Source organism: Pseudomonas sp. W2Aug9 (assembly GCF_023127755.1).
Classification (GTDB): Bacteria; Pseudomonadota; Gammaproteobacteria; order Pseudomonadales; family Pseudomonadaceae; genus Aquipseudomonas; species Aquipseudomonas synxantha_A.
Window position 1 is genome coordinate 244,374 of record NZ_SPKL01000020.1, and the last position, 57,671, is coordinate 302,044.

The 57,671-nt window shown below is 60.4% G+C and carries 53 protein-coding genes (2 of these 53 cut by a window edge); 24 read left to right on the forward strand and 29 right to left on the reverse strand.

Annotated features, from left to right (window positions below):
- Positions 1-276, forward strand: partial view of a penicillin-binding protein 1A gene (locus E3O56_RS14735; protein WP_248128470.1) — the 3' end only. 2,190 nt of this gene lie to the left of the window's left edge; only the last 276 of its 2,466 coding nucleotides appear in the window; its start codon lies off the left edge, out of view; it ends in the stop codon at positions 274-276.
- A 207-nt stretch (positions 277-483) separates the two neighbouring features.
- Here E3O56_RS14735 and E3O56_RS14740 read toward each other — a convergent pair whose 3' ends face one another.
- The 3 genes from E3O56_RS14740 to rpmE all read right to left on the reverse strand — a co-directional run bounded on the left by E3O56_RS14740 (position 484) and on the right by rpmE (position 2,989).
- Positions 484-1,752: a malic enzyme-like NAD(P)-binding protein gene (locus tag E3O56_RS14740; protein WP_005784034.1), complete on the reverse strand. Its 1,269-nt coding sequence runs from the start codon at positions 1,750-1,752 to the stop codon at positions 484-486.
- Between the two features lie 182 nt (positions 1,753-1,934).
- Positions 1,935-2,741, reverse strand: a complete 807-nt coding sequence (locus E3O56_RS14745; protein ID WP_078820088.1) for a thermonuclease family protein — start codon at positions 2,739-2,741, stop codon at positions 1,935-1,937.
- A 14-nt stretch (positions 2,742-2,755) separates the two neighbouring features.
- The gene (gene rpmE / locus E3O56_RS14750) at positions 2,756-2,989 is read right to left on the reverse strand and encodes a 50S ribosomal protein L31 (protein WP_005784030.1); all 234 of its coding nucleotides are present in this window, start codon (positions 2,987-2,989) and stop codon (positions 2,756-2,758) included.
- 215 nt (positions 2,990-3,204) lie between these two features.
- Between rpmE and E3O56_RS14755 the strand changes: the two genes are divergently transcribed.
- The 10 genes from E3O56_RS14755 to E3O56_RS14800 all read left to right on the forward strand — a co-directional run bounded on the left by E3O56_RS14755 (position 3,205) and on the right by E3O56_RS14800 (position 15,976).
- Positions 3,205-5,424 (forward strand): primosomal protein N', encoded by a 2,220-nt coding sequence (locus tag E3O56_RS14755; protein ID WP_248128471.1) that lies wholly within the window; start codon positions 3,205-3,207, stop codon positions 5,422-5,424.
- A gap of 187 nt (positions 5,425-5,611) precedes the next feature.
- On the forward strand, positions 5,612-7,348 hold the full coding sequence (argS, locus tag E3O56_RS14760; protein WP_078820087.1) for an arginine--tRNA ligase: 1,737 nt from the start codon (positions 5,612-5,614) through the stop codon (positions 7,346-7,348).
- A 1-nt stretch (position 7,349) separates the two neighbouring features.
- The gene (locus E3O56_RS14765; protein WP_005784023.1) at positions 7,350-8,051 is read left to right on the forward strand and encodes an SPOR domain-containing protein; all 702 of its coding nucleotides are present in this window, start codon (positions 7,350-7,352) and stop codon (positions 8,049-8,051) included.
- Positions 8,052-8,309: 258 nt separating this feature from the next.
- The gene (gene hslV / locus E3O56_RS14770; RefSeq protein WP_003171209.1) at positions 8,310-8,840 is read left to right on the forward strand and encodes an ATP-dependent protease subunit HslV; all 531 of its coding nucleotides are present in this window, start codon (positions 8,310-8,312) and stop codon (positions 8,838-8,840) included.
- Between the two features lie 37 nt (positions 8,841-8,877).
- Entirely contained in the window at positions 8,878-10,215 is a 1,338-nt protein-coding gene (gene hslU / locus E3O56_RS14775) for an ATP-dependent protease ATPase subunit HslU (protein ID WP_003171208.1), read from the forward strand.
- Between the two features lie 149 nt (positions 10,216-10,364).
- On the forward strand, positions 10,365-10,742 hold the full coding sequence (locus tag E3O56_RS14780; RefSeq protein ID WP_078820086.1) for a DUF971 domain-containing protein: 378 nt from the start codon (positions 10,365-10,367) through the stop codon (positions 10,740-10,742).
- A gap of 249 nt (positions 10,743-10,991) precedes the next feature.
- On the forward strand, positions 10,992-12,671 hold the full coding sequence (gene phaC / locus E3O56_RS14785) for a class II poly(R)-hydroxyalkanoic acid synthase (protein ID WP_248128472.1): 1,680 nt from the start codon (positions 10,992-10,994) through the stop codon (positions 12,669-12,671).
- A gap of 38 nt (positions 12,672-12,709) precedes the next feature.
- Positions 12,710-13,555 (forward strand): poly(3-hydroxyalkanoate) depolymerase, encoded by an 846-nt coding sequence (gene phaZ / locus E3O56_RS14790; protein ID WP_005784015.1) that lies wholly within the window; start codon positions 12,710-12,712, stop codon positions 13,553-13,555.
- Positions 13,556-13,645: 90 nt separating this feature from the next.
- A complete protein-coding gene (gene phaC, locus E3O56_RS14795; protein WP_248128473.1) occupies positions 13,646-15,328 on the forward strand; it encodes a class II poly(R)-hydroxyalkanoic acid synthase in 1,683 nt (560 codons plus the stop codon).
- Positions 15,329-15,355: 27 nt separating this feature from the next.
- Positions 15,356-15,976, forward strand: a complete 621-nt coding sequence (locus E3O56_RS14800) for a TetR/AcrR family transcriptional regulator (RefSeq protein WP_005784011.1) — start codon at positions 15,356-15,358, stop codon at positions 15,974-15,976.
- Positions 15,977-16,149: 173 nt separating this feature from the next.
- On the opposite strand, the gene E3O56_RS14805 is transcribed toward E3O56_RS14800, so the two are convergent.
- The 3 genes from E3O56_RS14805 to E3O56_RS14815 all read right to left on the reverse strand — a co-directional run bounded on the left by E3O56_RS14805 (position 16,150) and on the right by E3O56_RS14815 (position 17,901).
- Positions 16,150-17,097, reverse strand: coding sequence for a phasin family protein (locus E3O56_RS14805; protein WP_248128474.1), 948 nt, complete (start codon positions 17,095-17,097; stop codon positions 16,150-16,152).
- A 12-nt stretch (positions 17,098-17,109) separates the two neighbouring features.
- Positions 17,110-17,532, reverse strand: a complete 423-nt coding sequence (locus E3O56_RS14810; protein WP_032878324.1) for a phasin family protein — start codon at positions 17,530-17,532, stop codon at positions 17,110-17,112.
- A gap of 93 nt (positions 17,533-17,625) precedes the next feature.
- A complete protein-coding gene (locus tag E3O56_RS14815; protein ID WP_005784005.1) occupies positions 17,626-17,901 on the reverse strand; it encodes a polyhydroxyalkanoic acid system family protein in 276 nt (91 codons plus the stop codon).
- A 145-nt stretch (positions 17,902-18,046) separates the two neighbouring features.
- Here E3O56_RS14815 and ubiE point away from each other — a divergent pair, with 145 nt between their 5' ends.
- From ubiE to E3O56_RS14870, 11 genes are all read left to right on the forward strand, one after another.
- On the forward strand, positions 18,047-18,817 hold the full coding sequence (gene ubiE, locus E3O56_RS14820; protein WP_248128475.1) for a bifunctional demethylmenaquinone methyltransferase/2-methoxy-6-polyprenyl-1,4-benzoquinol methylase UbiE: 771 nt from the start codon (positions 18,047-18,049) through the stop codon (positions 18,815-18,817).
- Positions 18,817-19,440, forward strand: a complete 624-nt coding sequence (locus E3O56_RS14825; protein WP_005784000.1) for an SCP2 domain-containing protein — start codon at positions 18,817-18,819, stop codon at positions 19,438-19,440. The genes ubiE and E3O56_RS14825 overlap by 1 nt, the downstream gene beginning before the upstream one ends.
- Positions 19,437-21,041 (forward strand): ubiquinone biosynthesis regulatory protein kinase UbiB, encoded by a 1,605-nt coding sequence (gene ubiB, locus E3O56_RS14830; RefSeq protein WP_005783998.1) that lies wholly within the window; start codon positions 19,437-19,439, stop codon positions 21,039-21,041. The genes E3O56_RS14825 and ubiB overlap by 4 nt, the downstream gene beginning before the upstream one ends.
- A 41-nt stretch (positions 21,042-21,082) precedes the next feature.
- Entirely contained in the window at positions 21,083-21,475 is a 393-nt protein-coding gene (gene hisI / locus E3O56_RS14835) for a phosphoribosyl-AMP cyclohydrolase (RefSeq protein WP_005783996.1), read from the forward strand.
- A 2-nt stretch (positions 21,476-21,477) separates the two neighbouring features.
- Positions 21,478-21,810, forward strand: a complete 333-nt coding sequence (locus tag E3O56_RS14840) for a phosphoribosyl-ATP diphosphatase (RefSeq protein WP_003187881.1) — start codon at positions 21,478-21,480, stop codon at positions 21,808-21,810.
- Between the two features lie 26 nt (positions 21,811-21,836).
- Positions 21,837-22,115 (forward strand): twin-arginine translocase TatA/TatE family subunit, encoded by a 279-nt coding sequence (locus E3O56_RS14845; protein ID WP_005783993.1) that lies wholly within the window; start codon positions 21,837-21,839, stop codon positions 22,113-22,115.
- Between the two features lie 10 nt (positions 22,116-22,125).
- A complete protein-coding gene (tatB, locus tag E3O56_RS14850; protein WP_078820080.1) occupies positions 22,126-22,524 on the forward strand; it encodes a Sec-independent protein translocase protein TatB in 399 nt (132 codons plus the stop codon).
- Positions 22,521-23,312 (forward strand): twin-arginine translocase subunit TatC, encoded by a 792-nt coding sequence (gene tatC, locus E3O56_RS14855; RefSeq protein WP_248128476.1) that lies wholly within the window; start codon positions 22,521-22,523, stop codon positions 23,310-23,312. Before tatB ends, tatC begins: the two co-directional genes overlap by 4 nt.
- Complete coding sequence (locus E3O56_RS14860; RefSeq protein ID WP_005783988.1) at positions 23,309-24,016, forward strand: 16S rRNA (uracil(1498)-N(3))-methyltransferase; 708 nt, start codon at positions 23,309-23,311, stop codon at positions 24,014-24,016. Before tatC ends, E3O56_RS14860 begins: the two co-directional genes overlap by 4 nt.
- Positions 24,017-24,135: 119 nt before the next feature.
- The gene (locus E3O56_RS14865) at positions 24,136-26,052 is read left to right on the forward strand and encodes a methyl-accepting chemotaxis protein (protein ID WP_005783986.1); all 1,917 of its coding nucleotides are present in this window, start codon (positions 24,136-24,138) and stop codon (positions 26,050-26,052) included.
- A gap of 178 nt (positions 26,053-26,230) precedes the next feature.
- Entirely contained in the window at positions 26,231-28,138 is a 1,908-nt protein-coding gene (locus E3O56_RS14870) for a methyl-accepting chemotaxis protein (RefSeq protein ID WP_248128477.1), read from the forward strand.
- 4 nt (positions 28,139-28,142) lie between these two features.
- Here the strand turns inward: E3O56_RS14870 and E3O56_RS14875 are convergent, their stop codons facing one another.
- The 8 genes from E3O56_RS14875 to pip all read right to left on the reverse strand — a co-directional run bounded on the left by E3O56_RS14875 (position 28,143) and on the right by pip (position 37,935).
- Positions 28,143-28,877 (reverse strand): amino acid ABC transporter ATP-binding protein, encoded by a 735-nt coding sequence (locus E3O56_RS14875; RefSeq protein WP_032878328.1) that lies wholly within the window; start codon positions 28,875-28,877, stop codon positions 28,143-28,145.
- Complete coding sequence (locus E3O56_RS14880; RefSeq protein ID WP_005783980.1) at positions 28,870-29,829, reverse strand: amino acid ABC transporter permease; 960 nt, start codon at positions 29,827-29,829, stop codon at positions 28,870-28,872. Before E3O56_RS14880 ends, E3O56_RS14875 begins: the two co-directional genes overlap by 8 nt.
- Positions 29,830-29,958: 129 nt before the next feature.
- Positions 29,959-30,756 (reverse strand): transporter substrate-binding domain-containing protein, encoded by a 798-nt coding sequence (locus E3O56_RS14885; RefSeq protein ID WP_248128478.1) that lies wholly within the window; start codon positions 30,754-30,756, stop codon positions 29,959-29,961.
- Positions 30,757-30,975: 219 nt separating this feature from the next.
- Positions 30,976-31,776, reverse strand: coding sequence for a transporter substrate-binding domain-containing protein (locus tag E3O56_RS14890; protein ID WP_032878330.1), 801 nt, complete (start codon positions 31,774-31,776; stop codon positions 30,976-30,978).
- Between the two features lie 187 nt (positions 31,777-31,963).
- Positions 31,964-34,534: a glucans biosynthesis glucosyltransferase MdoH gene (mdoH, locus tag E3O56_RS14895; RefSeq protein WP_005783974.1), complete on the reverse strand. Its 2,571-nt coding sequence runs from the start codon at positions 34,532-34,534 to the stop codon at positions 31,964-31,966.
- A complete protein-coding gene (locus E3O56_RS14900; RefSeq protein ID WP_032881138.1) occupies positions 34,527-36,263 on the reverse strand; it encodes a glucan biosynthesis protein G in 1,737 nt (578 codons plus the stop codon). The genes mdoH and E3O56_RS14900 overlap by 8 nt, the downstream gene beginning before the upstream one ends.
- Before the next feature lie 266 nt (positions 36,264-36,529).
- Entirely contained in the window at positions 36,530-36,967 is a 438-nt protein-coding gene (gene dtd / locus E3O56_RS14905) for a D-aminoacyl-tRNA deacylase (RefSeq protein ID WP_005783971.1), read from the reverse strand.
- Complete coding sequence (pip, locus tag E3O56_RS14910) at positions 36,964-37,935, reverse strand: prolyl aminopeptidase (protein WP_005783969.1); 972 nt, start codon at positions 37,933-37,935, stop codon at positions 36,964-36,966. Before pip ends, dtd begins: the two co-directional genes overlap by 4 nt.
- Positions 37,936-38,225: 290 nt before the next feature.
- Between pip and E3O56_RS14915 the strand changes: the two genes are divergently transcribed.
- A complete protein-coding gene (locus E3O56_RS14915) occupies positions 38,226-39,611 on the forward strand; it encodes a M10 family metallopeptidase C-terminal domain-containing protein (RefSeq protein WP_158254342.1) in 1,386 nt (461 codons plus the stop codon).
- Positions 39,612-39,751: 140 nt separating this feature from the next.
- Here the strand turns inward: E3O56_RS14915 and hutG are convergent, their stop codons facing one another.
- The 12 genes from hutG to hutC all read right to left on the reverse strand — a co-directional run bounded on the left by hutG (position 39,752) and on the right by hutC (position 54,257).
- On the reverse strand, positions 39,752-40,552 hold the full coding sequence (hutG, locus tag E3O56_RS14920; RefSeq protein ID WP_103733949.1) for an N-formylglutamate deformylase: 801 nt from the start codon (positions 40,550-40,552) through the stop codon (positions 39,752-39,754).
- Positions 40,553-40,563: 11 nt separating this feature from the next.
- Complete coding sequence (gene hutI / locus E3O56_RS14925; protein ID WP_032878334.1) at positions 40,564-41,769, reverse strand: imidazolonepropionase; 1,206 nt, start codon at positions 41,767-41,769, stop codon at positions 40,564-40,566.
- Between the two features lie 15 nt (positions 41,770-41,784).
- Positions 41,785-43,194, reverse strand: a complete 1,410-nt coding sequence (locus tag E3O56_RS14930; RefSeq protein ID WP_032878336.1) for an amino acid permease — start codon at positions 43,192-43,194, stop codon at positions 41,785-41,787.
- Between the two features lie 158 nt (positions 43,195-43,352).
- A complete protein-coding gene (gene hutH / locus E3O56_RS14935; RefSeq protein ID WP_005783960.1) occupies positions 43,353-44,885 on the reverse strand; it encodes a histidine ammonia-lyase in 1,533 nt (510 codons plus the stop codon).
- Between the two features lie 32 nt (positions 44,886-44,917).
- Positions 44,918-46,426 carry a histidine ammonia-lyase gene (gene hutH / locus E3O56_RS14940; protein ID WP_032878339.1) on the reverse strand — a complete coding sequence of 503 codons (1,509 nt, stop codon included), beginning with the start codon at positions 46,424-46,426 and terminating at the stop codon, positions 44,918-44,920.
- A 121-nt stretch (positions 46,427-46,547) separates the two neighbouring features.
- A complete protein-coding gene (locus E3O56_RS14945; RefSeq protein ID WP_050549364.1) occupies positions 46,548-47,372 on the reverse strand; it encodes a glycine betaine/L-proline ABC transporter ATP-binding protein in 825 nt (274 codons plus the stop codon).
- Positions 47,369-48,220: a proline/glycine betaine ABC transporter permease gene (locus tag E3O56_RS14950; RefSeq protein WP_032878340.1), complete on the reverse strand. Its 852-nt coding sequence runs from the start codon at positions 48,218-48,220 to the stop codon at positions 47,369-47,371. Before E3O56_RS14950 ends, E3O56_RS14945 begins: the two co-directional genes overlap by 4 nt.
- 71 nt (positions 48,221-48,291) lie before the next feature.
- A complete protein-coding gene (locus E3O56_RS14955; RefSeq protein WP_148853046.1) occupies positions 48,292-49,257 on the reverse strand; it encodes an ABC transporter substrate-binding protein in 966 nt (321 codons plus the stop codon).
- Positions 49,258-49,326: 69 nt separating this feature from the next.
- Positions 49,327-50,772: a cytosine permease gene (locus E3O56_RS14960; RefSeq protein WP_248128479.1), complete on the reverse strand. Its 1,446-nt coding sequence runs from the start codon at positions 50,770-50,772 to the stop codon at positions 49,327-49,329.
- Between the two features lie 140 nt (positions 50,773-50,912).
- Positions 50,913-52,583 carry a urocanate hydratase gene (hutU, locus tag E3O56_RS14965; RefSeq protein ID WP_032878345.1) on the reverse strand — a complete coding sequence of 557 codons (1,671 nt, stop codon included), beginning with the start codon at positions 52,581-52,583 and terminating at the stop codon, positions 50,913-50,915.
- A gap of 406 nt (positions 52,584-52,989) precedes the next feature.
- Entirely contained in the window at positions 52,990-53,550 is a 561-nt protein-coding gene (locus E3O56_RS14970) for a HutD family protein (RefSeq protein ID WP_248128480.1), read from the reverse strand.
- Positions 53,547-54,257, reverse strand: coding sequence for a histidine utilization repressor (hutC, locus tag E3O56_RS14975; protein WP_171905445.1), 711 nt, complete (start codon positions 54,255-54,257; stop codon positions 53,547-53,549). Before hutC ends, E3O56_RS14970 begins: the two co-directional genes overlap by 4 nt.
- 147 nt (positions 54,258-54,404) lie before the next feature.
- Here hutC and E3O56_RS14980 point away from each other — a divergent pair, with 147 nt between their 5' ends.
- A complete protein-coding gene (locus E3O56_RS14980; RefSeq protein ID WP_032878347.1) occupies positions 54,405-55,769 on the forward strand; it encodes a formimidoylglutamate deiminase in 1,365 nt (454 codons plus the stop codon).
- 51 nt (positions 55,770-55,820) lie between these two features.
- Here the strand turns inward: E3O56_RS14980 and E3O56_RS14985 are convergent, their stop codons facing one another.
- The 3 genes from E3O56_RS14985 to E3O56_RS14995 all read right to left on the reverse strand — a co-directional run.
- Entirely contained in the window at positions 55,821-56,390 is a 570-nt protein-coding gene (locus E3O56_RS14985) for a lipocalin family protein (RefSeq protein ID WP_032878349.1), read from the reverse strand.
- Between the two features lie 30 nt (positions 56,391-56,420).
- Positions 56,421-56,675: a hypothetical protein gene (locus E3O56_RS14990; RefSeq protein WP_005783949.1), complete on the reverse strand. Its 255-nt coding sequence runs from the start codon at positions 56,673-56,675 to the stop codon at positions 56,421-56,423.
- A 176-nt stretch (positions 56,676-56,851) separates the two neighbouring features.
- Positions 56,852-57,671: the 3' portion of a class 1 fructose-bisphosphatase gene (locus tag E3O56_RS14995; RefSeq protein ID WP_032878350.1), read on the reverse strand. 191 nt of this gene lie beyond the right edge of the window; only the last 820 of its 1,011 coding nucleotides appear in the window; its start codon lies off the right edge, out of view — the gene reads right to left on this strand; its stop codon occupies positions 56,852-56,854.

A 57,671-nucleotide genomic window follows, 5' to 3' on the forward strand; every position in this document is an offset into this window, starting at 1 on the left:
GAGTTTGGCGGCACCGTCGCACTGCCGATCTGGATGAGCTACATGGGCGCCGCGCTCAAGGACAAGCCGCTGCACACCCAGCCTGAACCGGAAGGCATCCTGAGCCTGCGCATCGACCCGGTGAGTGGACGTGCGGCGTCGCCGAGTACGCCGAATGCGTACTTCGAGCTGTTCAAGAGCGAAGACACGCCGCCGTCAGTTAACGAGTTGGGCAATGGCGTGGTGCCGGGCAGCCCGCTACCGGCGGATGAAGGCGCGCCGATCGATTTGTTCTGACCCGATCCAAGACGCAACATAGATCCAAATGTGGGAGGGGGCTTGCTCCCGATGGCGGACTGTCAGTCAATGAATATGGCGACTGATACACCGCCATCGGGAGCAAGCCCCCTCCCACATTTGACCTCTATAGGCTTCAAGAGAATTGCCATAAAAAAAGCCCCGACTCATTCGAGCCGGGGCTTTTTGTTGGTGCGCTATAACGGCTTAGCCGTTGAACACATCATCCACGCTTTGCAGCGGGTAGTTCTTTGGATACGGCAGGGTTGCTACACCGGTCTCGATCGCGGCCTTGGCCACAGCATCGGAGATCAGGGTGATCAGGCGCTTATCCATTGGTTTTGGAATGATGTACTCACGACCGAATTCCAGCTTGGCACCACCGTAGGCGTCGCACACATCCTGAGGCACCGGCAGCTTGGCCAGTTCACGCAGGGCGTTGGCAGCCGCTACTTTCATTTCTTCGTTGATGCGCTTGGCGCGAACGTCCAGGGCACCACGGAAGATGAACGGGAAGCCCAGTACGTTGTTGACCTGGTTCGGGTAGTCCGAACGGCCGGTAGCCATGATCACATCGCTACGGGTGGCGTGAGCCAGCTCAGGCGAGATTTCCGGATCCGGGTTGGAGCAGGCGAACACGATCGGGTTCGGCGCCATGGATTTCAGGCCTTCGGCGCTCAGCAGGTTCGGGCCGGACAGGCCGACGAACACGTCGGCACCGTCGAGGGCGTCAGCCAGGGTGCGCTTGGAGGACGGGTGGGCAAACATCGCCTTGTACTGGTTCAGGTCGGTACGCTCGGACTGGATCACGCCCTTGCTGTCGACCATGTAGATGTTTTCCAGCTTGGCGCCCATGCTGATGATCAGCTTCATGCAGGAAATGGCCGCAGCACCGGCGCCCAGGCAGACGATCTTCGCCTCACCCAGGGTTTTGCCGGCGATTTCCAGGGCGTTGATCATGCCGGCCGCGGTAACGATCGCGGTGCCGTGCTGGTCATCGTGGAATACCGGGATGTCGCACTGTTCGATCAGGGCCTTTTCGATCTCGAAGCACTCAGGTGCCTTGATGTCTTCCAGGTTGATGCCACCGAAGGTGATGGAAATGCGCTTGACCGTGTCGATGAAAGCCTGCGGGCTCTCGGAATCGACTTCGATGTCGAAAACGTCGATGCCGGCAAAGCGCTTGAACAGCACGCCTTTACCTTCCATGACTGGCTTGGAAGCCAATGGGCCGAGGTTACCCAGGCCAAGGATCGCGGTGCCATCGGAAATCACTGCAACCAGGTTGCCCTTGCCGGTGTACTTGTACGCCAGTTCTGGGTCACGGGCGATTTCACGTACGGGCTCGGCAACACCAGGGCTGTAGGCCAGCGACAGGTCGCGAGCAGTGGCAGTGGCTTTGGTGAGCTCTACACTCAGCTTTCCTGGACGAGGATGGGCATGGTATTCGAGAGCGGCAGTTTTCAAATCAGACATATCGGCATTCCGCTTTTACTGTTGGTCGACGGACCGCCGAGGATACGCGTGTCGCAAAGTCCCTACAAGACTGGGCAGTCACAGGTGTCAAGGGCCCTGGGCTACGACTTTTGGCCAAGAGCCACGGGATACAAGGGCTCAACTGTTCACAATCGGAATAAAAAATGTCTACAATTTTTTATTCAAAGCGTCGATTTCAGCATGCCGGGATCGGTTATTGGCAGGAGCCAGCGTGATTGACCTCTTTTCAAACCACCACGGCGGGAGCGATCCTGCACCCAGCCGCGCGCTTCAATAGTGCGACCTTGCAGACCATTGAGCATGGCCGGATCGAACTGACTGATCAGTTCGGGGGCAATACGTAATACCAGTGAACCCTGGATTTCAATCCAGATGCCACCGCGATTGCGCTCGATCTTGCTGACCCGGCCAGTTACCAGCGCAAACCCGGAGCGCTTGAGTTGTGCCACCGTTTGCACCGGCGATTGGCGCCACAGCCCCAGGCGCGCCTGGCGGGCGCTGTTTTCCGCCGCCTGCTGGCAGGTGGCGAGGTCTACATTCGGCGCCACCCCCACCTGGAAGCCCAAGCCCTCGGCGAGCAATTGCGCTTCCAGGTTCTCGCCATTGGCGCCGTAGAGGTGGGCCAGGGTGCGGCCGTAATGATCCTTGCCCTCGCGGCCAGGCACCAAACCGACACGCCCATCACTGGCCTGCACCAACGCTTGTAGACGCTGGCGGGCGGCGACGGCAAACGGCTCGTCAGTACGACCCTTCTTGCCGGTTTCCGGCGCATTGAGGCCGATCATCCGCACGCTGCGGCCATCCTTGAGGCGTACGGTGTCGCCGTCCACCACGCGCTGCACTTCTACCCGCGCCACGGAAGCGGGTGCCGGGCAGAATACCGCGGCCTGGGCGGTTGCCAGCCAAATCCCGGGCACAAAAAAGGCGCCCACAAGGGACGCCTTTTTCAACAGCTGGCAAAAGCCCATAAGGCTTTTGAGCCTTACTCTGCTGGAGTAGCAGCAGGCTTCTTGCCGAAAGCACCAAAGCGATCTGCGAAGCGCTGTACACGGCCGCCGGTGTCCAGAGTTTTCTGCTTACCGGTGTAGAACGGGTGGCACTCGTTGCATACGTCAGTACCCAGTGGCTTGCACAGGTTCGAACGAGTTTCGAACTTGTTGCCGCAGCTGCAGGTAACTTCGATGGTTTCGTACGCTGGATGGATATCGGCTTTCATGGCACTTCCTCGGGCTAGCGTGCCGCCACTCGACACTATTGTCGAATACCGCACGTAATTAGGCCGCGGATTCTACCAGACCTTTTTAAACGCGCAAGCGGCGCTACTGACCAAAAACCTCCTTTCATCAGAAAACCATGGCATACCCAAGCCCTCCCCGCTCTGCTAGGCTCGCGCCCCTGCACCACTGCCTGCCTTTATATGAGATGCCCCGCGTGCCCGACGCCATTTTGCGCCTAGCCCTGCCCTCCCCCTTGCGCCGCCTGTTCGATTACCGGGCCCCGGCTGGAGTGCTGCGGACGCAGTTGCAGCCGGGGATGCGCGTGCGTGTGCCGTTTGGGCGCAGGGAAATGATCGGCATTCTGGTGGAGGTCGCGGACCACAGCGAGGTCCCGGCGGAAAAGCTCAAGCCGGCCCTGGCCATCCTCGACGCCACACCGCCACTGCCGCCGGCACTGTTCAAGCTGTGTCTGTGGACTGCGCAGTATTACCAGCACAGCTTGGGCGATACCTTGAGCTGGGCGCTGCCGGTACTGCTGCGCCAGGGCGAACTGGCCGAAGCGCGCCAGGAGCGTTTCTGGTCGATGGTGCCCGGCGCGCGCCTCGACGACCCGCGCATCGCCCGCGCCCCGCGCCAGCGCGAAGCCCTGGCCACATTGGCCCAGCACCCCCATGGCGTGGCCCACCAGTTGTTGAGCAAGCTGATGCTGAGCAAGGACAGCCTCGACCTGCTGCTGGCCAAGGGACTGGTGCAGGTGGAAATCCGCAAGCACGCCCCAGACCCACGCCACGAACATTGGCTGGCCCAGCCGGAGCTGCCGCTGAACCCCGAGCAACGCGCTGCCTATGAGGCGATCCGCGCCGGTTTCGACAGCTTCCACGCCTTCCTTCTGGCCGGCGTCACCGGCAGCGGCAAGACCGAAGTGTATTTGCAACTGATCCGCGAAACCTTGCAGGCCGGCAAGCAGGCACTGGTGCTGATCCCGGAGATCAACCTGGGCCCACAGACCCTGGCGCGTTTCGAGCAGCGCTTCAACGCGCGCATCGCCCTGGTGCACTCGGCGGTCAATGACCGTGAGCGCCTGGAGTCGTGGCTGGCGGCGCGGGACGGCGAGGCAGACATCATCATTGGCACCCGTTCGGCGCTGTTCACCCCAATGAAAAACCCCGGGCTGATCATCATCGACGAGGAGCACGACGGCTCCTATAAACAGCAGGAAGGCCTGCGTTACCACGCCCGCGACCTGGCGCTGGTACGCGCACGTCAGGAAGACATCCCGATTGTGCTGGGTTCGGCCACGCCGTCCCTGGAAAGCCTGCATAACGCCTACACCGGCCGCTATGGCCTGCTACGCATGAACGAGCGCGCCGGCGGCGCCAAACAACCGCGCTTCCTGCGCCTGGACGTGAAAAGCCGCCCGCTGGACAGCGGTATTTCCGGTCCGATGCAACAGGCCATCGGCCAGACCCTCGCCGCGGGCCAGCAAGTATTGGTGTTTCTCAACCGTCGCGGCTTTGCCCCGACACTGCTGTGCCATGACTGCGGCTGGATGTCCGAGTGCGAGCGCTGCGATGCGCGCATGACCGTGCACCAGCGCCACGGCGAATTGCGTTGCCATCACTGCGGTCATGTAGAGCGGGTGCCACGCCATTGCCCGCAGTGCGGCAAGGTCGACCTGCGCCCGGTAGGGGCCGGCACCGAGCGCGCCGAAGAGCGTCTGGGCATTCTGTTCCCGGATTACCCGGTGCTACGGGTCGACCGCGACAGCACGTCGCGCAAAGATGCAATGAACCAGTTGTTTGCCACCATTCAGAAAGGTCAACCGTGCATTCTGATCGGCACGCAGATGCTCGCCAAAGGGCACCACTTCCCACGGGTGACCCTGGTGTCGATCCTGGATGCCGACGGCGGGTTGTTCTCCGGGGATTTCCGCGCCAGCGAACGCATGGCGCAGTTGATCGTGCAGGTGGCAGGGCGCGCCGGACGGGCCGAAGAGCCGGGCAAGGTGATTATCCAGACGCACCTGGCCGACCACCCGCTGCTGATTCAACTGACGGAACAAGGCTATTTTGCCTTCGCCGAGCAGGCCTTGAGTGAACGCCGCGCCGCTGGCCTGCCGCCCTTTGCACACCTGGCATTGTTGCGTGCCGAGGCGCATAAACCGGGACAAGCCGAAGGTTTCCTGGATGAAGCATGCAGTGCCGCCGAGGGTTTGCTGGGTGAATTGAGTCTGAGCGGCATCGAATTGCTCGGGCCGGTACCCGCCCCCATGGAGCGTCGCGCCGGACGTTATCGCGCTCAGCTACTCTTGCAGGCAACCTCCCGTGCACCGCTGCATCGGCTATTAAGTCGCTGGATGCTTGAGCTGGAGCAAATACCCAGCGGCCGACAAGTGCGATGGTCACTGGATGTGGACCCGGTAGATTTGTATTGACAGGCAAGCCACCATCCACATTTTGAAATGTGAACACCTTCAAATGTGGGAGGGGGCTTGCCCGGGATGAGGCCCGCAGGTCCGCCATCTAGTCTGAACGGTTGGCAAGCCCGCCCTCGCCACGGATAATGCCCAGTTTTTCCACCTGCGCATCGCGCGCCGCCGCTTGCGGTCGAAAGAGAACACCATGAAAGACACCATTCGCCAGCTGATCCAACAAGCCCTCACCCAACTCGTCAACGAAGGTGTGTTGCCTGAAGGCCTGTCGCCGGCGATCCAGGTGGAGAACACCCGCGACAAGACCCACGGCGACTTCGCCAGCAACATCGCGATGATGCTGTCCAAGCCGGCCGGCATGAAACCGCGCGACCTGGCGGAAAAAATCATCGCGGCACTGCCGGCTGACGCCAGTGTCACCAAGGCCGAAATCGCAGGCCCGGGCTTTATCAACTTCTTCCAGAACACCCAGGCCTTGGCTTCGCGCCTGGACGCCGCCCTGGCCGATGCCAAAATCGGCGCACACAAGGCTGGCGACACGCAACGCGTGGTCATCGACCTGTCGGCACCGAACCTGGCCAAAGAGATGCATGTCGGTCACCTGCGCTCCACCATCATCGGCGACGGTGTGGCGCGGGTGCTGGAGTTCCTCGGCGACACCGTGATCCGCCAGAACCACGTCGGCGACTGGGGTACCCAGTTCGGTATGTTGATGGCCTACCTGCAGGAAAACCCGATCACCAGCAACGAGCTGGCCGACCTGGAGAACTTCTACCGCGCCGCCAAGAAGCGCTTCGACGAATCCGAAGAGTTTGCCGACCGCGCCCGTGGCCTGGTGGTCAAACTGCAAGCCGGCGACCAGGAATGCCTGGCGCTGTGGAACCGCTTCCGTGAGATTTCCCTGTCCCACTGCCAGGAAATCTACGAACTGCTCAACGTGAAACTGACCATGGCCGACGTGATGGGCGAAAGCGCCTACAACGACGACCTGATCAACGTGGTCAACGACCTCAAGGCCAAGGGCCTGCTGGTCGAGAGCAACGGCGCGCAGTGCGTGTTCCTCGAAGAATTCAAGACCGCCGACGGCGAGCCGCTGCCGGTGATCATCGTCAAGGCCGATGGCGGCTATCTCTACGCCACCACCGACCTGGCTGCCGTGCGCTATCGCAGCGGCGTGCTCAAGGCCGACCGTGCGCTGTACTTCGTCGACCAACGCCAGGCCCTTCACTTCCAGCAAGTGTTCGAAGTGGCCCGTCGTGCCGGCTTCGTCACCCACCCGATGCACATGGAACACATGGGTTTCGGCACCATGAACGGCGCCGATGGCCGCCCGTTCAAGACCCGTGACGGTGGCACCGTGAAGCTGATCGACCTGCTGACCGAAGCCCAGGAACGCGCCTACAGCCTGGTGAAGGAAAAGAACCCGGAGCTGGCCGAGGCCGACCTGCGCAATATCGCCCGCGTGGTGGGCATTGGCGCAGTGAAATACGCCGACCTGTCCAAGCACCGCACCAGCGACTACAGCTTCAACTTCGACCTGATGCTCAACTTCGAAGGCAACACCGCGCCGTACCTGCTGTACGCCTACACCCGCGTGGCCGGCGTATTCCGCAAGCTGGGCAAGGACTTCAGCGAAGTCGAAGGCCAGATCGCGCTGGACGCCGCCCACGAACAGGAACTGGCGGCCAAGCTCGCGCAATTTGGCGAAGTGCTCAACAGCGTTGGCGAAAAAGGCACGCCGCACATCCTGTGCACCTATTTGTACGAAGTGGCCGGCCTGTTCTCCAGCTTCTACGAGAACTGCCCGATCCTGACCGCCGACGACGAAGCCCAGAAACAAAGTCGCCTGCGCCTTGCCGCATTGGCTGGACGCACCCTCAAGCAAGGCCTGGAACTCTTGGGCCTGGAAACTCTGGAGCGTATGTAAGTTGGCTGCCAAGAAAAAACCTGCACCCAAACGCGGCGCCAGCCGTTATCAGGCCCCGGCGAAGCAGCCGATCCCGGGCTGGCTGTGGATGGCCATCGGCCTGACGGTCGGTGCCTTCGTTGTGTTTCTGATGAAGCTGGAGCCTGGCCAGGGCGATGACGTCAAGCGCGTCAAACAGGAGCAGCAGAAGGCCACGAAAATTGCCGAGGCCAACAAGACTGCGCCAAGCCCGACCGCACCGGTGAAGCCGAAATACGACTTCTACACGCTGCTGCCGGAATCGGAGGTGATCGTGCCGCCCGACGCCGTGCCGGAGAAAACCCTGCCGACCCCGCAAGTGCCGACCACGCCCGTAACCCCAGCGGAAGCGGCGAAAATCGATACGGCTCGCGCCCAGGCTGCACTGGCCGGCATCACTCCGCCGCCAGCACCGCCAGTGGCAGCGACCAAGGCCGCGCCTGTGACCAAGTTCTTCCTGCAAGCCGGCTCGTTCCCGAAACAGGCGGATGCCGATCGTGTGCGTGCACAGATCATTCTGTTGGGCCAATCGGTCTCGGTTGAGTCCGGCACGGTGAAGGACGCGACCTGGTATCGCGTATTGGTGGGGCCGTTCAGCAACCGTGAGCAACTGACCGTGGCGCAGAAACAATTGGCCGGGGCCGGGTTTAGCAATCTGTTGTTACAACAGCGCCAGAGCCGCTGATTTCGAAGACATAGCAGGGCTAATGTGGGAGGGGGCTTGCCCCCGATGGCGGTATATCAGTCAATATATTCAGCGACTGACACACCGCGATCGGGAGCAAGCCCCCTCCCACATTTGGTTTTGCGGTGTTCTTGAATAGGTGTCGGATCAATAAACACCACTCGTCCGCGCACCCGTCCTACGGTTGAAATCCCCCCCGCCACCCCCATATGAGTTCTCATCAGGGCATTTTCGCCCCGCTGCGTGGAGACTCTCCCCTTGACCACCATCGTTTCAGTACGTCGCCACGGCAAAGTTGTCATGGGCGGCGACGGCCAGGTTTCCCTGGGCAACACCGTGATGAAAGGCAACGCGAAAAAAGTGCGTCGCCTGTACCACGGCCAGGTACTTGCAGGTTTCGCAGGCGCTACCGCCGACGCCTTTACCCTCTTCGAACGCTTCGAAGGCCAGCTTGAGAAACATCAGGGCCACTTGGTGCGCGCCGCTGTCGAACTTGCCAAAGAATGGCGCACCGACCGCTCCCTCAGCCGCCTGGAGGCCATGCTCGCTGTCGCGAACAAAGATGCTTCGCTGATCATCACCGGTAACGGCGACGTGGTTGAACCCGAACATGGCCTGATCGCCATGGGTTCCGGCGGTGGCTATGCCCAAGCGGCAGCCAGCGCGCTGCTGAAGAAAACCGACCTGTCGGCCCGTGAGATCGTCGAGACCGCTCTGGGTATCGCCGGCGATATCTGCGTGTTCACCAACCACAACCAGACCATTGAGGAGCAGGACCTCGCCGAGTAAGCCGTAGGCTTATTCCCGCTTGAGGCCGCCAGACACTATGTCCATGACCCCCCGCGAAATCGTCCATGAACTCAATCGCCATATCATCGGCCAGGACGATGCCAAGCGCGCCGTTGCCATTGCGCTGCGTAACCGCTGGCGCCGGATGCAACTGCCCGAAGAACTGCGCGTTGAAGTAACCCCCAAGAACATCCTGATGATCGGCCCGACCGGTGTCGGTAAAACCGAAATCGCCCGGCGCCTGGCCAAATTGGCGAACGCCCCGTTCATCAAGGTCGAAGCGACCAAGTTCACCGAAGTCGGCTACGTGGGCCGTGATGTCGAGTCGATCATCCGTGACCTGGCCGATGCCGCCCTGAAGATGCTGCGCGAACAGGAAGTGACCAAGGTCAGCCACCGTGCTGAAGACGCAGCGGAAGAGCGCATCCTCGACGCCCTGCTGCCACCGGCCCGCATGGGTTTCAACGAAGACGCCGCACCGTCGTCGGATTCCAATACTCGCCAGCTGTTCCGCAAGCGCCTGCGTGAAGGCCAGCTGGATGACAAGGAAATCGAGATCGAAGTGGCTGAAGTGTCCGGCGTGGATATTTCTGCCCCGCCTGGCATGGAAGAAATGACCAGCCAGTTGCAGAACCTGTTCGCCAACATGGGCAAGGGCAAGAAGAAAAGCCGCAAGCTCAAGGTGAAAGAAGCGCTGAAGCTGGTGCGCGACGAAGAAGCCGGGCGCCTGGTCAATGAGGAAGAACTCAAGGCCAAGGCCCTGGAAGCGGTCGAGCAGCACGGCATCGTGTTTATCGATGAGATCGACAAAGTGGCCAAGCGTGGCAACTCCGGTGGCGTCGATGTATCCCGCGAAGGTGTGCAGCGTGACCTGTTGCCGCTGATCGAAGGCTGCACAGTCAACACCAAGCTGGGCATGGTCAAGACTGACCACATTCTGTTTATCGCTTCCGGTGCGTTCCACCTGAGCAAGCCAAGCGACCTGGTGCCCGAGCTGCAAGGCCGCCTGCCGATTCGCGTGGAACTCAAGGCGCTGACCCCTGGCGACTTCGAGCGCATCCTCAGCGAACCCCACGCCTCGCTCACCGAGCAGTACCGTGAGTTGCTGAAAACCGAGGGCCTGGGTATCGAGTTCCAGGCGGACGGTATCAAGCGTTTGGCGGAAATCGCCTGGCAGGTCAACGAGAAGACCGAGAACATCGGTGCCCGACGCCTGCATACCTTGCTTGAGCGCTTGCTTGAGGAAGTGTCGTTCAGTGCCGGCGACATGGCGGGTGCGCAGAATGGCGAAGCGATCAAGATCGATGCTGACTACGTCAACAGCCACTTGGGCGAATTGGCGCAGAACGAAGACTTGTCTCGTTATATCCTGTAAGCCTCACACAGAACTGCTTTGCTTCAAATGTGGGAGGGGGCTTGCTCCCGATGGCGGTGTATCAGTATCAGATGAGCTGACTGACACACCACCATCGGGAGCAAGCCCCCTCCCACATTTTCAAGCCGGTTTATTCAGGAGCATCCCATATGGTCAAGTTTCCTACTGCAGTAAACCTGCACAAAACCTCCAATACCCTTGGCCTGACTTACGGGCCGGATGAAACCTACCAACTGCCCGCCGAATTCCTGCGGGTTCACTCGCCTTCGGCCGAGGTTCAGGGCCACGGTAAACCCATCCTGCAATTCGGCAAGCTCAATGTCAGGTTGACCCAGGTCGAACCGGCCGGCCAGTACGCACTGAAATTGACCTTCGATGACGGCCATGACAGCGGACTGTTCACTTGGGACTACCTCTATCAGTTGGCCGTACGTCAGGACGCGCTATGGGCCGACTACCTGGCCGAGCTCAAAGCGGCCGGAAAAACCCGCGACCCGAGTGAGTCGGTCGTGCGGCTGATGCTCTAGCACAGGCATCTTGGTCTTTAGAGCGCATTTTCTAATTTCATCTGCTTGAATGCCCTGTCGCGTGGCCAATGATCGGCCCGCTTGCGAAAAAAAATAAACTCGGGTAACCAATGGAGCTGGCAAGTTCCCTGCATTTGACGATGCGGTATCAACGGTCACCCGGGTCGCAGTACCAGGCTGGTGTCGTGTATCGAAATTGGGTGCGCAGCAATCGCCGGTACTCGTCTTTCGGACAATGGAGCGTCGTAGATGAGTAACAAGAATAACGATGACTTGAAACGCCAGGCCTCGGAAAACACCCTGGGGCTGAACCCGATCATCGCGTTACGCAAAAAGGATTTATTGGCCTCGGCCAAGATGGTGCTGACCCAAGCCATCAAGCAGCCGTTGCACAGCGTCAAGCACGTCGCCCACTTTGGCGTCGAGTTGAAGAATGTGATGTTCGGCAAATCCCAACTGGTGCCTGAAGGCGATGACCGTCGCTTCAACGACCCGGCCTGGAGCCAGAACCCGCTCTACAAACGTTATTTGCAGACTTACCTGGCGTGGCGCAAGGAACTCCACGACTGGATCGACGACAGCAACCTGCCGGCACAAGACATCAGCCGTGGCCACTTCGTGATCAACCTGATGACCGAAGCCATGGCCCCCACCAACAGTGCGGCCAACCCGGCGGCGGTCAAGCGCTTCTTTGAAACCGGCGGCAAAAGCCTGCTCGACGGTTTGTCCCACCTGGCCAAGGACATGGTGCACAACGGCGGTATGCCGAGCCAGGTCAACATGGGCGCCTTTGAGGTCGGCAAGACCCTGGGCACCAGCGAAGGTGCGGTGGTGTTTCGCAACGATGTGCTGGAGCTGATCCAGTACAAGCCCATCACCGAGCAGGTACACGAGCGCCCACTGCTGGTGGTGCCGCCGCAGATCAACAAATTCTACGTATTCGACCTGTGCCCGGAAAAGAGCCTGGCGCGTTTCTGCCTGCGCAATGGGCAACAGACCTTTATCGTCAGTTGGCGCAACCCCACCAAGGCCCAGCGCGAGTGGGGGCTCTCTACTTATATCGAGGCGCTCAAGGAAGCGGTCGATGTGGTCACGGCAATTACCGGCAGCAAGGACGTGAATATGCTCGGCGCCTGCTCCGGTGGCATCACCTGCACCGCACTGCTGGGCCACTACGCGGCGCTGGGCGAGAAGAAGGTCAACGCCCTGACCCTGTTGGTGAGCGTGCTGGACACCACCCTGGACACCCAAGTGGCACTGTTTGTCGACGAGCAGACCCTGGAAGCAGCCAAGCGCCACTCCTATCAGGCCGGCGTGCTGGAAGGCCGCGACATGGCCAAGGTGTTTGCATGGATGCGCCCCAACGACCTGATCTGGAACTACTGGGTCAATAACTACCTGCTGGGCAACGAACCGCCGGTGTTCGACATCCTGTTCTGGAACAACGACACCACCCGCTTGCCGGCCGCTTTCCATGGCGACCTGATCGAACTGTTCAAGAACAACCCACTGGTACGCGCCAACGCCCTGGAAGTGTGCGGCACGCCCATCGACCTCAAGCAGGTCACTGCCGACATCTACTCCCTGGCCGGCACCAACGACCACATCACGCCGTGGCAGTCGTGCTACAAGTCGGCGCAGTTGTTTGGCGGCAAGGTCGAGTTCGTGCTGTCCAGCAGTGGGCACATCCAGAGCATCCTCAACCCGCCAGGCAACCCCAAGGCGCGCTACCAGACCAGCGAGGGCTTGTCGGGCAGTGCGTTGCAGTGGCAGGAGAACGCCACCAAGCACACCGATTCGTGGTGGCTGCACTGGCAGGCGTGGCAGGCGGAGCGGGCGGGGAAGTTGAAAAAAGCCCCGGCGACATTAGGCAGTAAAACCTATGCCGCCGCCGAAGCGGCGCCAGGTACCTATGTACATGAGCGGTAGAACTGTATTCCTCCTGTAACACTTCACAGGGCTTGAGCATGGCGCAACCGTTCATCTTCCGTACCATCGACCTGGATGGCCAGACCATCCGCACGGCGGTACGCCCGGGCAAGCCGCACTTGACCCCGCTGCTGATCTTCAACGGCATCGGCGCCAACCTTGAGCTGGTGTTCCCGTTCGTCCAGGCCCTGGACCCGGACCTGGAAGTGATTGCGTTCGACGTGCCCGGCGTTGGCGGTTCCTCGACGCCGAAGCGGCCCTATCGCTTCCCCGGCCTGGCCAGGCTCACCGCGCGTATGCTCGATTACCTCGACTACGGCCAGGTGAACGCCGTGGGTGTGTCCTGGGGCGGGGCACTGGCGCAGCAGTTCGCCTATGACTACCCGGAACGTTGCAAGAAGCTGATCCTGGCGGCCACAGCTGCCGGGGCCTTTATGGTGCCGGGCAAACCCAAAGTGCTGTGGCTGATGGCCAGCCCCCGGCGTTATATCCAACCCTCCCATGTGGTGCGCATCGCGCCGATGATTTATGGCGGCTCGTTCCGCCGCGATTCGAACCTGGCCGCCGAACATGCGAGCAAAGTGCGCTCGGCTGGCAAGCTGGGTTACTACTGGCAATTGTTCGCCGGGCTGGGCTGGACCAGCATTCATTGGCTGCACAAGATTCGCCAGCCCACCCTGGTATTGGCCGGGGACGATGACCCGCTGATCCCGCTGGTCAACATGCGCATGCTCGCCTGGCGCATCCCCAATGCGCAGTTGCACATCATCGATGACGGGCACCTGTTCCTGATCACCCGGGCTGAAGCCGTGGCGCCGATCATCATGAAGTTTCTCGAAGAGGAGCGCTTGCGCGCAGTGATACATCCGCGACCGGCGGTGTGAAGGACCACACCACCGCGCAAGTTGCCAGGAACCGACTATGGTTCTGGATTGGCGTGCCTGCTTGATGTCTTGACGAAGGAGTGTTGGCTCATGCGAGAAAGACCCGTGACGAACCCGGCGCCCACCCCCGCTGCGTTCATCAACGCACAAAATGCGATCACCGGCCTGCGCGGCCGCGACCTGCTGTCAACCCTGCGCACCGTCGCCGCGCACGGGCTGCGCAACCCGGTGCACACCGCCCGCCACGCCCTGGCCCTGGGCGGCCAACTGGGCCGTGTGCTGCTGGGTGAGACCGTGCACGAGCCCAACCCCAGGGACAATCGCTTCAGCGACCCCACCTGGAAGCTCAACCCGCTGTACCGGCGCAGCTTGCAAGCCTATCTGAGCTGGCAGAAACAGACGCGGCAGTGGATCGATGACAGCACCCTCAGTGACGATGATCGCGCGCGTGCGCAGTTCGCCTTCGCCCTGCTCAACGACGCCGTCTCCCCTTCCAACACCCTGCTCAACCCGCTGGCGATCAAGGAGTTGCTCAACTCCGGCGGCAACAGCGTGGTGCGCGGCGTGAGTAACCTGTTCGAAGACCTGCTGCACAACAACGGTTTGCCCCGCCAGGTCAGCAAACACGCCTTCGAAGTCGGCAAGACGGTGGCGACCACGCCCGGTTCGGTAGTGTTTCGCAACGAACTGCTGGAGCTGATCCAGTACAAGCCCATGAGCGAAAAACAGTACGCCAAGCCGCTGCTGGTGGTGCCGCCGCAAATCAACAAGTACTACATCTTCGACCTCAGCCCGGCCAACAGCTTTGTGCAATATGCCCTTAAAAATGGCCTGCAAACCTTCATGATCAGTTGGCGCAACCCGGACGTGCGGCATCGCGAATGGGGCCTGTCCACCTACGTGGCGGCGCTGGAGGAGGCACTGAATGTCTGCCGGGCCATCACCGGCGCCCGCGAGGTCAACCTGATGGGCGCCTGCGCCGGTGGCCTGACCATCGCCGCCCTGCAAGGCCACCTGCAAGCCAAGCGCCAGGTGCGGCGCATCTCCAGCGCCAGTTACCTGGTGAGCCTGCTCGACAGCCAGATCGACAGCCCCGCAACCTTGTTCGCTGACGAACAAACCCTGGAAGCCGCCAAGCGCCGCTCCTACCAGGAGGGCGTACTGGACGGCCGTGACATGGCCAAGGTGTTTGCCTGGATGCGCCCCAACGACCTGATCTGGAACTACTGGATCAACAATTACCTGCTGGGCAAGGAGCCGCCGGCCTTCGACATCCTGTACTGGAACAACGACAACACGCGCCTGCCCGCCGCCTTGCACGGCGACCTGCTGGACTTCTTCAAGCACAACCCCCTGAGCCATCCCGGTGGCCTGGAGGTGTGCGGCACGCCCATCGACTTGCGCAAGGTCACGGTGGACAGCTTCAGCGTGGCCGGGATCAACGACCACATCACACCGTGGGACGCGGTGTATCGCTCCACCCAACTGCTGGGCGGCGAGCGGCGCTTTGTGCTGTCCAACAGCGGGCATATCCAGAGCATCCTCAACCCGCCGGGCAACCCCAAGGCCAACTACGTCGAGAACCTCAAGCTGAGCAGTGACCCGCGTGCCTGGTACTACGACGCCCGGCATGTCGAAGGCAGCTGGTGGCCGCAGTGGCTGGAATGGGTACAACAACGCTCCGGGGTACAACGCGAAACGCTTACCGCCCTGGGCAACCAGAACTACCCACCGATGGAAGCAGCGCCAGGCACTTATGTGCGGGTGCGTTGAGCTCAACGATCACATTAAGAAGACTGGATGAAGACCCGCGACCGTATCCTTGAATGTGCCTTGCAGTTGTTCAACCACAAGGGCGAACCGAACGTATCGACCATGGAGGTGGCCAATGAAATGGGGATCAGCCCCGGCAACCTCTACTACCACTTCCACGGCAAGGAGCCGTTGGTGCTGGGGCTGTTCGAGCGCTTTCAATGCGAGTTGGCGCCATTGCTCGATCCTCCCGCCAATGCGCAACTGGAGGCCGAGGATTACTGGCTGTTCCTGCACCTGATTGTCGAGCGCATGGCCCACTACCGCTTCCTGTTCCAGGACCTGTCGAACCTGGCCGGGCGCCTGCCGAAGCTGGCCAAGGGCATTCGCAACCTGCTCACGGCGCTCAAGCGCACCCTGGCCTCATTGTTAGCGCGGTTGAAAGCCGCGGGGCAGCTGGTCAGTGACACCCAGGCACTGGGACAGCTGGTGGAACAGATCACCCTGACCCTGCTGTTTTCCCTGGATTACCAACGGATTCTGGACCGTGAGGGTGAGGTGCGAGTGGTGGTGTACCAGATCATGATGCTGGTGGCCCCCCATCTGTTACCGACGGCGCGGAAGGCGACTGAGAAGTTCGCCTTGAAATATCTGGATGACACTGATTAAACATGTGGGAGCGGGCTTGCCCGCGATAGCGTTGGATCAGCCAATGCCTGTATGACTGACACTCCGCCATCGCGGGCAAGCCCGCTCCCACATTGGAAATGCAGCGTTTTTTAGGCTTGCATAAAAAACGCCCGGTCTTCGCAGACCGGGCGTTTTTTTTTGTCCCGGAAAAATCAGGACTGACTGGATGGCGTCGGGGTGACCGGCGTTGCAGTCGGGGTAGCAGCCGTATGCGTCGGTGCGGACACCGAGTTGGCGGTAGAAGCGGCCGGTGCTGGCGCCGCTGCCGGCTTGGCCGCTGCGGCAGGCTTTGCTGCTGCCGGTTTTTTCGCTACCGCAGGCTTTTTGGCCGCTGCAGGTTTGGCCGCAGGCTTGGCTGCTGGTTTCGCAGCAGCGGGCTTGGCAGCAGGTTTGGCAGCAGCGGTTTTAGCCGCAGGTTTGGCAGCCGGTTTAGCCGCAGGTTTCGCGGCGGCTTTAGCGGCCACTGGCTTAGCGGCAGGCTTGGTGGCCGGTTTGGCGGCAGCGGTTTTAGCCGCTGGCTTGGCCGCAGGTTTCGCAGCGGCTTTGGCTGGTGCTTTGGCAGCGGGTTTTGCAGCCGGCTTGGCGGCGGCTTTAACCATAGGCTTGGCGGCAGTTTTCGCGGCGGGTTTTGCAGCGGCTGTTTTAGCCGCAGGTTTGGCAGCCGGTTTTGCTGCAGGCTTGGCCGCGGCGGTCTTGGCAGGAGCCGCTTTGGCGCCGGTCAGTTTTTCAATTTGCTTGGTCAAGGTATCGACCTTGCTGTGCAGCGTCTTCAATTCAGCCTTGCTGGGTACGCCCAGTCGCGAAATTGCACTATTGAGGCGCTTGTCGAAGGTTTCTTCCAACTTGCCCCAAGTGTCAGAAATGCTCGACTTGGCAGAACCGGCAGTTGCCTTGGCCGCGTCCACTTTTTTACCGACTGTGCTCTTGGTCAACTTCTCGGCCTTCTCGCCGTCCTTGACCAGAGTCTCGAAGTATTTACCGCCGTCACTGCTAACCTTCGAGTACACGCCTAAACCAGCAAGCCAGATTTTGCGGGAATATTTTTCAACTTCCCCGACCCACGAGCTGCCTTCTTTCTGAGTAGTCTTTTTAACAGCCATCCCGATGTCTCCTTAGTGTTTACGCGCGACACGTTCGAGCAATGCCGTCAGCTCTTCGAGCTTAGCAGAGAGTGTCTCCACGTCATGTTTAGACGCAATGCCGATTCGATTCAAGGCACTTGCAACACGCGTGTCAAAAGCTTTTTCAACTTTATCCAGCTGAACTTCAACCAAGCCCCTGACGCCGGAGACGTTACTCTTTACTTGATCAATCTGACTGTTGGCGGCATCAAGTTGTTCAACTACAACTTTTTTACCTTTACTTTCAACGCGTTGGCCGCTCTTGACCAGCTCTTTGAAGTATTCGCCGCCCTCGCTGCCGACCTTTGCATAGGCACCAAGGCCCGCCAGCCAGATCTTGCGGGCATAGCTTTTAACCTCACTCAGGGGGGTGGTTTGAACGTCGATTTTTTTCTTCAAAATAACTTTGGCCATGGTGCACCTCACGCAAAAAGGGTGGAGGACGGCCCGCAGGAGTTGAGGGCTTGGGCACAAAGTAGGGGTTAAAATTAGAATCGGCACCCTAAGTCAGGCCAACGCCTTATCCAAGGCTTTTTCGATTTCGGACTTGATCGTGCCACTCATGGCCGACATCAACAGGCCGAGTTCTACCTCGATGCGCAGCGAGTCATCGGCAACCGCGACCGTGCCCTTAACCCCGGAACGTTTCAGCTTCAGGGTATCGCCGGCCCATGAAGACTCCACACCATATTTATCCTCGAGTTTGCGCGCCAATTGCTCAGCCTTGGCCCGCGCCTGTTCTTTTCCCAGGGTATGTTCACGCTCAACGGTAATACGGGCCATTGCAATGACTCCTCTTTATAACGACTCGGAACACCCGCCATGCGGCAAATGGCCTCGGTGAGCATCTATCTTACCTGCAGCCTTGCCAAGACAAAGTAGGCCTTGGGGATTATCATGTCCCGCATTCTCTTTTGGTGACAGCGATATGACTGATCAGCGCAAAGGCAGCGATGCCGAACCCACCACTCACTTCGGTTTCAAGAACGTCCCGGAAAGCCAGAAAGCGGAAAAAGTCGCTGAGGTGTTTCACTCCGTGGCGGCCAAGTACGACCTGATGAATGACGTGCTTTCCGGCGGCATGCACCGTCTGTGGAAGCGCTTCACCATCGAGTTGTCGGGCGTACGCACCGGCAACCGGGTACTGGATATCGCCGGCGGCACGGGCGACCTGGCCGCCAAGTTCTCCAAACTGGTCGGCCCCACCGGTCAGGTGGTTTTGGCCGATATCAACGGTTCGATGCTCAAGGTCGGCCGCGATCGCCTGCTCGACAAAGGTGTGGCCGGCAATATCGAGTTCGTCCAGGCCGACGCTGAGAAGCTGCCGTTCCCCGACAACCATTTCGACTGCGTGACCATCGCCTTCGGCCTGCGCAACGTCACTCACAAGGAGGACGCGATCCGCTCGATGCTGCGTGTCCTCAAGCCAGGTGGCCGCCTGCTGGTGCTGGAATTCTCCAAGCCGACCAACACGCTGATGTCCAAGGTCTACGACACTTACTCGTTCGCCTTCATGCCGCTGATGGGCAAGTTGATCACCAATGACGCCGAGAGCTACCGCTACCTGGCCGAATCCATCCGCATGCACCCCGACCAGGAAACCCTGAAGTCAATGATGGTGGAGGCCGGTTTCGACCGCGTGACCTATCACAACATGACCTCCGGCATCGTTGCATTGCACCGAGGTATCAAACCCTGATGCTGCTCGCAGGCCTTCTCGCAAGCGTCGAACATGGCCTCAACCGTGTTCTGCGCCTGGACAGCACCGCCCTGGCACGGCTCGCGCACTTGAACGGCAAAGTCATTGCCGTCGACTGCCGCAGCCCCGCTGTGCAGCTGTTTATCCTGCCCAGCGATGAAGGCTTGCTGCTCGCCACTCAATGGGCCGCCGACGCCGACTGCACCTTGCGTGCGCCGGCCTCCAGCCTGTTGCACCTGGCGCTGAGCCGCAACAAGACCGCCATCCTCCACAGCCCCGAGGTGGAGCTGGAAGGCGACAGTGCGGTGCTGATGGACCTGGCCGCCGTGCTGCAGGACCTGGAGCTGGATTGGGAATACGAACTCTCGCGCTGGATCGGCCCGGTCGCCACCCAGTTGCTCAGCGGGCACCTGCGCAGCCGCTCGCGCTGGTACCAGCAAGGGTTCGCCAGCCTGAACCAGAACCTCGCCGAATACCTGAGCGAAGAATCGCGCACCCTGGTCGGGCAACGGGAAGCGCAAGCGCGCTTTCGTGAGCTCGACAAGGCCAAAATCGACCTGGAACGCCTCGAGGCCCGCTTCGAACGCCTGAGCCGCTCCCTTGATCCAAGCGATAACGCATGAAGCTGCTCGCCGTCCGCCGTTTGTTTCGTATCCAGCGCGTCGTAATCCGTTACCGCCTCGATGACCTGCTGTTTGCCCTGCCCCTGCCCTGGTTCCTGCTGGCGGTGCGTTATGTGCTGCCGTGGCGCTGGTTCCCGCGCAAACAGCTGGAGCTCAGCCGAGGCGCGTGCCTGCGCCTGGCGTTGCAGGATCTGGGGCCGATCTTTATCAAATTCGGGCAGATCCTCTCCACCCGCCGCGACTTGCTGCCTGAAGACATCGCCGACGAACTGATGCTGTTGCAGGACCGTGTGCCGCCTTTCGATTCACAGCAGTCGATGGCGTTGATCGAAGAACAACTGGGCCAGAAGATCAGCGAGGTGTTCAGCCGCTTCGATGTCGAGCCCCTGGCCTCGGCCTCGGTCGCGCAGGTCCACGCCGCACAGCTCAAGACCGGCGAAGAGGTGGTGGTAAAAGTCATTCGCCCGGGCCTCAAGCCGATCATCGGCCAGGACCTGGCGTGGCTGTTTATCCTGGCTCGGGCGGCCGAACGTTTTTCTGCCGACGCGCGTCTGCTGCACCCGGTGGATGTGGTCGCCGACTACGAAAAAACCATCTACGACGAGCTCGACCTGCTGCGCGAAGCGGCCAACGCCAGCCAATTGCGACGCAACTTCGAAGGCTCGCAACTGCTGTACGTGCCACAAGTGTATTGGGACTGGTGCCGGCCGAAAGTGCTGGTGATGGAGCGCATCTACGGCGTGCAGGTCACCGACCTGGCCACCCTCGCCGACCAGCGCACCGACATGAAGATGCTCGCCGAACGCGGGGTGGAGATCTTCTTTACCCAAGTATTTCGCGACAGTTTCTTCCACGCCGACATGCACCCCGGCAACATCTTCGTCAGCACCGTCAATCCGTGGAGCCCGCAGTACATCGCGATCGACTGTGGCATCGTAGGCAGCCTGACCCCGGAAGACCAGGACTACCTGGCGCGCAACCTGTTTGCTTTCTTCAAGCGCGACTACCGCCGCGTGGCGCAGTTGCACATCGATTCAGGTTGGGTGCCGGCGGAAACCAAGCTCAACGAATTCGAAGCGGCGATCCGTACCGTATGCGAACCGATCTTTGAAAAACCGTTAAAAGATATTTCCTTCGGTCAGGTGCTGATGCGCCTGTTCCAGACTGCGCGGCGCTTCAATATGGAAGTACAACCGCAGTTGGTGCTGCTGCAAAAAACCCTGCTCAACATCGAAGGCCTGGGCCGCCAGTTATATCCGGACCTCGATCTGTGGAACACCGCGCAACCGTTCCTGGAGCGCTGGATGCGTGAGCGGATGAGCCCGAAGACCATGTTGGGCAACCTGCACAGCCAGTTCGAACAACTGCCGCACCTGGCCAACATGACCCGCGATCTACTGGAGCGCATGTCCCAGCCCCACGCCAAAGACCCCGAGCCGCCTTGGCGCAAGCGCAAGGACGACTGGTTCCTGCGCCTGCTCGGCGCCGCGCACCTGGTGGGCGGTGTGATGCTGGTGATCGGCGGGCCGCTGAATCAACTGGGTCACTGGCCAGCCGGAATCATGGTGGCGGTGGGTGTTTATCTGATCGTGCGTCGATAGCCAATCCGGTTATACACTGTCGCAAATTGCCGGAGCCGAACATGAAAAACTGGCTGGACGAGATCAAGTGGGACAGTGACGGCCTGGTGCCGGCCATTGCCCAGGACTACAAGACCGGGCGCGTATTGATGATGGCCTGGATGAACCGCGAGGCGCTGAGCCTCACCGCCACTGAGCAGCGCGCCATCTACTGGTCACGTTCGCGTGGCAGACTGTGGCGCAAGGGCGAAGAATCCGGACACGTGCAGGTTCTGCATGAAATGCGCCTGGACTGCGACGCTGACGTGGTGATCCTGATGGTCGATCAGATCGGCGACATCGCCTGCCATACCGGGCGCCACAGCTGTTTCTATCGCGTCTTCGAAGACGGCGAATGGAAGACAGTGGACCCAGTGCTTAAAGACCCGCACGCCATTTATTCGGCAGGACACTGAACATGAGCGATACCCTGAACCGTGTGGCCCAGGTGCTGGAAGACCGCAAAGGCGCGGATGCCGACAGCTCCTATGTCGCTAGCCTTTACCACAAGGGTCTGAACAAGATTCTGGAAAAACTCGGCGAAGAATCCGTCGAGACCATCATTGCGGCCAAGGACGCGCAAATCAGCGGTGATTACAGCGATGTAATCTATGAGACCGCCGACTTGTGGTTCCATAGCCTGGTCATGCTTGCCCAACTGGGGCAGCATCCACAGGCCGTGCTGGATGAACTGGACCGTCGCTTCGGCTTGTCCGGGCACGCCGAAAAGGCCTCGCGCCCGTCCGCCTGATTAACCAAGACTTGAGGATTTGCAGCATGGGCATTTTTGACTGGAAACACTGGATCGTCATTCTGGTGGTGGTTGTTCTGGTGTTCGGCACCAAAAAACTGAAAAACCTCGGCACCGACGTCGGCGAGTCGATCAAGGGCTTTCGTAAAGCCATGAACGACGACGAGAAACCCGCCGAGCCAAGCGCAAACCCGGTGCCACCGGCACAGCCTGTGCACCCGCAGGCCGCTCAACCGATCACCGAGCGTCGTACCTTCGACGTGCAGGCTGAAAAAGTCCAAGAGCCGACCCGCAAAGACTCGTGAGCACTGACTAATGTTTGGTATCAGCTTCTCTGAACTGCTGCTCGTCGGCCTGGTAGCCCTGCTGGTACTGGGGCCGGAACGCCTGCCCGGTGCCGCACGCACCGCCGGCCTGTGGATCGGGCGCCTGAAACGCAGTTTCAACGCGATCAAACAGGAAGTTGAACGTGAAATCGGTGCCGACGAGATCCGCCGGCAATTGCACAACGAACATATCCTGTCGTTGGAGCAGGAGGCGCGCAAGATTCTTTCCCCGGTGCAGGAGCCGGCCAAGCCGGTCACTCCGGTGGCCGAGCAGAGCATCGCGCCGGTGTCCCCTGCCGAAGCCGTTCCCGCCCCGATAACGCCTGCGCCGACGCCCGTCGCGTCGCCCGCGCCCCATGACCCTACACTGCCGCCGCGAGCCCCATGAGCGCTGATAAACCGGAAAACGACCAGCACATGCCGCTGGTCTCGCACCTCACCGAGTTGCGTACCCGCCTGCTGCGTTGCGTAGCGGCCATCTTCATCATCTTTGCCGGGCTGTTTGCCTTCACCCAGCAGATCTACACCTTCGTTTCCACACCGTTGCGCCAGTACCTGCCTGTCGGTGCGACGATGATTGCCACCGACGTGTCGTCGCCGTTCCTGACGCCATTGAAGCTGACCATGATGGTTTCGCTGTTCCTGGCGATCCCGGTGATCCTGCATCAGATCTGGGGCTTTATTGCGCCGGGCCTGTACAAGCACGAGAAGCGCATCGCAGTGCCGTTGCTGGTGTCGAGCATCCTGCTGTTCTATACCGGCATGGCCTTCGCCTACTTCCTGGTGTTCCCGCTGATCTTCAAGTTCTTCGCCGCCGCCACCCCGGCCGGCGTGGAGATGATGACCGATATCACCAGCTACCTCGACTTCGTGATGACGCTGTTCTTCGCCTTTGGCGTGGCCTTCGAAATCCCGGTGGCGGTGGTGTTGCTGGTGTGGATCGGCGTGGTCGACGTCAAGTACCTGAAGAAGATCCGCCCGTACGTGATCATCGGCTGCTTTGTGGTCGGCATGATCCTCACGCCGCCGGACATCTTCTCCCAGACCTTGCTGGCCGTGCCGATGTGGATGCTGTTCGAAGTGGGCATCCTGTTCAGCGGCTTGATCAGCAAGCGCGGCGAACACCCGGATGACCAGGCTGCCGACGACGACCAGCCGCCAGCGACCCAGCCGTGAACCTGCTGCTGCTGGAAGACGCCGACTTCATCGCGGCCGACCGCGTGGTGCTGCGTGATCGGCGCCTGGTGCATATGCAGGAAGTCCACCGCGCCGCCGTAGGCGACAACCTGCGTGTGGGCCGCATTGGTGGGCTGATGGGCAATGCCCAACTGCTGCGCCTGGACGCAGGCGAAGCCGAGCTGCAAGTCAGCTTCGACCAACCGCCGCCGCCAAAGCTGCCCCTGACACTGCTGCTGGCCCTGCCCCGCCCGAAGATGCTGCGCCGGGTGCTGCAAACCGTGGCGGCCATGGGCGTGCCCAAGGTCGTGCTGGTCAACAGCTACCGCGTGGAAAAAAGCTTCTGGCAGACCCCATTCCTGGAACCTGAAGCGGTTCGCGAGCAACTGATCCTCGGTCTGGAACAGGCGCGGGACACGGTGCTGCCCGAGATCATTATCGAAAAGCGCTTCAAACCGTTTGTCGAAGATCGCCTGCCGGCCATGACTGCCGGCACCCTGGGCCTGATCGGTCATCCCGGCGATTACCCGGCCTGCCCCCGTGGGCTGGATGAGCCGGTAACACTGGCAATTGGCCCGGAAGGTGGTTGGATTCCCTATGAAGTCGAGCTGCTGACCAAGGCCGGTTTGCAACCGGTGCAGCTTGGTGCGCGCATCCTACGGGTTGAAACCGCCGTGACGGCCCTGCTCGCCCGACTGTTCTGATATCAAATCCAAAAACACTACAGCCCCCTCCCACATTGGATCTCTGGCGCTACAGAATCCTATGCCCATGCCGATAGCCTCTGAATAAGTCCAAGCCTTGTTCCAGGGGAGTTCGCAGCATGTATCGTTGGTTAGCCGAGAAACTGGGGAATGTAAGCGTCAACCGCAAGCTGAGCGTCGGCTTTGGCCTGGTGTTGATCCTGACGCTGTTGATCACCTTTACCGGCTGGACCGGCCTGGGCGACGTAATCAATCGCGGCGATAAGCTGGGTTTTATCTCCAGCCTCAATGGCCTGACCAAAGACCTGCGCCTGGCGCGCCTGGACTTTGATATGCGCCGCGGCGAACAAGGCACTGACGCGGTCACCGGCCTGATTACTCAGTTGGACAATGGCCTTGAAACCGCCGCGCAGTTAATCGAACAGCCCAATGACAAGGCCCTCGTCGAACAACAACAGGAAGCGTTGAGCCAATACAAAAAAGCCTTCGCGGCCATGGTCCAGGCGGGCCTCAAGCGTGAGGGCGCGCGCAGCAAGCTCGGCGACACCGCCGACAATGCCGTGGCCAAAACCAACGAGATTGAAAAAAGCCTCCTGCAAGGCGACAGCGTCACCCAGTTCAACAGCGTGGTTGACCTGAGCAAGCTGATCCAGCAAGCGCGCTTCCAGGTACGCGGCTACACCTACAGCGGCAAAGTCGAGGCCGAGCAACCGGCCCTTGATGCCATCGACAATGCCCTGAAAAAAATCACCGAACTGCAAAGCCAACTGCCAGCGCCCTACCAGGCCAACCTGCAAGAGGCTGGTGTCTCACTGCAAGCCTATCGCGCCGCCGTCAGCCAATATCGCGACTCCCAAGTGGCCAGTGCCGCCGCCCTTAAAATCATGAGCGCCCAGGGCGATATTCTGCTGGGCCATAGCGAGAAACTCACCACGTCGCAAACCGCAGTGCGCGACCACGATGTGGCCCAGGCCAAGTATCTGTTGCTGCTCGCCACCGTACTGGCGATGGTCTTCGGCCTGTTCGCAGCCTGGGCCATCACCCGCCAGATCGTCATCCCGCTAAACCAGACCCTCAAGGTCGCCGAGCGCGTGGCCTCCGGCGACCTGAGCCACAACCTGGACTCTGGCCGCCAGGACGAGCTGGGCCAGTTGCAACGCGCCATGCAGAGCATGACCGTGGGCCTGCGCGCGTTGATCGGTGGTATCAGCGACGGCGTCACCCAGATCGCCAGCGCGGCCGAGCAGTTGTCGGCCGTGACTGAACAGACCAGCGCGGGGGTCAACAGCCAAAAGGTCGAGACCGATCAGGTCGCCACCGCCATGAACGAAATGGCCGCCACCGTGCAGGAAGTTGCACGCAATGCCGAGCAAGCCTCGGAAGCTGCTGTAGCCGCAGACCAACAGGCCCGTGAAGGTGACAAGGTGGTCGGCGAAGCCATCGCCCAGATCGAACGCCTGGCGACCGAAGTCGGCAACTCCACCCTCGCCATGGGCGATCTGAAGCGCGAAAGCGACAAGATCGGCAGCGTGCTTGACGTGATCAAATCCGTAGCCCAGCAAACCAACCTGCTGGCGCTGAATGCGGCCATTGAAGCGGCGCGTGCCGGGGAGGCCGGGCGTGGCTTCGCGGTGGTGGCCGATGAAGTGCGCAGCCTGGCCCAGCGCACACAGAAGTCCACCGAAGAGATTGAAGAGCTGATCGTCGGCTTGCAAAACGGTACCCAGCAGGTGGCCTCCATCATGGACAACAGCCGCGGGCTGACCGACAGCAGCGTTGAACTGACGCGTCGCGCCGGCAGCGCATTGGCGAATATCACCCGCACGGTTTCAACTATCCAGGCGATGAACTCACAAATCGCCACCGCCGCCGAGCAACAGAGCGCCGTAGCCGAAGAGATCAACCGCAGCGTGTTGAATGTGCGTGACGTATCCGAACAGACGTCCTCGGCCAGCGAAGAAACCGCTGCGTCGAGTGCAGAACTGGCGCGCCTGGGCATTCATCTGCAAGCATTGGTCGGCCGCTTCAGGGTCTGACACGCTCACACCAGGGAGTGGCCCGTGCGGGGTCCTCCCTGCAACTTGTGAAATTTCCTACACGTCTTTCAGGTCAACACTTACGCGCCCCTTGCCGAAAAGATTTAGCGTTCCCACTCCTCCTGACCTGCGTCAGTCGGACTGCGAGACGCTTTCTCTTTGCTGATGGAGGTGCATCATGTTTCGACCACTGACCCGCGTATTGGGCAATACCAGCGTCACCCTCAAGCTTATCCTTGGCTTCGGCCTGGTGCTGGCACTGTGCATTGCTGTCGCCCTGACGGGATGGCAGGCACTGAACGACTCGCTCTTTCGTGCACAAACCTTGACCACTCTTTCTCGATTGGCCGTGGCCGGTGAAGAGCTACGCGCCGAACGGATTGTGTACCGCACCCTCAATGAACCGACGAACTTCGACAAGATCGGCCGGCACATGGAAAAAATCGACGGTTACCTGGTCGAGTTGGCGGATCGCCTGAAAATCCAGGCACATCTGCAGCAAGTCCAAGACTCCAGTCGCCTCAGCGCGCGCTTCAAGACCGCACTGGGCGGGCTACCCACCTTGATGCAACAACGTGAGCAAGCGCAGAAGGGGCTCACCAGCAGTTCTGTGGCGGCCAGCGACACCCTTGGACAATTTTCCAGTGACTTGCCCGACCAGAACGATGAGAAAGCCTTGGATAGCGTGGAAAACCTGCGCCTGGCCTTGGAAAAAGCCGAAGACCGCGCCAAGGCACCGGCATGGGCCGCAGACACACTGCAGATTTACACCCAAGGCGTGGACGACGCGCTCAAGGCCCTCGACGGTGCTCAGTCTGCCGTGACGGCTTTACCGGTCGACAGCACCGCTCTGAACAGCGCCCTGCTCGACTATCGCGCCCAACTCAACCGCGTCAAGGACGCGCAGGTCACTGTTGAAAACACCCAGAATCAACTGGAGCAGTGGCTGGACCAGTTACTCTCGCAAAGCGACCGCCTGAGCGAGGAACAGACCCTGCAACGCGACAAAGAAGCAGACTTGGCTCGCCTGATGTTGCTCTACGTGACAGGCGCAGCGCTGCTGCTCGGGGCCCTCGCTGCCTGGCTGATCGCCGGCCAGATCGTGCGGCCGTTGCGCCAGGCGCTGCTGACAGCCAACCGCATCGCCGAGGGCGACCTGAGCCACGATATCACTACCTCGCGGCGCGACGAACTGGGCCAATTGCAACGCAGCATCGGCCAGATGACGCTCAACCTGCGCGCCCTGATCGGCGGTATCAACGACAGCGCCCGCCAGATCGCAAGCGCCGCCGAGCAACTGTCCGCCGTCACCGAGCAAACCCGCGCCGGGGTCAATGGCCAGAAACTGGAAACCGAGCAAGTCGCCACCGCCATGAACGAAATGCTCGCTACCTCCCAAGAGGTCGCTCGTCATGCAGAGCAAGCCTCGATTGCCGCCACTGAGGCTGATCAACAAGCAGGTGTGGGCGACCAGGTGGTGGCCGAAGCAATTACCCATATCGAACATCTGGCCGAGCAGATGAACCGCTCGAGCCTGGCGATGCAAGGCTTGCAACAGGAAAGCCAGAAGATCGGCAGCGTGCTGGAGGTGATCAAATCGGTGTCCGAGCAAACCAACCTGCTGGCCCTTAACGCCGCTATCGAAGCGGCACGCGCGGGTGAAGCCGGTCGCGGTTTCGCTGTAGTGGCCGACGAAGTACGCACCCTGGCCCAGCGCACCCAGCAATCAGCCGAGGAAATCGAGATGTTGATCGAGGGTTTGCAGCGTGGCACGCAACACACCGCCGATATCCTGGACAACAGTCTCAGCCTGACCGACAACAGCGTGGAGCTGACGCGCCGCGCAGGCGCAGCCCTTGCCAACATCACCCGTACGGTATCGGTGATTCAGGAGATGAACCCACAGATTGCCGCAGCAGCCGAGGAGCAAAGCGCGGTGGCCGAAGAGATCAACCGCAGCGTACTGAAGGTCAAGGATGCGTCGGAACAAACCTCGACCGCCAGTGAGCAGACGGCGGCGGCCAGCATCGAGCTGGCGCGCCTGGGCACAGACCTGGCGCGCTCGGTAGGCCGGTTCAAGGTCTGAGCAGTTACAACACCTGGCGCAGGAAGGCTTGAGCCCGCGGGTCCTGGGGGGCTGCAAAGAAGGCTGCGGGCGCGGCATCTTCGAGCAGTTTGCCATGGTCGAAGAACAGCACCCGGTCCGCCACTTCGCGAGCAAAGCCCATCTCGTGGGTCACGCAGACCATGGTCATGCCTTCCAGGGCCAGGGTCTTCATGACGTCGAGGACTTCGCCAACCATTTCCGGGTCGAGCGCCGAGGTGGGCTCGTCAAACAGCATCACCTTGGGCTCCATGGCCAGCGCTCGGGCAATCGCGACCCGCTGCTGTTGGCCGCCAGACAGGCGCGATGGAAACTCATGGGCCTTCTGCGCGATACCCACCTTTTCCAACAGAGCCAGGGCCTTGGCCTCGCGCTCTTGCTTGCCGCGCTTGCGCACGACCTTTTGCGCCAGGCACAGGTTTTCCAGCACGGTCATGTGGGGGAACAGGTTGAAATGCTGAAACACCATGCCGACTTCACGGCGATAGGCGTTCACATCGGTTTTAGGATCGGCCAATTGCAGGCCATCAATGCTCACCGAGCCCGAGTCGAACTCCTCCAACCCATTGAGGCAGCGCAGGAAGGTGGACTTGCCGGAACCGGACGGGCCAATGACCACCAGCACTTCGCCCTTGGCCACCTGGGTGGTGACGTGATCAACCGCGCGTACCACATGCCCACGGGTGTCGAAGACTTTTACCAGATCGCGCACTTCAATCACTTTGGGCGAGCCTCCGCTCAAGCCGGCTGGCCATTTTCGACAGCGGCAGGTTGATCAGCAGGTACAGGCCTGCCACACAGAACAGGATCTCGAATGGCGAAAACGAGGTGGTGATCACTTCGCGGCCACTCTTGAGCAATTCGGTAATCGCGATCACCGACACCAGGGACGTGTCCTTGACCAGGCTGATAAATTGCCCGGCCAGGGGTGGCAGCACGCGCTTGAAGGCTTGCGGTAACACCACATGGCGCATCGACTGGCTGGCGCTCAAGCCCAAGGAACGCGCCGCTTCATCCTGGCCACGAGTGATGGACTGCACGCCGGCGCGGACGATTTCGGCCACGTAGGCGCCGGTGAACAACGACAGCGCGGCGATCCCGGCAAACTCCCGGGAGAGGTTGAGCACCGTGCCGATGAAGAAATAGAAAATGAAAATCTGCACCAGCAGCGGCGTACCGCGCACCAGTTCGACGTAGATCGTCGACAAATCCCGCAGGGTCGGGTTTTTGGAGAGCCGGCACAAACCGGTCGCCAAACCTATCGCCAAGCCCAGGATGCCGGACACCACCGACAGCCACAGCGTGGTCCACAAGCCCCACATCAGCGGCCCCAACGCCCACTGGCGGGTCACGCCGACCACATCGCCCTCAGCCACATCATCACCGCGCGCCACTTGCAGGCTGTTGTCGGCAACCGTGAGCTTTTGCTCGGCCCCCGCGTCGTTGCGCAGGGTGACTTCGGCCACATCGCCTTTGCGCACCAACTCGACCACGGTGGAAATATCCGCGGCGCGCTGGGAGGTTTCGGCTTGATAGGCGAAGTATTGCGGCACGCGGTTCCAGCGCCACTCGTAGGACATCAACGAGGTGGCGTAGTACAAGGCGCCAGCCAGGCCGACCAGCACGACCACCGTCAGCAGGTGCCAGGGCCATTGGGCTTTTTTCTGTTTCATTTCACTTTCCGGATATGTGTTGCCTGATAGGCCGCCATCGAGGGCAAGCCCCCTCCCACATTTGATGTGTAAATACAGTCAAATGTGGGAGCTGGCTTGTCTGCGATGCAGGCAACTCGGTGTCAGGCCTTATTCCATGTCCTTGAGCCACTCGGAGCTCTTGAACCACTTGTCATGGATACGATCGTAGGTGCCGTCGTTACGGATCTGGTGCAGGAAGTTATTGATGAAGTTGATGCTGTCGTAATCGCCTTTCTTCAAACCGAACGCCAGGGGTTCAAAGGTGAAGGGTTCTTCCAGGAACACCAGCTTGCCGTTGCCGACTTTCTTCTCGGCTACTACGTTATACGGTGCGTCATAGACGAAGGCGTCAGCCTTGCCGTTGACCACATCCAGCACGCCTTCCTGCTCGTTGTCGTAGCCGTGGTACTTGGCCTTGGAAATCAGCTTTTTGGCGACCATCTCACCGGTGGTGCCGAGCTTGGAGGTCAGACGGTATTTCTCATCGTTCAGGTCTTTGTAGGACTTGATGGTGCCTTCCAGGTCCTTGCGGATCAGCAGGGTCTGGCCGACCACGATGAAGGGTTCGCTGAAGTTCAGGCGCAGGTTGCGCTCCTGGGTCAGGGTCATGCCGCTGCCGATCATGTCGAACTTGCCGGTCAGGAAGGCCGGGATGATGCCGTCATAACCGGTGGACATCAGCTCCAGCTTGACCCCCATGGACTTGGCCATGGCCTTGAGGATGTCGACTTCGAAGCCGATGATTTCACCGCGCTTGTCAGTCATTTCGAACGGCATGTAGGTCGGGTCCATGCCGACTTTCAACGTGCCGCGCTTGACCGCATCGTCGATGGCACCGGCCTGGGCCGCAGTGGCAGCGACCATCGCGGTGACGCCGAGCATCAGCATCGAAAGATACTTTTTCATCTTCAAGACCCCTGAACGATTCTTATAAGGTCGGCGCACAAAAGGGCTGCGCCATTTCGGGATGCGATCCTAACCCACTCGTTGTCCGTCACAAAGGTTTCAGCGGTAAATGTTATCGGCGTATGTCGTAAAAGTCCTACGGCGGTGCAGTCAAGCGCAGGGGTAGACGCGTCTACGCAGCCCCTCGACAATTGATTGATGTGTAAGTAGTTATGACGATCACTCAATCTCTGCCATCCAGGCCGTGTCCCTGAACCACTTGTCATGCAAGTGATCGTAGGAGCCATCCTGAGCGATCTGGTTGAGAAAGTGATTGATCCAGTTGAGGCTGTCGTAATCACCCTTTTTCAAACCAAACGCCAGTGGCTCAAAGGTGAAGGGTTGTTCCAGCGTCAACAAGGCGCTGTTCTGCGGCCGGCTCATCGCGATCAGGTTGTAGGGCGCATCATGGATAAACGCATCGAACTTGCCTTCCACGACCTGCCGCACACCGTCTTCCGGGGTCGTCACCGTGCTCAGTTGAGCAGCCCCCAGAAAACGCTGGGCTGCTGCCTCTCCGGTCGTGCCCTGGATAGTCACCACCCGGTAGCTGGCGTCGTCCAGCTCTTCGATGCTGGAAACGATGCCGGCCAGGCGGGGGTGCAGCAGCACGGTCTGACCCACCACAATGAAAGAGTCGCTGAAGTTGAGCTTCAGGTTGCGCTCTTGGGTGACGGTCATGCCACTGCCAATCAGGTCGAATTTCTTCGCCATCAACCCCGGTACCAAATCCGTATACGGCACCGCAATCAGCTCAAGTTCCACGCCCAGTGCACGGCTCATGGCGCGGAGCAAGTCAATTTCAAAACCGACGATACGCCCCTGCTTATCGAGCATCTCGAAGGGCACGTAATTGGGCGTGGTCCCCACCTTCAACACGCCGCGACGAACAGCATCGTCCAGGGCGCCCGCACTCAGCAGACCCGCGTAAGCCCATAGGAAAACGCTAACCAGCAATACCGAACAATACCTTTTGATCATGAATGCCCCCGTAGCGAGTCAAATTTTGGGGGGCGATGCTAACCCAGCGACAGGCACGACAATACGCCTCGATCAAAGGTCTTTTGTTTCGAAATAACAAGGAGTTAGGGATAAAAGGAAGAGACTGTAAACGCTGTAGGACCAGCGTCTGCAGCGCCCCCGAGGCGAGCCCTCGGGGGCGTCTGAATCAGGCCGGTTGGGCCTGCGGCGACTGCGGTTGCAGAGGCAGCAATGGCGCGTGCGGATCTGCCTTGATCGAAGCACGCCAGGCACCGAGCCACTCGGCATGACCTTCGTTCCAGACCTGCTCATGCAGGCGAGCCAGGGCTACCGGGTCGCTGAGCAGGGCCAGGCGTTCGCTGTTGTTGAGGCCGGCAGGGCCGACTTTCAACGCATGGCGAACGCGCTCCATGCGCAGGTACTCGATCGGCTCGGCCTCACGGTGACGCGAGGTCGCCAAGGCACAGGCCAGGGCGTTCTGCTGCGGGTCGACCACCGAACGCACGAAACCGTCATTGAGGGCGTGCCAACGGTTTTCGTGGGTGTACTTCTCGGTCGACAGCAGCGCTTGCGGCGGATTGTATTCCTCGGGGATCAGGAACAGGCTCTCGTCACGGGACTTGAGGCCCAGCTTGACCCGGCTGGAAATCACCGACACCGGAATCGACAGCATCAGCGAGCCGACAATCGGCACCAGCCACCACAGGAAACTTGGGTTCAACCACACCACCAACAGCGCCCACAGGAAGCCGAGGATAGTTTGCGGGCCGTGACGCTTGACCGCTTCACTCCAAGGCGTGGAGTCGTCGTCACGCTGCGGCGAGTTCCAGGTGGCAGCCCAACCGAGGAAAGCGGCGAGGACGAAACGGGTGTGGAAAATCATCCGCACCGGCGCCAGCAGCATGGAGAACAGCATCTCCAGCAGCATCGACAAGGTCACCTTGAACTTGCCGCCGAACTCCTTGGCACCCTTGGCCCAGATCAGGATGATGCTGAGCAGCTTGGGCAGGAACAACAGCACGATGGTGGTGGAGAACAGCGCCACCGCCTTGTCCGGGTGCCATTGTGGCCATAGTGGGTACAACTGGCGCGGCGCCATGAAGTACTGCGGCTCCATCAGGGTGTTCACCGCCAGCAACGCCGTGGACAACACCAGGAAGAAGAACCACAACGGCGCCGACAGGTAGGACATCACGCCGGTCAGGAACACCGCACGGTGCACCGGGTGCATGCCTTTAACCAGGAACAGGCGGAAGTTCATCAGGTTACCGTGGCACCAGCGACGGTCACGCTTGAGTTCGTCCAGCAGGTTCGGCGGCAGTTCTTCGTAACTGCCCGGCAAGTCGTAGGCAATCCACACGCCCCAGCCGGCACGGCGCATCAGCGCGGCTTCAACGAAGTCGTGGGAAAGGATTGCACCGGCGAATGCGCCCTTACCTGGCAACGGCGCCAGGGCGCAGTGCTCGATAAACGGCTTCATGCGGATAATGGCGTTGTGACCCCAGTAGTGGGATTCACCCAACTGCCAGAAGTGCAGGCCGGCGGTAAACAATGGGCCGTATACGCGGGTAGCGAACTGCTGCATACGCGCATACAGGGTGTCCATGCCCGACGCCCGCGGCGCGGTCTGGATAATCCCCGCATCCGGCGTGGCTTCCATCAGGCGTACCAGGCTGGTCAGGCATTCGCCGCTCATCACTGAGTCCGCGTCGAGAACGACCATGTATTTGTAGTCGCCACCCCAGCGACGGCAGAAGTCGTCGAGGTTGCCGCTCTTGCGCTTTACACGACGGCGGCGGCGGCGATAGAAGATCTTGCCAAAGCCGCCAGCTTCGCGGCACACGTCGAGCCAGGCTTGCTGTTCGGCGATGCAGATGTCGGCGTCGTTACTGTCGCTGAGCACAAAGAAATCGAAGCGATCCAGGTCACCGGTGGCGGCTACCGATTCGAACGTGGCACGCAAACCTGCGAATACCCGCGGCACGTCTTCGTTGCAGATCGGCATTACCAGTGCGGTGCGCGCATCCTTCGGAATTGGCTCGTTACCGGCACTTTTACCGGAGATGCGGTATTTATCGTGACCGGTCAGCAGCTCCAGGAAGCCCATGAGTGCGGTCCAGAAACCGGCCGAGACCCAGCAGAACAGAATCCCGAACATGATCAGGATGCTGGTTTGCAGCGCGTAAGGCATTACCTGAGTGGCGGTTTGCAGCAGGGTCTGGTTGCGGATTTCATCGAAGTCGACCAGCGACCAGCCCTGGTACGGCATGATGCCTTTCATGTACCAGCCGGCGACAATGGTCTGGCCCAGCATCAACACCAGCAGGATATAGCGACGGATCGAGCCCACGGTACGCCAGCGGGCAGCGGGCAGTACGCGCTCATCCTTGGGTGGCTTGGGCGGATTGGTGCGACCCGTCATCCGGCGCCAGCCGCGCACCAGGATGTTGGTGCGCCAGGGCTCGGGCACCACTTTGGTCCGGCGGATCGGCGGCGTGGCTTTAAGACACACGCGACCGCTGGCGTCGAGCGCCAGCATCTCGGCGTCTTGCAGCTCTTCGGCGCTGTTGAGGGTCAAGCGACGGCCGACCGAAGCCTGGGCGGCCTCAGTCGGTGCGTCGAAAGTCGACGACGACAAGCGTTCGTGCAATTCGCTGAACGAGTTGCAGCCCGCCAGCTCGGCGCGCTGCTCAGCGGTCAACGGGAGGTGCGCCAGATACTCGCTCAGAGTCTCTGGCCGGACATTTGAATTACTCATCGGCAGGCAACTGATAGCTCCAGGTTTCGGTCAGGACTTGTTCGGTCTTGGCCGGCTCCGGTGTGGCTGGGGCAGCTTCTGGCTGCGGGTCTTGCTTGTCTTTTGCGTCTTTCTTGGCCTGTTTCTCGTGCTGCTTGGCCAGGACTTTGTCAGCCTTCAACACGTGATTGGAAACCGGCTCAGGCGCTGGTTGCACCACATCCTGCACCAGTGCCGCACGCATTTCGGTTGGTTTGCCTGCGTCCTTGATCTTCATACGCAGGGTCAGGCGCCAGCCTTTGGTGTGTTCGTTGTAGCGCACACTGTTTTCAACCAGTTCGGCGTTGTCGCCCACGCTCACCTGGCTGCGCACCGGGGCGTCCGGCAACAGTTTCTTCAAGGCCGGGCCTTCGAAGTCCACCAGGTAGGCCACGCTGCCATCGGGCTGACGGATCAGGTTGGATTGCTTCACGTCACCGGTAGAACGCAGGGTCTGCTTGACCCAGGCGCTGTCCGGCGAATGGAATGCAGCATCGTCCAGGGTCCAGTGCAGACGGTAGGCGATGTCCAGCGGCTTGCCGACTTCCGGCAGTTCGGCCGGGCTCCAGAACGCCACGATGTTGTCGTTGGTTTCATCGGCAGTCGGGATCTCTACCAGGTCAACGGAGCCTTTGCCCCAATCGCCTTCAGGTTCGATCCAGGCGCTTGGGCGCTTGTCGTAGTTGTCGTCCAGGTCTTCGTAGTGGCTGAAGTTGCGGCCACGTTGCAGCAGGCCGAAGCCACGCGGGTTCTCGACGCTGAAGTTGCTGACCGACAGGTGTTTAGGGTTGTTCAACGGGCGCCAGATCCACTCGCCATTGCCGGCGTGGATCGACAGGCCGCTGGAATCGTGGAGCTCGCGACGGTAGTTAAGCACCTTGGAAGGCTGGTTGGCGCCGAACAGGAACATCGAGGTCAACGGGGCAACCCCCAGCTTGCTGACCTTGTCGCGCAGGAACATCTGGGATTTCACATCGACCACGGTGTCAGTGCCGGGGCGCAGGATCAGGCGATAGGCACCGGTAGCGCGCGGCGAGTCCAGCAGGGCGAAGATCACCAGGTGCTTGTCGCCCGGCTTTGGTCGCTCGATCCAGAACTCGGTGAACCGTGGGAACTCTTCACCGGACGGCAGCGCGGTATCGATAGCCATGCCACGGGCAGACAGGCCATACACCTGGTCCTTGCCGACGACGCGGAAATAGCTCGCGCCGAGCATGGTCATGATTTCGTCTTGCTTGTCGGCCTTGTTGATCGGGAAAAGCACACGGAAACCGGCATAGCCCAGCTGTTCGGTGGCTTTGGGATCAAATTTCACGTCACCGAAATCGAAGCGAGTCGGGTCGTACTTGATTTCATGCACGCTGTCGGCGGTGACTTCATTGATTTTCACCGGCGTATCGAAATGCATACCCTGGTGATAGAAGGACAGCTTGAACGGGGTGTTCTGATCGGCCCACTCGGCTTTTTCGTTGCGGAAACGAATCTTCTGGTAGTCAGCGAATTTCATTTCGCGGAATTCGTTCGGCAGATTGCTGCGCGGAGCTTCGTATTTCTGCCCGGCCAGCTCTTTTGCCTTGGCCGACACATCATCCAGACTGAATGCCCACAGTTGACCCGCGCCGAACAGGCAAAACAGGGCAGAGCCCGTTACCAGTGCGTTTCGTAACCGTTTGGCAGACAATTTTGGTGCATTACAGGGACTAACAATCACGAGCAACCCTCGCCGAAAACAGATCAAAAAACCAACGGCCAGCTATCTATATGCCAGGTTGGCGAGCAATGTTCCGACTCCCCCAAGGCAAAATGATTCCCCAAAGGCTATCGGACAAGGCTCTACCTAAGTCAAAAATGGACCAAACAACGCTGATCCCCGTAGCGCGCGATTATCTAGTAGCCCGCGAGACAACGCATCAGGGACAGCGAAGTATTTGTAGCGAAAACCTGCGTTTTTAGGCATTAAAGTCGTTTTTCATACATTCATGTCTGTAAGAGAAAGGTCACAGGGCCATCATTGACCAAATGCACCTGCATATCAGCGCCAAAACGCCCTGATGCCACCTTGCCATGCAATTGTTGCGCTTGTAACAACAAGTGCTCAAAAAGCGCCGCTCCCAAAGCCGGAGGGGCAGCGGTGGAGAAGCTTGGCCGCAGCCCGCTCTTCGTGTCCGCCGCCAGGGTGAACTGCGACACCAGCAGCAACCCGCCGCCGATATCCTTGAGCGAGAGGTTCATCTTGCCCTCGGCGTCACTGAACACCCGGTAGTTAAGCAGCTTGTGCAGCAGTTTGTCGGCGCTCTCGGGCGTATCTGTAGGTTCGACGGCGACCAGCACCAGCAAACCTTGGTCAATCGCCCCCACGACCTCACCGGCTACTTCGACGCGGGCGCCACGCACCCGCTGCAACAGGCCCTTCATGCTTCTTCAGGCGGCAGATCAAGCAGGCGCCGTGCCATCTCGCCGGTGGCGCGCACCAGCGCGTCGGTGATGCCCGGCTCAGACGCGGCATGGCCAGCCTCGCGAATCACCTGCAACTCACTGTTGGGCCAGGCCTGATGCAGCTCCCAGGCGTTATCCAGCGGGCAGATCATGTCGTAGCGACCATGGATGATGATGCCCGGCAGATGGGCGATCTTGTGCATATCGCGAATCAGCTGGTTGGGCTCCAGGAAGGAGTTGTTGGTGAAGTAATGGCACTCGATACGCGCAATGGACAGCGCGCGTTGCGGTTCGGAAAAACGCTCCACATGCTGCGGGCTCGGGCACAGGCCGAGCATGCGCCCTTCCCAACCCGACCAGGCTTTGGCCGCATGCATCTGGGCGATCTGGTCGTTGCCGGTGAGGCGCTTGTGGTAGGCGGCAATCATGTCGTGGCGTTCTTCCACCGGGATTGGCGCCAGGTAGTCCTGCCAGTAGTCCGGGAAAAGACGGCTCGCGCCCTCTTGGTAGAACCAGTGAATATCCTGCGGGCGGGCCAGGAAGATGCCGCGCACAATCAGGCCAAGCACACGCTCTGGATGGGTTTGTGCGTAGGCCAGGGCCAGGGTTGAACCCCAGGAGCCGCCGAACAGCACCCATTTGTCGATGCCTAGGTGCTCGCGGATGCGCTCAAGGTCGGCGACCAGATCCCAGGTGGTGTTGTTCTCAAGGTTGGCGCGGGGGGTGGAGCGCCCGCAGCCACGCTGGTCGAAGGTGACGATGTGGTAGAGGTTCGGATCGAAATAGCAGCGGCTCTGGGCGTCGCAACCGGCACCTGGCCCCCCGTGGATGAACACGACGGGCAAGCCCTCGGGAGAGCCACTTTCATCGACATACAGCGTGTGGGTGTCATCGACTGCCAGATCATGCCGGGCGTAGGGTTTGATCTGCGGGTACCAAGTCTGCATTGCGCGCTCCGTAGGGTGTCGGGTTCATCCCTGGGGGGACGTCTATTATTTTGCCGTCTCGCATCATAAACCCGAATTGTGCAATGAGCATGTCATTGAGCGCTTAGACCTGTGTCAGCCCTTCGCTGCTCAGGTAATGCAGCACGTTATCGTCGAGTTGCTGCAATTGCGTCACTGCCCTTTCCTACAAATCAGCGAGCAAGACATCTCACTACTGCGGAAAACTCTTAATTGCGACTGGATTCGACATCGCCAAGCTCAGAGCTCGCCAACTTTGAATAGAGAATCCCATGTCGATCAGCAGACTTCCCCCGCAAGGAAGTGCCACATATCAACAAGTTGAACAGTTCAGGCGTCGTGATGATCGTGGCGGGCACATCGAAATCAACGGCCTGAAGTCCAAGACCGCAGAGGAAGCCACTGCGCGACTGATAAGCCCGAATCCGATCTGGAAGGATAAGAACGGCGATGGCGTCATCACCATCACCTATTCATTTACCCCCGGCTCCGATAAACCTGAAGGGCAACATGACAGTTACCAAGGCGTGACTGATGTGTCCGAAGCAAACAAAGCCAAAACCCGCGAGGCACTCAAGCTCTGGGAAGATGTGACAAACGTGAAATTTGTAGAAGGGCCGAGAAATGAACAAAGCGAAGGTCATATCAACTTCGGCAACTTCAAAACCAGACTGAATGACAAAGGTCAGTACACCCCTTTCAACCCCCACGCCTTGCCGCCGACGAAAGACAGGCTAACGGCGCATGTCTGGACCACAGAAAAAGAAAGTGCAGGCCCGAGCGGTATGACGACTCTGATCCATGAAGTCGGCCACACGCTTGGCTTGAAGCATCCAGGAGGCAACTACGGAACAAAATATGAACAGCAAAAACTCGGTTATGTGGAAGATTCCCGTTCCCACACCATTATGAGCAAATACCAGCATGGCTCGGTTGCGAAGTCCCCCCTACAGGATGACATCACCGCCATACAGACCCGGTACGGTGTGAACCACAATACTCGCAAAGAGGACACCGTCTACGGCTTCAACTCCAACGCCAACCGAAACTTCCTCAAGCTCAAGTCCGACAAGGATGAGCTCAGAGGTACCCTTTGGGATAGCGGCGGCAACGACACACTGGATTTATCCGGCTATCAGAAAAACCAAAAGATCAACCTGACGCCTGGCACCTTCACCAATGCCAATGGCCGCGATCGAAACCTCTCTATTGCCCGGGGCGTCATCATCGAAAACGCGATTGGTGGCAAAGGCAATGACCTGATAATCGGTAACGACGCCGACAACATACTCAAGGGTGGTGATGGCGACGACATTATTGATGGTGGCAGAGGCGCGGATAAACTGTGGGGCGGAAAAGGTGCCGACACCTATGTTTATGGTAGTTGGACTGAATCGAACAGCGTGGATGGAACCGACGAAATCATGGATTTTGAAAGCGGCAAGGACAAGGTCGATGTGTCGGGCATACGCAGTAAAATCGGAGACGCCCCGTTGCGATTTGTCGATGGCAAATCGGCGCAGATGCAAAAAGGCGACGCCTCCATATCCTACGACCCACACAAGAACATCAGCACACTGCGGGTCTTCGATGGCCAAGGTCAGCCACTGGAGGTGAAGGTGCACGGCGACCTGAAACAAAGCGATATTGTCCAGTGACGGTCAAACGCGCGTGCAACTCTTAGCAACACCGCCCGCCTCCTCAGCGCTGCTGTCGATTCCTGGCCGAGCCACCGATCACAGCAGTCATCCACAGGCCGGCAACGATCAGCAGGCGCGACTGGCTTGCGGTGGCGATTTCAGCCGTACTGCTTTTTCCCCCAGGCCAAACAACCTTGCAACAACTGCTTCAATACCTCCCGCGTCGGCTCAGCCAAATCCGCCCGATACCGAAACGGCTCAACCTCTTCCATATAAGTGCATTGCCCCAACTCCAACTGCACCGCATGAATATCCTGCGCGGGGTTGCCGTAGTGACGGGTGATATGCCCGCCCTTGAAGCGCCCGTTCAACACATGGCTGTACCGCGGATGCCCGGCGCAGATGGCCTCCAGTTGGCTGGCCAACTCGGGATCACAGGCAGCGCCGTTGAAGGTGCCGAGGTTGAAGTCCGGCAGCTTGCCGTCGAACAGGTGCGGGATCACCGAGCGGATCGAGTGCGCATCGAACAGCAACGCGTAGCCGAATTCGGCCTTGAGCCGTGCCAGTTCCTCCTGCAGCGTGCGGTGATATGGGCCCCAAATTTTCTGCAAGTAACTGGCGCGCTCGGTCTCGTTCGGCTCCAGCCCCTCGCGGAACAAGGGCACACCATCGAACAGCGTCTCCGGGTACAGGCCAGTGGTAGCGCCGGCATAGAGCGGCTTGTTGTCGGAAGGCCGGTTCAAGTCGATGACAAACCGCGAGTACTCCGCCGCCAGGGTGCTGGCGCCCAGTTCTTCGGCAAAGTCATACAGCAGCGGAATATGCCAGTCGGTGTCCGGCAGGCTTTGCGCTTGGGGGATCAACCCGGCCTCGACCGCAGGCGTCAGGCGCACGCCGGCGTGGGGCATGCTGATCAGCAGCGGTACGCGGCCTTGTTTGAATGTCAGAACCTTATCCACCACACCACTCCTTACACAGTGACGTCGGCGCCGTGGCGCACAACGCGTTTATCCAGCTCGCCGCCCAGCCAGTAGGCCAGGTCAGCGGGGCGATCAATCTGCCAGGCGACAAAGTCAGCGACCTTGCCCGCTTCCAGGGAGCCATGGGTGTCGCCCATGCCCAACGCGGTGGCGGCGTGTTGCGTGGCACCGGCCAAGGCTTCTTCGGGAGTCATGCGGAACAGGGTGCAGGCCATGTTCAGCATCAGACGCACCGACAACGCAGGGGAAGTGCCGGGGTTGAGGTCGCTGGCGATGGCGATCTTCACGCCGTGCTTGCGCAGGGCCTCCATGGGCGGCAACTGGGTTTCGCGCAGGAAGTAAAAAGCGCCCGGCAGCAACACGGCGACCGTGCCGGCAGCGGCCATGGCGATGGCATCTTCTTCAGTCATGAACTCAAGATGGTCGGCCGACAACGCGTGATAGCGCGCCGCCAGGCTGGAACCGTGCAGCGATGAGAGTTGCTCGGCGTGCAGCTTTACCGGCAAGCCAAGCTGGTGGGCAACCTTGAACACGCGCTCGACCTGTTCGGGGGAAAACGCCAGGTATTCACAGAAGGCATCCACCGCATCCACCAGGCCCTCTGCGGCCAGCGCCGGCAGCATCTCATTGCAGATGTGCTCAATGTAGTCATCGGCGCGGTCCTTGTACTCCGGCGGCAGCGCGTGAGCGGCCAGGCACGTGGCGCGCACGCTGACCGGCAGCGCTTCACCCAGGCGCCGGGCCACGCGCAGCATCTTGCGCTCGTTGGGCAGATCCAGGCCGTAGCCGGACTTGATCTCCACGGTAGTCACGCCGTCACGCAAAAGGCTGCGCAGACGTTTTTCAGCGCTCAGGAACAATTGATCTTCCGTGGCTGCACGCGTGGCACGCACGGTACTGGCAATCCCGCCGCCCTTGGCCGCGATCTCGGCGTAGCTGACGCCTTCGAGGCGCTGCTCGAATTCGCCGCTGCGATTGCCACCAAACACGGTATGGGTGTGGCAGTCGATCAGCCCGGGGGTGACCCACGCGCCTTGCAGGTCATGCACCTGGGCGTAATCGGCCGTAGGTGCCTGGCTGCGCGGGCCGATCCACTCGATCAGCGAGCCCGCTGTCACCATGGCGGCATCCTCGATAATCGAGTATTTGCCTTGGGCCATGGTTGCGACGTGGCAGTGTTGCCAAAGGGTTTTCATCAACGCCTCCCTAAGTTATCGATGAGACAAAGCCTGTTCGTAATGGACCTTGGCCGCTTGCCCGGCAGCGGGCTTGACCCACAGCAGGTACGCGACGATCAGCAGCACGATCCACACAGCGCCGACCATCAAGGCCGCCTGGGTGTCCGGGAAGTAACCGAGCACACCAAACACAAACAGCATGAACACAATGGCCGCTGCCGGCGCATAGGGCCAGAACGGCACCGGGAATTTCAGTTCGGCGACCTGCTCCCTGGTCATCGAGCGACGCATGGCGACCTGGGTAAACAGGATCATCAGCCAGACCCACACGGTGGCAAAGGTGGCGATCGAAGCGATCAGCAGGAAGACGTTTTCCGGGATCAGGTAGTTGAGCACCACGCCGCCGAGCAACGCGGCGCCCATCACCACCACGGTCATCCACGGCACGCCTTGTTTGGACAACTGCGCAAAGCCCTTGGGCGCCTGACCTTGCTGGGCCAGGCCGTACATCATGCGACCGGCGCCGAAGATGTCGCTGTTGATGGCCGAGACCGCCGCCGAGATCACCACGATATTGAGAATGGTCGCCGCCGAGCCTATCCCCAGGTTACTGAAGATCTGCACGAACGGGCTGCCCTGGCTGCCAATTTGCGGCCACGGGTAGATCGCCATCAGCACGAACAGGGTCAGCACGTAGAACAACAGGATACGCAGCGGTACCGCGTTGATCGCCTTGGGGATCACTCGCTGCGGGTCCTTGGCTTCACCGGCAGTGATGCCGATGATTTCGATACCGCCGAACGCAAACATCACCACCGCAAACGAGGCGATCAAGCCACCAATGCCGTTGGGCATGAAGCCGCCGTGCGCCCACAGGTTGCTCAGGCCGCTAGCCTGGGTTTCACCCGCCGAGTGAATGCCGAACAGCATGATGCCGAAACCGCCGAGGATCATCGCCACGATGGCGCCGACCTTGAGCAACGACAGCCAGAACTCCATTTCGCCAAAGACCTTGACGTTGCACAGGTTCAGGCCGCCGATCAAAAACACAATGCCCAGCACCCAGACCCAACGGGCTACCTCGGGAAACCAGAAGCCCATGTAGATGCCGAACGCGGTGACGTCGGCCAGGCAGACGATGATCATTTCAAAGGCGTAGGTCCAGCCGAGGATAAACCCCGCCATGGGCCCCAGGTAGGTGCTGGCGTAGTGGCCGAACGAGCCGGACACCGGGTTGTGCACGGCCATTTCACCGAGGGCGCGCATCACCATGAACACGGCGGCGCCGCCGATGAGGTAAGCCAGCAGCACGGCGGGGCCGGCCATCTGGATAGCGGAGGCAGAACCATAGAACAGCCCGGTGCCGATCGCGGAACCGAGTGCCATGAAGCGAATATGTCGGGCGTTGAGCCCGCGTTTCAAACCTTTTTCTGGCTGGTGCATTTCTCTTCCCTATTATTCTTATCCCGAGAAAATCTGAATCTGGCGAAAATCAATGTGGGAGCTGGCTTGCCTGCGATGGCGGACTTCCAGCCAGCCCATCTGGCGCAGACACACCGCTATCGCAGGCAAGCCAGCTCCCACATTGGGTACCGGTGAGCTTAAAGGCTCGGCAGCAACTTGGCCGGTACCAGCTCATTCAGGCAGCGGGTGGCGAGCAGTTCGCTGGCGGCGTTGATGTCTGGGGCGAAGAAGCGATCCTTGTCATAGAACGCCACCTTATCGCGCAGGATGCCGCGGGCTTTTTCAAGTTTCGGCGAGGTCTTCAGGCCGTCGCGCAAATCCAGGCCCTGGCACGCTGCCAGCCATTCCACCGCGAGGATGCCACGGGTGTTCTCGGCCATTTCCCACAGGCGCTTGCCCGCAGCCGGGGCCATGGACACGTGGTCTTCCTGGTTCGCCGAGGTCGGCAGGCTGTCGACGCTATGGGGATGGGCCAGTGCCTTGTTCTCGCTGGCAAGCGCAGCGGCAGTGACCTGGGCGATCATGAAACCGGAGTTCACCCCACCATTGCCTACCAGGAACGGCGGCAGTTGCGACATGTGCTTGTCCATCATCAGCGAGATGCGCCGCTCGCTCAGGGAGCCTATTTCGGCAATCGCCAGGGCCATGTTATCGGCGGCCATGGCCACCGGTTCGGCGTGGAAGTTGCCACCGGAAATCACATCGCCTTCGGCGGCAAATACCAGTGGGTTATCCGACACCGCGTTGGCTTCCACCACCAGCACTTCGGCAGCCTGGCGGAACTGGGTCAGGCACGCACCCATGACCTGTGGCTGGCAACGCAGGGAGTAAGGGTCTTGCACCTTGTCGCAGTTCTGGTGCGACTGCGAGACCTGGCTGCTTTCGCCCAGCAGGTCACGATAGGCCGCAGCCGCATCGATCTGCCCACGCTGGCCACGTGCCGCATGAATACGCGCATCGAACGGCGAGCGCGAACCCAGTACGGCTTCTACGGTGAGGCCGCCGCAGGCAAGGGCACCGGCGAACAGGTCTTCGCCTTCGAACAGGCCGCGCAACGCATAAGCGGTGGACACCTGAGTGCCGTTGAGCAGCGCCAGGCCCTCTTTGGCCGCGAGGGTCAGCGGCGTGAGGCCAGCCACTTTCAGCGCTGCGGTCGCGTCCAGCCATTCGCCTTTGTAGCGCGCCTTGCCTTCGCCGAGCAGCACCAGGGACATATGCGCCAATGGCGCCAGGTCACCGGATGCACCGACCGAACCCTTGAGCGGAATGTGCGGGTACACCTGGGCGTTGATCAGCGCGATCAGCGCGTCGATCACCTGGCGGCGGATCCCGGAGAAACCACGGCTCAGGCTGTTGACCTTGAGCACCATGACCAGCCGCACCAGCGCATCGCTGATCGGCTCACCGACGCCGGCAGCATGAGACAGCACCAGTGAACGCTGGAGGTTTTCCAGGTCTTCACTGGCGATACGGGTCGAGGCCAACAGGCCAAAACCGGTGTTGATGCCATAGGCGGTGCGGTTCTCGGCGAGGATCTGCTCCACGCAGGCAACGCTGGCTTCGATCTGGGCCGAGGCGCTGTCATCCAGGCTGAGGGTTACCGGCTGCTGGTAGATGGCACGCAGTTGGGCGAGGCTCAGTTGGCCTGGAATCAGGTTTAGCGCAGTCACATTCGTTCTCCTTGTGAATTATTCTTAAGTGTTCAGTGCAAATTCGGTAACGCAGTGTCTTTAAGCAACTGGGCAGCGGCGGCAATATCCGGCGCCAGCCAGCGGTCCTGCTCGTAAGCGGGGACCACTTCGCGCAGCAAGCGCCAGGCGTGGTCGGTACCGGCGCCCAAGCGCTGGTCCTTGAGGAACTCGAACGCCTGGGCCGCCAGCAAGTATTCGATGGCAAGAATCTGGGTGACGTTGGCCAATACCTGGTGCAGCTTGAGCGCGGCGTTGGTGCCCATGCTCAGGTGGTCTTCCTGCAGGCCCGAGGTGACGAAGTTGTCGAGCACCGCCGGTTGCGCCAACTGGCGGTTTTGCCCGCACAAGGACGCGGCGACGTACTGCACGATCATCATCCCGGAGTTGACCCCGGGGTTGCTGACCAGAAAGGCCGGCAAGCCGCTGACGTGCGGATTGATCAGGCGATCCAGGCGGCGCTCGGCCACCGAGCCGATTTCGGCCATGGCGATGGCGAGCATGTCGGCCGCCAGCGCCACGGACTGGCCGTGGGGGTTGGCCTGGGAGACCACGCGGTAGCTGACCGGCGTGCCGAGCACCAAAGGGTTGTCGGTGGCGCTGTTGAGTTCGGTCTCGATCTGGCGCGTGGCGTGCTCCACCTGATCGCGGGCCGCGCCGTGGATCTGCGGGATCGAGCGAATGCTCAAGGCGTCCTGGGTGCGGATACCTTTGCTGCTGGCGATCACCTCACTGCCGTCGAGCAACGCACGCAGGTTGCTGCCCACTTGCTGCATACCCGGGTGCGGCTTGAGGGCGATGATTTCTTCGTCGAAGGCATCGATCTGGCCGCGCTGGGCTTCGAAACTCATGGCGCCGATCACGTCGGCCCATTGCAACAGGTGGTGCGCGTCGGCCAGGGCCAGGCAACTCAGGCCGGTCATGCACGGCGTGCCGTTGACCAGGCACAGGCCATCCTTGGCACCGAGTACCACGGGCTGCAAGCCTTCAGCCTGCAACGCGTATTGCGCCGTGACGATCCGGCCGCGGTAACTCACATTGCCGATGCCGAGCAAGGCCACACCGACATGGGCCATGTGGGTCAAATACCCCACCGAACCCTGGGATGGCACTTGCGGCGTGATGCCGTGATTGAGCAGCGCCAGCAACGCGTGCACCACCTGCGGGTGCAGGCCGGATTTACCGTGGCTGTAGTTGATGATTGCCGCGCACATGATCGCGCGGGTCTGCTCGTCGCTGAGCACCGGGCCGACGCCGCAGGCATGGCTGAGCAGCGTATTGCGCGACAGTTGGCTCAGTTGCCCGCCCTCAAGCGACACATTGCACAACGCGCCCAGGCCGGTGTTCACACCATAGGCGCGCTCGCCGCTGGCGACGATGCGCTGCACGATGGCCTGGGCATTGTCGATGCGCGCCCAGGCGTGACCCGAGAGTTCGAGCACTGCGCCGTGGCGAGCAACGGCGGCGACGTCCTGCCAGCGCATCGGGGCGTCGGCGATGATGATTTTGGTTGCCTGGGACATCGTTGACCTCTTCATATTCTCTAAACCTTTGGCGGCCTCATCGCGGGCAAGCCCGGCTCCCACATTTGAACTGTGTGAACCCAATCAAATGTGGGAGCTGGCTTGCCTGCGATGGCGTCCGTCAGACCACCGCCGCCCGCCGCTGAACAAACCGATCCACATACTCGTCCGCCGGCGAATGCAAAATCTCCCGCGGCGTGCCGACCTGGATCAACTTGCCGTCCTTGAGGATCGCAATGCGGTTACCAATGCGCACGGCTTCGTCGAGGTCATGGGTGATAAACACGATGGTCTTGTGCAGGGTCTTTTGCAGCTCGAGCAACTGGTCCTGCATTTCGGCGCGGATCAGCGGGTCGAGGGCGCTGAAGGCTTCGTCCATCAGGATGATGTCGGTGTCTGCGGCCAAGGCGCGGGCCAGGCCCACTCGCTGGCGCATACCGCCGGAAAGCTGGTGTGGGTATTTGCTTTCGTAGCCCTTGAGCCCCACGGTTTCAATCCAGTGCAGGGCGCGCTCAGCGCATACCTGCTTGGTTTCACCGCGCACTTTGAGGCCGTAGGCGACGTTGTCGAGCACGCTCTTGTGGGGCAACAGGCCGAAGCTCTGGAACACCATGCTGATCTTGTGGCGACGGAATTGGCGCAGGGCTTCCATGTCCAGTTGCAGGATGTCTTCGCCGTCCACCAGGATCGCGCCGCTGGTGGGATCGATCAGGCGGTTGAAGTGGCGCACCAGCGTGGACTTGCCGGAACCTGACAGGCCCATGATCACGAAGATCTCACCCGTGCCGATGCTCAGGGACAGATCGTTCACGCCGACCACGCAACCGGTCTCGGCCAGTACCTGATCCTTGGTCTTGCCCTGGCCGACCATCGCCAGGGCGTCCTTGGAACGGGCGCCGAAGATCTTGAAGACGTTCTTTACTTCGATTTTGCTGACAGTCGTCATTTGCTCGCCTCATGCCGTGGGCGGCCATAAGCCTGGGTAATGCGGTCGATGACCACTGCGAGAATCACGATCGCCAGCCCGGCTTCCAGGCCACGGCCGACGTTGAGGGTCTGGATGCCGACGAGCACGTCTTCACCCAAGCCGCGGGCGCCGATCATCGAGGCGATTACCACCATCGACAGCGCCATCATGGTGGTCTGGTTGATCCCGGCCATGATGCTCGGCAGCGCCAGCGGCAGTTGCACGCCGAACAGTTGCTGCCAGCGGTTGGCGCCAAAGGCGTTGATGGCTTCCATGACCTCGCCATCGACCTGGCGAATGCCCAGGTCCGTCAGGCGAATCAGCGGCGGCGCGGCGTAGATCACCGTGGCGAAAATCGCCGGCACCTTGCCCAGGCCGAACAACATCAGCACCGGGATCAGGTACACGAAGCTGGGCATGGTCTGCATGATGTCCAGCAGCGGCATCAGCACCGAACGCAGGCGATTGCTGCGCGCCGACAGGATGCCCAGGGGAATGCCGATCAGCACCGAGATCACCGTGGCGACCATCATCAGTGCCAGGGTTTGCATCAGCTTGTCCCACAGGCCAACCGCGCCCACCAGGAACAGCAAACCGACGATCACCGCTGTGGTCACCAGCTTGCGCGTGGCGTGCCAGGCGATGCCCCCGACAATGGCCAGCATCAGCCACCAGGGCGCCATGCGGAGCAGGCCTTCCAGGTTGACGATGGCCCATAGCAGGGTGTCGGAGATGTGCCGGAACACATCGCCGTAGTTGGTGACCAGCGAGTCCACCCAACCGTTGACCCAGTCGGCGATGGAAAACGTAAAACTCTCAGGAAACATATCGTGCTCTCGATCCAGTGGGTTGTGGCCAGCCGCCCGGCCACCCCTGAGGGTAGCCGTGCACACTTGACCTACAAGGCCGCTTCGATTTTCTTGGCTGCGTCGTCGCTCACCCAGGCGTGCCAGACTTCAGGATGTTCCTTGAGGAAAATTTTCGCCAGTTTCGGCGACTCGATTCGCTCCTTGGCCATGCGGCCGAGGTTCTGGTTGAGCAGGTCGATGGGCAGGTTGACCTTTTCCAGCACGGCCACCAGTTCTGGCGCTTGTTCGTGGAAGGTCTTGGACAGACCGACCTTGATGCTTACGCTTTTATCCACACCGGGCTTTTCTTCCAGTTTGACCAGGTCGACCTGGCCCATCAGCGGTGTCGGCGACCAGTAGTAGAACAGGATCGGCTCGCCGCGCTTGTAGCTCGACAGCACCGCCGCATCCAGCGCCGGGCCGGTGCCTGGGCGGAAGTTGGTGTAGGTGCTTTCCAGGCCGTAGCTCTTGAGCATTTCGCTGTTGTCCAGCTCACAGGTCCAGCCGGCCGGGCAGTTGTAGAAACGGCCCTTGGAGGGCTCTTCCTGATCCTTGAACACCGAGGCGTATTTGGCCAGGTCGGCGATGTTTTTCAGGTCCGGGGCCTTGGCTTCCAGCTTGCGCTTGGCGTCGCCCTCGATCACATAACGCGGCACGTACCAGCCTTCCACCGCGCCGACCACCGGGGCACCTACACCGACGACTTTGCCGGCCTTCTCGGCCTTGTTCCAGACTTCGCTGCGGCCTACCCACTCTTCGGCGAAGACCTGGATGTCGTTGCTACCCAAGGCGTTTTCCATGGTGATGGAGTTGCCTGGCAGGCTGTCGGTTTTGCAGTCGTAGCCTTTTTCCAGCACGGTTTGCAGGATGTCGGTGAGCAACATGCCACTTTCCCAATTCAGGCCGGCGAATTTCACCGGCTTGCCGGATTCGCACCAACCGGCCGCCTGGGCGCCGGCGCTTGCCAGCAAGCCCGCTGAGAACAAGGTAGCCAGCAAGGTCTTATTCATAGTCATTGTTGTGACGCTCCCAATCATGAAATGGATTACGGCAGTCAGTAGGCGTCCTGCCCTGTCCACGTCCCATCAGGCTTGTGCAGCCAGCCCGTTTGTTGTGGGTAAAGCGCCCTGCTCTGTCGGCAGGATCAGGTGATCGGGTACCGTGCCGTGCCATTTTTTCGCACACACGTAATACAGGGCCGCCGGCAGTACCAGGCCGATGATCCAGGAGATGTCCACGTTACCCAGCGCGGCCACCAAAGGGCCGGTGTAGAACTTGGTCGAGATGAACGGCAACTGCACCAGCACGCCGAAGACATAGACACTGATACCCAAGAGGTTCCAGCGGCCATAGCGACCGTTCGGGTCGGCCAGTGCCGGCACGTCATAGCGCTCGCGGGTGATGCAGTAGTAATCCACCAGGTTGATCGCGCTCCAGGGCGTGAAAAACGCCAGCAGGAACAGGATGAACGACTTGAACGCACCGAGGAACGAGTGCTGGCCGAGCAAGGCGATCAGGGTTGCCGTACCGACGATGGCGAGCACGAACACCAGGCGCTGCACACGCGTGACCTCCAGGCGACCACGAAAGCCGCTGATGATGGTCGCAATGCACATGAAGCTGCCGTAGGAGTTGAGCGTGGAGATGGTGACCTTGCCGAACGCGACGCTGAAGTACAGCAATGCAGCGGTGGCCCCCGTGCCGCTCAAGCCAACGATGTAGGCCACTTCATGCCCGGCAAATTGGCCATTGGACATGGCCGCAGCGAACACGCCGAGTACCATTGCCACCTGCGCGCCGATGACCGAACCCGCGCCAGCGGCGAAAAAGGTTTTCACCGACGACGTGTTGCTCGGCAGGTAACGCGAATAGTCCGCCACATAGGGGCCGAAAGCGATCTGCCAGGAGGCCGCAAGCGACACGGCCAAAAGAAAACTGCTCCAGCTGAAATGTCGGATTTGCAGGAGCGCGCCCACGTCGGTCTGGCTCATCAGGCGGCTGAACAGATACACAAAGGCAATCACGCCAATGACGCTGGCGACACGGCCAATGAAATGGATCACCCGATAACCCAGCACGGTGACCAGCACAATGACACTGGCGAAAATCAGGATACCGACGCTGTCGCTGACCCCGAACAACTGGCCCAGCGCCTGCCCCGACAGCACGGTGCCGGTGGCGGTAAAACCCAGGTACATCAAGCACACCAGTACGATCGGGATAGCCGCACCATACACACCGAACTGCACCCGGCTGGAGATCATCTGCGGCAAACCAAGCTTGGGGCCTTGCGCCGCATGCAGCGCCATGACCCCGCCACCGATCAGTTGACCGACCAGCAGGCCGATCAACGACCAGAACACATCACCACCCAGCACCACGGCCAGGGCCCCAGTGACAATCGCGGTGATCTGCAGGTTGGCACCCATCCATAGGGTGAACTGGCTCAATAGACGACCGTGTCTTTCCGCTTCCGGGATGTAGTCGATCGAGCGCCTTTCGATCAACGGGGTGGTGTCGTTTGCAGCCATGTTGTTCAACCTCTGATGGATTGTCTTGGGGTTGCCGCCGATCCAATGTGGGAGGGGGCTTGCCCCCGATTGCGGTGTATCAGCCAACAGATCAGATGACTGACCCGCCGCTATCGGGGGCAAGCCCCCTCCCACATGGGTCACTTGATCATCGGCAGGTTGAGGCCCTGCTCTTTGGCGCAATCGATAGCAATCTGATAACCGGCATCGGCATGACGCATCACCCCTGTCGCCGGGTCGTTATGCAGCACCCGCGCAATCCGCTCGGCCGCTTCATCGGTACCGTCGCAGACGATCACCATGCCTGAGTGCTGAGAGAAGCCCATGCCCACGCCACCACCGTGGTGCAGCGAGACCCAGGTCGCGCCGCTGGCGGTGTTGAGCAAGGCGTTGAGGAGCGGCCAGTCGGACACGGCATCGGAACCGTCCTGCATGGCCTCGGTTTCGCGGTTCGGGCTGGATACGGAACCGGAGTCCAGGTGGTCACGACCGATCACCACAGGGGCGGACAGCTCGCCGCTGCGTACCATTTCGTTGAAAGCCAGGCCGAGCTTGGCGCGCTGGCCCAGGCCGACCCAGCAGATACGTGCCGGCAGGCCCTGGAAGCTGATGCGCTCGCGGGCCATGTCCAGCCAGTTGTGCAGGTGGGCGTCGTCCGGGATCAACTCTTTGACTTTGGCGTCGGTCTTGTAGATGTCTTGCGGGTCGCCAGACAGCGCCGCCCAGCGGAACGGGCCAATGCCACGGCAGAACAGCGGGCGGATGTAGGCCGGTACGAAACCCGGGAAGTCGAAGGCATTTTCCACGCCCTCTTCCTGGGCCATCTGGCGGATGTTATTGCCGTAGTCGAAGGTTGGGATGCCTTGCTTCTGGAATTCCAGCATGGCCTTGACGTGCACGGCCATGGACTGCTTGGCGGCCTTGATCACGGCAGCCGGCTCGGTTTTGGCGCGGGCGCGGTATTCGTCCCAGGTCCAGCCGGCCGGCAGGTAGCCGTTGAGCGGGTCGTGGGCGCTGGTCTGGTCGGTGACCATGTCCGGGCGCACGCCACGCTTGACCAGCTCCGGCAGAATTTCGGCGGCGTTGCCCAGCAGGGCGATGGAAATGGCCTTGCCTTCCTTGGTGTACTTGGCGATGCGCGCCAGGGCGTCATCGAGGTCGGTGGCTTGTTCGTCGACATAGCGGCTGGCCAGACGGAAGTCGATGCTGACCTGTTGGCACTCGATATTCAGCGAGCAGGCGCCGGCCAGTGTCGCGGCCAACGGTTGCGCGCCGCCCATGCCGCCGAGGCCAGCGGTGAGGACCCAACGGCCCTGAAGGTTTGAATCGTAGTGCTGACGGCCAGCTTCGACGAACGTTTCATAGGTGCCCTGGACGATGCCTTGGCTACCGATGTAGATCCAGCTGCCGGCGGTCATCTGGCCGTACATGGCCAGGCCCTTGGCATCCAGTTCGTTGAAGTGCTCCCAACTGGCCCAGTGTGGTACCAGGTTGGAGTTGGCGATCAGTACGCGCGGGGCGTTGCTGTGGGTCTTGAACACGCCGACCGGCTTGCCGGACTGCACCAGCAGGGTTTCGTCATCGTTCAAATGGGTGAGGCTCTCGACAATCTGGTCGTAACATTCCCAGTTGCGCGCCGCACGGCCAATACCGCCGTAAACCACGAGTTCCTTGGGGTTCTCGGCCACTTGTGGGTCGAGGTTGTTCATCAACATGCGCAGCGGCGCTTCGGTCAGCCAGCTTTTGGCGGTGAGCTTGTTACCGCGGGCGGCGCGGATTTCGACGTCACGGTATTTTGTAGACTTGGTCACTGCTAGGACTCCTCGGCGATCGATGCGCGAACATGGATGGTGCGAAGGAAGCTCTTACGCACACATCTTTACTTGTATGTACAAGCATATGCAATCGAGCGGCCAACTTTAGCCGGGAGTGGTTGGGATTTTTTTGCACGGGGCGTGCGAGCCTTGTAAATCAAGGCTTCAACGCTTGATGAAATTTCTTACGGAGGTTTTTTGCAGCAAGGGGAATTTGTCACGGCAGCGAAGCTTTGCATCACGCTGGGGCATTCGGTAACAAATTGGTGCGCGGGTTGGAAACAGATTTTGTGAACAATGCAAAAACAAATGTGGGAGCTGGCTTGCCTGCGATAGCAGTGTGTCAGTCAGCACATCCTAGGCTGATACACCGCTATCGCAGGCAAGCCAGCTCCCACAGTTTTTAACCGAGTGCGGTCAATTCGATTACGCAGCTGCGGCCGCTGACCGAGATATCCAGCAAGCCAGTGTTACCGTCCACTTGCAGGCAATCGTGATGGCCGAGCTTCTCGCCCAACACCTTCACCTCATCCGCCACGCTGAACACCAACACCGTCTGCGCCGTGCTGAAAAACTGCTGCACACCATCCACCCACTGCAACCGTGCATGGTAACGCTCGGGCGAGTAGATCAGGTTGAAGTCGCGGATCGGCCCAGTGATCAAGCGGCAGGAAACCTGGCTTTCACCCTGGAACGCGAACGGCTGCAACGGTAACAAGCCGCGCTGCTCCTCGCCGTCCACGGTCAACACCATGCCCGCGCCCTTGATCACCGTGATCACGCGCTGGTAACCGGCGAAGGTGGAAAAACCACCCGACTCAGCGATATCGGCAATCGACACACGCCAGCCAAATCCATCCAGGCCGGTGCCGGCGTCGCGGCTGATTTCTTCGGTGCTGCCGCCAGCGTTTTTCCACGGCATGCGCACGTAGTCGGCGGCGCGCCAGACCTTCACTGTACTCATTTGCTGAAACGTCCTTCCAGGCTGTGACGGGAACCGGGGTGGATCAATCGCGCAGCGGTTACCGGCTGGCGACCCGACCAGGTGCGACGGCGAATCAACAGGCACGGCTCGCTCGGCTCGATCTGCAACAGCTTGCACTCGGCTGCGTCGGCAAGGATCGCTTCGACCACATGCTCACCCTCGGTCAACGGCGCGACCTGGTTCAGATAGGCATAGGGGGTTTGCTGGGTGAAGTCCTGCTGCAAATATTGCGGCGCAACCAGGGCGTTGACGAAACGATCTTCGATTTGCACGGGAATATCGTTCTCGTAATGCACAATCAACGAGTGGAACACTCGCCCACCTTCACGCATTTCCAGGGCGACGGCGCGTTCGGAACCCGCGGCCTCTTCGCCCAGGGTGATGACCTGGCACGTGTGCCGATGCCCGCGGGAAGCGATTTCATCGGCAATGTTGTGCACTTCAAACAGCGCCGACTGGCTCTTCGGCTCGGCCACGAACGTACCCACGCCTTGCATGCGCACCAGCAGACCTTCGGCGGTAAGCTCACGCAGGGCGCGGTTAATGGTCATGCGGCTGAAACCCAGCTGGCTGACCAGTTCGCTTTCCGACGGCACGCGGTAATGGGGCGGCCAGTTGCCGTTGAGGATCTGCTGGCTGATCATCTGTTTGACGCGGGCATACAAGGGCGCCGGACTTTCGTCCATGTGGGCAGCCAGCGAAGACTTGGCAGGCGGAGTCGGCACGAGGAATCCTTGCAGGGGAAAAAGATGCATAGATTGCCGGAGTTTACCGAGCAGGCAAACGTCTGTATATGTATATACAAATAAACACACGACCGGGGTGCCTTGATCATGTCCGCTTTCTTTGCCGAACGCGCGCTGCTGCCTAATGGATGGGCCAACGATGTACGTCTTGAAGTCAGCGCCGATGGCCTGCTGACCCATGTTGAGCCCAATGCCAGTGCAGACGCTGCCGAACGGCTCAGAGGCCCAGTATTGGCGGGCATGCCAAACCTGCATTCCCATGCCTTCCAGCGCGCAATGGCAGGTCTGGCCGAAGTGGCCGGCAACCCCAATGACAGTTTCTGGACTTGGCGCGACCTGATGTACCGCATGGTCGGCAAGATCAACCCCGAGCAGTTACAGGTCATCGCCCGCCAGCTGTATATCGAAATGCTCAAGGCTGGGTACACCTCGGTGGCCGAGTTTCATTATGTGCATCACGATACCAACGGCCAGCCTTATGCCGACCGTACGGAACTGTCACGCCAGATCAGCCTGGCAGCCGCCAGCAGCGGGATCGGCCTGACCTTGCTGCCGGTGCTCTATACCCACGCAGGTTTCGGTGGCCAGGCGCCGAATGAGGGGCAGCGCCGGTTTATCAATAGCACCGAGCACTACCTGGACCTGCAAGCGCGTTTGCAGCCGATCCTGGCGGCACAACCTGCGCAGCAACTGGGCCTGTGTTTCCACTCCCTGCGTGCGGTCACCCCCGAACAGATCCAGCAAGTGCTGGCGGCCAGTGACAAGACCTGCCCGGTGCATATCCATATCGCCGAGCAGCAAAAAGAAGTCGACGATTGCCTGGCCTGGAGCGGCAAGCGCCCGCTGCAATGGCTGTATGACAACGTTGAAGTGGACGAGCGCTGGTGCCTGGTGCACGCCACTCATGCCGATGCTGACGAAGTGACGCGCATGGCCAACAGCCGAGCGATTGCCGGTTTGTGCCTGACCACCGAAGCCAACCTGGGCGATGGGATTTTCCCGGCGGTGGATTTCCTTGCCCAGGGCGGACGCATGGGTATCGGCTCCGACAGCCATGTTTCACTGAGCGTGGTGGAGGAATTACGTTGGCTGGAATACGGCCAGCGTCTTCGCGATCAACGGCGTAATCGCCTGTATCGCAGTGATCAGCCAATGGTTGGCCGCACGCTGTTCGATGCTGCGCTGGATGGTGGCGCACAGGCGCTTGGCCAGCCGATCGGGCGGCTGGAAGTCGGCAAGCGGGCGGATTGGATTGTGCTGGACGGTAGCGACCCGTACCTGGCGACCGCCAGTGAGGATGGGATTCTCAACCGCTGGCTCTTCGCTGGTGGCGATCGGCAGGTGCGCGATGTGCTGGTCAATGGCAAATGGGTGGTGCGGGATGGGCATCATGCCGGTGAAGAGGAAAGCAACCGGGCATTCACCCAGGTCCTGAAGGCTTTGTTGGGCTAACGGCCAACACCTAACAAATGTGGGAGGGAGCAAGCCCCCTCCCACATTTGATTACTGCGAACTCTTGGCCATTTGTTTATCTGAAGTACGCCAGATCAACCGCGTAGTGTCATACCCCTGCTGTCGCGCCCTGCTCAACAGGTCCTCGCGCGTCTCGGCACTCACCGTCGGCGTGCGCGACAGGATCCACATGTAGCGCCGGCTCGGGCTGCCGACGATGGCGGTCTTGTAGTCATCGCTGACATACAGCACCCAGTAATCGCCCTTGGCAACGCCCGGCAACAGTGACGTAAACCAGTTATTGAATTCCACCCAGAGCTTGTCGGTTTTGCCAGGCACCTGCGGCGTGGCCGTGCCTTTGGCTTCTTGCCACTTCCATTCAGGCGTCAGGCAGCGGTTGAACACCGACATGTCGCCATCCGGCAGCAAGGTGTAACGCGCCTCGGACTGCGCGCAGTTGCGCTGGAAGTACATCGGCAATCGGGCCAACTCATACCAGGTGCCCTGGTAACGCTTGAGGTTGACGTTGGTTGCCGTCTTGGGTTGCAGATCATCGCCAGAATGGCTGGCGCAGCCCGCCAAAAACAGGCTGGCGCAAAGGAACAAAACAAAACGCATCATTCTTCTTCTCCCGCAGGCTCGCGCCCCGGTTTACTTCAGGCCTTGCCCGGAAAACATCAGAACTTTGTCACCGGCGTACTGCACGCTGATAAAGCTGTTTTTATCGCCCCAGGTGCAGCTGGACATGCCCAGCGCACCGGAACAATCGGTCGGCTTACCCAGCAACGACTCCACCTCGGCCTTGGCCATGCCAGCCGACAGTTTCTGGTAGTTTTCTTGAGTGACCTTGCTGCAAGCGGCTAACAGCACGCAAAAAGTCAGCAGGGCGAGACGGCGTAAAGACATGGAAAAGCTCCTGGAGAGACAAAGCAGCTGGGGTATCTGCCAGAAGCTTAGAAGGGAAAAGGGGTGTCTGGTTCCCGACGAGCGAAAACAAAAAAGCCCCGAAAACGCTGAAACGTTTCGGGGCTTCTTCAAGGGTGAACGGCCTCACAACCCAGTGGATAACTTATCGCCGTGTATTACTTCTTGTGGTAGCTGGTCACACGCTCAACTTCTTCCTTGGAACCCAGGAACACCGCCACACGCTGGTGCAAACCTTCAGGCTGGATGTCGAGGATGCGCTGGTGGCCATCGGTGGACGCACCGCCTGCCTGCTCAACCAGGAACGACATCGGGTTGGCTTCGTACATCAGGCGCAGTTTGCCCGGCTTGGACGGCTCGCGGCTGTCTCGTGGGTACATGAACAGGCCACCACGGGTCAGGATGCGGTGCACATCGGCAACCATCGCAGCGACCCAGCGCATATTGAAGTTCTTCTTCAACGGGCCTTCTTCGCCTTCCATCAACTCGTTGACGTAGCGTTTCACCGGTTCTTCCCAGTGACGCTGGTTAGACATGTTGATGGCGAATTCCTGGGTAGAAGCAGGAATCGAAATGTCTTCGTGGGTCAGCACGAAGCTGCCCATTTCGCGGTCCAGGGTGAAGCCTTTGACGCCATCGCCCAGGGTCAGCACCAGCATGGTCTGTGGACCGTAGATGGCATAACCGGCAGCGACCTGCTCGGTGCCCGGCTGCAGGAAGGCCTTTTCGTTCAGGGCTTCGTTCTGGCTCAGGTATTCATTCGGGCAACGCAGTACCGAGAAGATGGTGCCGACCGGTGCATTGATGTCGATGTTGGACGAACCGTCCAGTGGGTCGAATACCAGCAGGTAAGCGCCTTTCGGGTACTTGCCAGGGATCTGGTAGGCATTGTCCATTTCTTCGGACGCCATGCCGGCCAGGTGACCGCCCCATTCGTTGGCTTCGAGCAGGATTTCATTGGAGAGTACGTCGAGCTTC

Excerpts from the sequence above, each read along its gene's own strand:
- E3O56_RS14740 (WP_005784034.1), bottom strand. The coding sequence starts at position 1,752 with ATGTCTGATTTGAAAACTGCCGCTCTCGAATACCATGCCCATCCTCGT.
- E3O56_RS14745 (WP_078820088.1), bottom strand. The coding sequence starts at position 2,741 with ATGGGCTTTTGCCAGCTGTTGAAAAAGGCGTCCCTTGTGGGCGCCTTT.
- rpmE (WP_005784030.1), bottom strand. The coding sequence starts at position 2,989 with ATGAAAGCCGATATCCATCCAGCGTACGAAACCATCGAAGTTACCTGC.
- argS (WP_078820087.1), top strand. The coding sequence starts at position 5,612 with ATGAAAGACACCATTCGCCAGCTGATCCAACAAGCCCTCACCCAACTC.
- hslU (WP_003171208.1), top strand. The coding sequence starts at position 8,878 with ATGTCCATGACCCCCCGCGAAATCGTCCATGAACTCAATCGCCATATC.
- E3O56_RS14780 (WP_078820086.1), top strand. The coding sequence starts at position 10,365 with ATGGTCAAGTTTCCTACTGCAGTAAACCTGCACAAAACCTCCAATACC.
- phaC (WP_248128472.1), top strand. The coding sequence starts at position 10,992 with ATGAGTAACAAGAATAACGATGACTTGAAACGCCAGGCCTCGGAAAAC.
- phaZ (WP_005784015.1), top strand. The coding sequence starts at position 12,710 with ATGGCGCAACCGTTCATCTTCCGTACCATCGACCTGGATGGCCAGACC.
- phaC (WP_248128473.1), top strand. The coding sequence starts at position 13,646 with ATGCGAGAAAGACCCGTGACGAACCCGGCGCCCACCCCCGCTGCGTTC.
- E3O56_RS14800 (WP_005784011.1), top strand. The coding sequence starts at position 15,356 with ATGAAGACCCGCGACCGTATCCTTGAATGTGCCTTGCAGTTGTTCAAC.
- E3O56_RS14805 (WP_248128474.1), bottom strand. The coding sequence starts at position 17,097 with ATGGCTGTTAAAAAGACTACTCAGAAAGAAGGCAGCTCGTGGGTCGGG.
- E3O56_RS14810 (WP_032878324.1), bottom strand. The coding sequence starts at position 17,532 with ATGGCCAAAGTTATTTTGAAGAAAAAAATCGACGTTCAAACCACCCCC.
- E3O56_RS14815 (WP_005784005.1), bottom strand. The coding sequence starts at position 17,901 with ATGGCCCGTATTACCGTTGAGCGTGAACATACCCTGGGAAAAGAACAG.
- ubiE (WP_248128475.1), top strand. The coding sequence starts at position 18,047 with ATGACTGATCAGCGCAAAGGCAGCGATGCCGAACCCACCACTCACTTC.
- E3O56_RS14825 (WP_005784000.1), top strand. The coding sequence starts at position 18,817 with ATGCTGCTCGCAGGCCTTCTCGCAAGCGTCGAACATGGCCTCAACCGT.
- ubiB (WP_005783998.1), top strand. The coding sequence starts at position 19,437 with ATGAAGCTGCTCGCCGTCCGCCGTTTGTTTCGTATCCAGCGCGTCGTA.
- hisI (WP_005783996.1), top strand. The coding sequence starts at position 21,083 with ATGAAAAACTGGCTGGACGAGATCAAGTGGGACAGTGACGGCCTGGTG.
- E3O56_RS14840 (WP_003187881.1), top strand. The coding sequence starts at position 21,478 with ATGAGCGATACCCTGAACCGTGTGGCCCAGGTGCTGGAAGACCGCAAA.
- E3O56_RS14845 (WP_005783993.1), top strand. The coding sequence starts at position 21,837 with ATGGGCATTTTTGACTGGAAACACTGGATCGTCATTCTGGTGGTGGTT.
- tatB (WP_078820080.1), top strand. The coding sequence starts at position 22,126 with ATGTTTGGTATCAGCTTCTCTGAACTGCTGCTCGTCGGCCTGGTAGCC.
- tatC (WP_248128476.1), top strand. The coding sequence starts at position 22,521 with ATGAGCGCTGATAAACCGGAAAACGACCAGCACATGCCGCTGGTCTCG.
- E3O56_RS14865 (WP_005783986.1), top strand. The coding sequence starts at position 24,136 with ATGTATCGTTGGTTAGCCGAGAAACTGGGGAATGTAAGCGTCAACCGC.
- E3O56_RS14870 (WP_248128477.1), top strand. The coding sequence starts at position 26,231 with ATGTTTCGACCACTGACCCGCGTATTGGGCAATACCAGCGTCACCCTC.
- E3O56_RS14880 (WP_005783980.1), bottom strand. The coding sequence starts at position 29,829 with ATGAAACAGAAAAAAGCCCAATGGCCCTGGCACCTGCTGACGGTGGTC.
- E3O56_RS14885 (WP_248128478.1), bottom strand. The coding sequence starts at position 30,756 with ATGAAAAAGTATCTTTCGATGCTGATGCTCGGCGTCACCGCGATGGTC.
- E3O56_RS14890 (WP_032878330.1), bottom strand. The coding sequence starts at position 31,776 with ATGATCAAAAGGTATTGTTCGGTATTGCTGGTTAGCGTTTTCCTATGG.
- mdoH (WP_005783974.1), bottom strand. The coding sequence starts at position 34,534 with ATGAGTAATTCAAATGTCCGGCCAGAGACTCTGAGCGAGTATCTGGCG.
- dtd (WP_005783971.1), bottom strand. The coding sequence starts at position 36,967 with ATGAAGGGCCTGTTGCAGCGGGTGCGTGGCGCCCGCGTCGAAGTAGCC.
- pip (WP_005783969.1), bottom strand. The coding sequence starts at position 37,935 with ATGCAGACTTGGTACCCGCAGATCAAACCCTACGCCCGGCATGATCTG.
- E3O56_RS14915 (WP_158254342.1), top strand. The coding sequence starts at position 38,226 with ATGTCGATCAGCAGACTTCCCCCGCAAGGAAGTGCCACATATCAACAA.
- hutI (WP_032878334.1), bottom strand. The coding sequence starts at position 41,769 with ATGAAAACCCTTTGGCAACACTGCCACGTCGCAACCATGGCCCAAGGC.
- E3O56_RS14930 (WP_032878336.1), bottom strand. The coding sequence starts at position 43,194 with ATGCACCAGCCAGAAAAAGGTTTGAAACGCGGGCTCAACGCCCGACAT.
- hutH (WP_032878339.1), bottom strand. The coding sequence starts at position 46,426 with ATGTCCCAGGCAACCAAAATCATCATCGCCGACGCCCCGATGCGCTGG.
- E3O56_RS14945 (WP_050549364.1), bottom strand. The coding sequence starts at position 47,372 with ATGACGACTGTCAGCAAAATCGAAGTAAAGAACGTCTTCAAGATCTTC.
- E3O56_RS14950 (WP_032878340.1), bottom strand. The coding sequence starts at position 48,220 with ATGTTTCCTGAGAGTTTTACGTTTTCCATCGCCGACTGGGTCAACGGT.
- E3O56_RS14955 (WP_148853046.1), bottom strand. The coding sequence starts at position 49,257 with ATGACTATGAATAAGACCTTGCTGGCTACCTTGTTCTCAGCGGGCTTG.
- E3O56_RS14960 (WP_248128479.1), bottom strand. The coding sequence starts at position 50,772 with ATGGCTGCAAACGACACCACCCCGTTGATCGAAAGGCGCTCGATCGAC.
- E3O56_RS14970 (WP_248128480.1), bottom strand. The coding sequence starts at position 53,550 with ATGAGTACAGTGAAGGTCTGGCGCGCCGCCGACTACGTGCGCATGCCG.
- hutC (WP_171905445.1), bottom strand. The coding sequence starts at position 54,257 with ATGGACGAAAGTCCGGCGCCCTTGTATGCCCGCGTCAAACAGATGATC.
- E3O56_RS14980 (WP_032878347.1), top strand. The coding sequence starts at position 54,405 with ATGTCCGCTTTCTTTGCCGAACGCGCGCTGCTGCCTAATGGATGGGCC.
- E3O56_RS14985 (WP_032878349.1), bottom strand. The coding sequence starts at position 56,390 with ATGATGCGTTTTGTTTTGTTCCTTTGCGCCAGCCTGTTTTTGGCGGGC.
- E3O56_RS14990 (WP_005783949.1), bottom strand. The coding sequence starts at position 56,675 with ATGTCTTTACGCCGTCTCGCCCTGCTGACTTTTTGCGTGCTGTTAGCC.